This is a genomic window from Frigoribacterium sp. NPDC087798, assembly GCF_044742985.1.
Lineage (GTDB): Bacteria > Actinomycetota > Actinomycetes > Actinomycetales > Microbacteriaceae > Frigoribacterium.
Map to the genome: position 1 here is coordinate 378,391 of NZ_JBIUVP010000001.1, position 57,671 is coordinate 436,061.

Here is a 57,671-nt window from a genome sequence, read left to right on the forward strand (position 1 = left end):
CGCCCCCCCCCCCCCCGGCCGGGGGGCCCGCGCCCCCCCCCCCCGCCGCCCGCCCCCCCCCCCCCCCCCCCCCCCCCCCCCGGGGGGGCCGCCCCCCCCCCCCCCCCCCCCCCGCCTCCTTCTCGTTCGGGCACGGAACGGAACGTAACGGAACGGCGAGAGAGGCCCAGGACGGACCGGGCAAGAGAAAAGGCCCAGAGGGTGGAGCCTCTGGGCCTTCGCTCCCCGAGTTGGACTCGAACCAACAACCTGCCGGTTAACAGCCGGCTGCTCTGCCAATTGAGCTATCGAGGAATGGCAACCGCCCCGGACTTTCGTCCGTGACAGCGGAGACAACACTAGCAAAGATCTGAGCCCCCGAGGGACCACGCCGACGACGCGGCGCGTCGCACGGCTCCGAGCGCCGCGTCAGTACCCGTCGTGCGGGTCGACCACGCCGACGAACTCCCCGTCGCCGAGGAAGGCCCGCACGTTGAGCCGGATGCGCTCGGCCAGCAGCGGGGCCGTCATCTCGGGGGTGTCCGCCTGGTGCGGCGTGACGACGACACGCGGCTCGCCGAAGAGCGGGTGCCCGTCGGGGAGCGGCTCGGGCGTGGTGACGTCGACCCCCGCGCCCCAGAGTCGCTCCGCCCTGACCGCCTCGACGAGGGCGTCCGTGTCGACCAGGCTGCCCCGCGCGACGTTGACGAGCACGGCCGTCGCCGGCAGCAGGGCGAGCCGACGCGCGTCGAGGAGGCCTGCCGTGCCGGGCGTCGCGGCGGCGGCGAGGACGAGGACGTCGGCCTCGGGCAACACCTCGTCGAGTCGCTCGACTGGGACGGTCCGGTCGGCCCCGGGCACGGGTTCGCTCGACCGGCGCACGATGGTCACCCGGACGTCGAACGGGGCCAGGAGGCGCATCAGCTCGATCGCGATGCCCCCCGCCCCGACGATGACGACGTGCCGTCCGTAGAGCGACCGGCCCTGTTGTTCGGTGGCCCAGGAGGTGGCGCGCACGCGCTGGGGAACGACCCTCAGCAGCGACAGCACGAGCATGAGGGCGTGCTCGGCGACGGGTTCGGCGAACGCCCCCTTGGCGCTCGTCCAGAGCGGCAGCGCGCGGTCGGCACGGGCCGTGATGACCTCGGAGAAGGCGTCGACCCCGGCGTAGGGCAGCTGGACCCACTCGATGCCCGGGTTCTCGTCCAGCGCGCGGGCCAGGCCGTCGGGGTCGCGGTACGAGAGCCAGACTAGGCCACGGGTCTCCGGGCCCAGGGGGACGACGTCCGCTCCCCCGGCCCTCACGGCGTCGACGAAGACCGGGGTGGGGCGGGGGGCCACCGAGACGGCGCCCGGGGTCGGGCGTCGCCCCGGGGCGAGGACGGGGCCCGCGGTGACGACCGCGCGGTGGCCGCGCGCGCCTCCCGGGCTCGTCGCCCGGGCGGCGTCCGAGGTGGTCGGGCCCGTGGCCGGCTCGGCGGTCACGAGGGCCGGTCTCCGCGGAGGCCGGCGTCGGGGTCGATCGGTCGCCCGGCCTCGCGCTCCTCCGGGCGGATGATGTCGATCGGGGTCGTCTGCGAGAGCACCTTGACGTAGGGGTCGATGCCGGTCCGGAGGACCTCGTCGATGTCGCCCAGTCCGACCAGACGGCCACCGCGCATGACGGCGACGCGGTCGGTGATCGCTCGCGCCTCGGCCACCGAGGAGGTGACGACGAGCGCCGAGAACTGACGCCCCTCGTGCAGGTTCCCGATGACGTCGAGGACGGCCTGACGGACGAGCACGTCCACCCCCCGGGCGGGCTCGTCGGCGATCAGCAACGGGGGCTCGAGGACGAGGCTGCGGGCCAGGGCGACGCGTTGTCGCTGACCGGAACTGAGCTCCCAGGTCTGCTTGAGCATGGTGCCGAGCGGCAGGTGCACGCCGTCGACGAGCGTCGCGACGATGCGCCCGGCCTCGGTGCGGTCGAACTTGCGGTCGCGCTGGTAGATCGGCTCGGCGATGGCCTCGCCGACGGTCAGGTCGGGACTCAGCCGCTCGCCGTCGTCCTGCGCCAGGTAGCCGACCATGGCCGAGAGCCGGTCCCGGCGCCGGCCCGAGAGCTTGCCGACGTCCTGGCCGAAGACCCGTGCGGTCCCACCGACCAGACGCGGGCGCCCCTCGTCGACGCGGCCCGTGCCGGTCAGTCCGGCGAGGGCCATCGCGAGCGTCGACTTGCCCGAACCGCTCTCGCCGAGCACGGCGACGATCTCGCCCGGCTCGACCCGCAGGGTGACCCCGTCGACGGCACGCACGGCCGGATGGCCCGCCCGGGCGGGGTAGAGCAGCGACAGGTCGTCGGTGACGACCGGCTGGTCGAGGTCGAGCTCGCGACCCGGCACCGTCAGGCCGCCCCGACGGTGTCGGTTCCGCGCTCCGGGTCGCCCGCCGCCCGGCGGTCGAGTTCGGCCAACCGCTCGCGGCGGGACGCCTGCTCGATCGGATCGGGCACCGGCAGCGACGCCAGCAGGCGCTGCGTGTAGGGATGCTCGGGCGCGCCGAGGACCTGGTCGTTCGGTCCGCTCTCGATCAGGTCGCCGTGGAACAGCACGCCGATCCGGTCGGCCAGCATGTTGACGACCGCGAGGTCGTGGCTGATGAACAGGGCGGCGAAGCCCAGCTGCGACTGCAACTCGGTGAACAGCTCGAGCACCCGGGCCTGCACGGAGACGTCCAACGCGCTGGTGGGCTCGTCCGCGATCAACAGCGTCGGGTCGAGGGCGAGCGACCGGGCGAGGCTCGCCCGCTGACGCTGCCCGCCGCTGAGCTCGTGGGGGTACCGGTCGGCGAACGACTTGGGCAGCTGGACCGCCTCGAGGAGTTCGTCGACGCGCGGACGGGCGGCCCGGGCGTCCTTCGCACGACCGTGCACGATGAGCGGCTCGGCCACGCACTCGGCGATCGTCAGCAACGGGTTGAAGCTCGACGCGGGGTCCTGGAAGACGAAGCCGATGTCGGCGCGCTTCGGCTTGAAGTCACGCTCGTGCACCCCGTTCATCTCGATGCCCAGCACCTCGAGCGACCCCCCGGTGACCTTCGTCAGCCCGGCGATGGCCCGTCCGATCGTCGTCTTGCCCGAACCGCTCTCGCCGACGAGGCCGAGGACCTCGCCGCGGGCGATGGTGAAGTCGACGCCCTTGACGGCCCGGAAGCCGCCGCGGCCGAGGCGACCGGGGTACTCGATCTCGAGACCCCGGGCACGTACGACGACCTCGCTGTCGGCGGGCTGCTCCTGCTGCGTGTGGCCGCGCGCCTCGAGCTTCGGCACCGAGCCGAGCAGGCGCTTCGTGTAGTCGTCCTGCGGGTTCGCGAACAGCTCGACGGCCGGGGCCTGCTCGACGACCTTGCCGAGGTACATGACGGCGACGCGGTCGGCGAGGTCGGCGACGACGCCCATGTTGTGCGTGATGAGCACGATGGCCGTGCCGAACTCGTCCCGACAGCGGCGCAACAGGTCGAGGATCTCGGCCTGCACGGTCACGTCGAGGGCCGTGGTCGGCTCGTCCGCGACGATCACCGACGGGTCGAGGACGAGCGCCATCGCGATGACCACGCGCTGCTTCTGCCCGCCCGAGAACTGGTGCGGGTAGTAGTCGACGCGGGTCTCGGGGTCGGGGATGCCCACGCGACGCAGGATGTCGATCGCCTTGACCCGCGCCTCCTTGCGTCCGACCTTGCCGTGGGCCCGCAGGCCCTCGGCGATCTGCCAGCCCACCGTGTAGACGGGGTTGAGCGCGGTCGACGGCTCCTGGAAGACCATGGCGACGTCGGTGCCGCGGAGCTCGCGCACCTTCTTCGGGCCGACCTCGAGGACGTTCTGCCCCGAGAGCAGCACGGCACCGGTGGCGACCGCGGTCTCGGGCAAGAGGCCGAGGATCGTCTTCGCCGTGACGGTCTTGCCGCTCCCCGACTCGCCGACGATCGCCAGCACCTCGCCGGCGCGGACGTCGAGCGTCACGCCCTGGACGGCCGCGACGTCGCCGCCGTCGGTCGCGAAGGTCACCTCGAGGTCGGTGATGCCGACGGCGACGGGGCGCTCGTCGCGCGGCGTCGCGGGTCGGCCGGTCGTGGTCGTGTCGGCGGTCATGCGGTCACCTCGTCGTGGGTCGTGGTCGGGGCCTGCTCGGTGCGTCGGGTGCCCTTGGTCTTGCGCTTCGCGCGACGGCGGGTCCGGAGGCGCGGGTCGGCCAGGTCGTTCAGGCTCTCGCCCATCAGCGTGATGCCGAGCACCATCAGCACGATCGCCGCACCGGGGAAGACGCCGGTCCACCAGATGCCGCTGGCGGTGTCGGAGAGGGCGCGGTTCAGGTCGTAACCCCACTCGGCCGCCGCGGTCGGGCCGATGCCGAACCCCAGGAAGCCGAGGGCCGCCAGGGTCAGGATCGCCTCGGACGCGTTGAGCGTGAGGATCAGGGGCAGGCTCCGCGTGGCGTTGCGGAGGACGTGCTTGAACATGATGCGGCCCGTGCTGCTGCCGTTCACCTTGGCCGACTCGACGAACGCCTCGGCCTTGAGCCTCGTGGCCTCGGCGCGGACGACGCGGAAGTACTGCGGGACGTACACCACGGTGATCGAGATGCCCGCCGAGACGATGCCGCCCCAGAGGCTCGACTGGCCCCCGCTGATGACGATCGAGACGACGATGGCGAGCAGCAGCGAGGGGAACGCGTAGACCGCGTCGGCGACGACGACGAGCACGCGGTCGAGCCACCCGCCGAGGTAGCCCGAGATCAGGCCGAGCGTCACGCCGATCGTGATCGACAGCACCACGGCCACGATGACGACGGCCACGGCGGTCCGGGTGCCCCACATGACGCGGCTGAACACGTCGTAGCCGCCGACAGTCGTCCCCCACAGGTGCTCGGCCGACGGTGGCGCCTGGCGCGGGAAGGCCTCGGTGGCACCGCGCAGCTGGCCGAAGCCGTAGGGCGCGATGAGGGGGGCGAAGATCGCCAGCAGCACGAACACGGCGACGATCACGACGCCGGTCAGCAGCATGCCGCGCTGCAGCCCCACCGAACGGCGGATCTGGGCGACGACGGGGAGGCGCTTGTAGAGGGGTTCGCGGCGGTCGGCCGCGACGGTCGAATCGGTCATGGTCATGGTCAGTACCTCACGCGGGGGTCGATCAGGGCGGCGATCACGTCGACTACGAAGTTGGTGACGGCGACGATGACGGCGAGCACGGCGACGATGCCCTGCACGGCGATGAAGTCGCGGGCCGACAGGTACTGCTGCAGCTGGAAGCCCAGCCCCCGCCAGCCGAAGGTGGTCTCGGTCAGCACCGAGCCGCCGAGCAGCATCGCGATCTGCAGCCCCATGACGGTGATGATCGGGATCAGGGCGGGCTTGAGAGCGTGAGCCCGGACGAGCCGGAACTCGCTGACGCCCCGCGACCGCGCCGCGTCGACGTACTCGGAACCGAGCGTGCCGATGACGTTGGTGCGCACCAGGCGCAGGAAGATGCCGGCGGTCAGCACGCCGAGCGCGAGGGCGGGCAGCACCGCGTGCGAGAGGACGTCCACGATGATCGTCGAGTTGCCGGTCCGCAGGGCGTCGACGATGTAGATGCCCGTGGGGTTGTCGATGCGCCCCAGGGCGATGGCGACCCGCGTGCTCGCACGACCGCCGAGCGGGAGCCAGCCGAGCCAGACCGAGAAGGTGAGCTTGAGCAGCAGGCCGGCGAAGAAGACCGGGGTCGCATAGGCGAGGATCGCCAGCACGCGCAGGATCGCGTCGGGCCAGCGGTCGCGCACGTACGCGGCGAGCATGCCGAGCGGGATGCCCAGCACGAGCGCGACGATCAGGGCGTAGAAGACCAGCTCGATCGTGGCGCTGCCGTACTGCAGCAGGATGCCGCTGATCTCGCGGTTGTCGGTCGCGGTGGTGCCGAAGTCGCCCCGGACGATCTGGCCGAGGTACTCGAGGTACTGCACGATCACGGGGCGGTCGTAGCCGGCGGCGGCGAGACGCTCCTGCAGCTGGGCCTCGGTGAGACGCCCGCCGACGGAGGCGGTGATCGGGTTGCCGACCACGCGCATCAGGAAGAACACGAGCGTGACGAGGATGAACACGGTGGGCACGATCAGGATCGCGCGGATCACGATGTAGCGTCCGAGGCCGCCGCCGCCGGAGCTCCGGGACTTCCCGGGACTGGAGGTGGGCGGTGCCGTGAGGGAACCGTCGGTGATCAGGGTCACGTCGTTGGGCCTTTCGATGGTGTGGTGCCGGTCGCAGACCGGAGGGGGCGCCCCGCGGTGTCGCGGGTCGCCCCCTCGGCGTACGGCCGTGGTGCGGAGTCCCCCGACCCCGGAGGCCGACCGGCGGACCGGCGGGACTCAGGGGACGGGGACGCGCGTCAGCGGCTCAGCGCACCGTAACGGAACTTGAACGACGCGTCGAGCGTGTCGTCCACGCCCTTCACGTCGGACTGCGAGACGACGACCTGCGTGCCCTGCAGCAGCGGCAGGGTCGGCAGGTCGGCCGCGACGGCGTCCTGGATGTCCCCGATGGTCGCCTCACGAGCCGAGGCGTCCTGCTCGCCGATCTCCTTCGTCAGCAGACCCTGGACGGTCGGGCTGTCGTAGTGGTTGCCGACGAAGTTGTCCGCGCTGAAGAACGGCGTCAAGTAGTTGTCGGCGTCCGAGAAGTCGGGGAACCAACCCAGCTGGTAGACGGGGTAGGCGTCCTCGCGGCGCTCGGTGCTGTAGGTGTCCCACAGGGTCGACTGGAGGTTCACGGTGAACAGGCCGCTCGCCTCGAGCTGCGACTTGATCAGCGCGTACTCCTCGTCGCTCGACGCACCGTAGTGGTCGGGGCTGTACTGCAGGTCGATCGACACCGGGGTGCTGACGCCGGCGGCCGACAGGGCCGCGGCGGCCTTGTCGACGTCGGGGCCACCCTGGCCGTCGCCGTAGAGGCCCTCGAGGGGCGTCGTCGCACCGGTCAGGCCGTCGGGGACGACCGAGTAGAGCGGCGTGTAGGTGTCGTTGTAGACGTCCTTGGCCAGGGCGGCACGGTCGACCGTGTCGGCCACGGACTGACGCACGGCCAGGGCCTTGGCCGGGTCGGCGTCGGGCTGCGTGGCGCCGTAGGGCATGGTGTTGAAGTTGAACACCAGGTAGCGGATCTCGCCGCCGGGGCCGTTGTGCACGGTGAGCGCGTCGTCCTTGGCCAGGTCGGCCAGGTCGGTCGGGCTCAGGCTGCGGTTCGCGACGTCGACGTCGCCGTTCTGGACGGCGAGCTTGAGGTCGGTCTCTTCGGTGTAGTAGGTCGCCGTGACCGAGTCGGTCTTCGGGGCACCGAGCACGCCGTCGTAGGCGTCGTTCGCCTCGTAGGCGATCGTCTCGTTCTGCGAGTAGTCGGTGATCGTGTACTGACCCGAGAAGGCGTTGCCCTTGACGATGTCGTCGGCGTCGGTGAGCCCGGTCGCCGAGAAGACGTCCTCGTCGACGATCGGGCCGGCGGGGCTCGAGAGCACCTGGGGCCAGGTCTGGTCGGCCGACTTGAGCGTGAAGACGACGGTCGTGTCGTCGGGCGCGTCGGTGCTGGCCAGGTTGCCGAGCAACGACGACGGGCCGTTGGGGTCGGCGATGGCCAGCTGGCGGTCGAAGCTGAACTTGACGTCGCTCGAGGTGAGCGCGTTGCCGTTCGCGAAGGTCAGTCCGTCCTTGAGCTTGACCGTGTACTCGGTCGGGCTGGTGAAGTCGGCGGACTCGGCCAGGTCGGGCTCGACGTCGGGGCTGCCGTACGGGGCGTTCGTCAGGAAGCCGAACACCTGGTTCTGGACGGCGAACGAGCCGTTGTCGTACGAACCGGCCGGGTCGAGCGACGTGATGACGTCGGTCGTGCCGATGCTGAGACCGTCGAGGGCGTCGGTCGCGTCACCACCGGAGGCGCAGCCCGAGAGGACGAGTGCGGTGGCAGCGGCGCCACCGACGACGGCGAGGGCGCGTCGGGCGAGCGTGGAGTCGGATGTCATATCCGGTTACCTCTTTCTCTGTGTGCAAGGGGCCCCGGGCCGTGCTGTGGACGCGGCCGTTTCAGGGAACGTCCATTGGTAACACACACGTGAGCGCGAGACGGGCTCATCGCGCAACTGTTTACAGGCCCGCAACGAACCCTTGCCAACTGGTCGCCTCGAGGCCGGCGGCGCATCCTCATGATGTATGCGCGTTCAGGCCGGGGCACCGCGTGACGGCCGCCGACCTCACTCTTGGCGGATGGACCGGCGCTCGGCCTCGACGGCGGCGATCCGCACCTGGATCTCGCGCCAGCGATCGGGTTCGGTCTTCATGTCGGTGCGGAACGACTGCCCGAGCAGTTCGGACTTCTCGCGGATCAGGTCGCGCTCGACGATCGAGACGACGATGCCGCGACAGTAGGTCGTGATCTCGCGTCCCTCGCGCTCGGGGATGGGGGCGACGGCCAGCTCTTTCGCCAGGGCGTCGAACGGCGACGGCGTCTGGCCGAGGACGACGTCGAGCCAGTCGGCCGAGTCGAACCGGTCGAGGCTCGCGCCGATCGCGTCGCGGACGACGGCCAGCGCACCGTTCTCGATGCGTGCCCGTGCCGCCCGCTGCATGAGTTCGAAGCCGACCGTCGCCGGGTGCTGGAGCATCGCCATGAGCGCGTCGCGCTCGGTGCGGGTGGTCAGGTCGCCCGGGAGCGTCAGCAGGCTCGGGCCGGCGGGCTCGTCGGGCACCGGCGGCAGGCTCGTGATCGACTGCCGGCCGTCGGTGGCGTTCTTGGGCTGCGACCGCTCGAGCGCGTTCTGGGCCGAGGAGGCGCGACCCGCGTCGTCGACGGACCGCGCGACGTCGGCCGGGTCGAGCCCCAGCCACCCGGCCAGCGACCGCACGTAGCCCTGGGTCATCGAACGGTCCCGGATGCCCGCCACCACCGGCGAGGCCGCCCGGAGCGCCGACACGCGACCCTCGACCGTCTCGAGGTCGTGCCCGTCGATGAGCCGGCGGATCATGAACTCGAACATCGGACGCTTGGTCGAGATGAGGCGGCGCACGGCGTCGTCGCCGCGGTTCAGCCTGAGGTCGCACGGGTCGAGCCCGTCGGGGGCCACGGCGACGAAGGTCTGCGCGGCGAACCGCTGCTCTTCGGCGAACGCGCGTGACGCCGCCTTCTGGCCCGCCTCGTCGGGGTCGAAGGTGAAGACGACCTCGCCGCCGGTCGAGGTGTCGGCCCCGCTGACGTCGCCGAGCATGGGTCGCAGCACCTTGATGTGGTCCACGCCGAACGACGTGCCGCAGGTCGCGACGGCCGTCGTGACCCCGGCCAGGTGGCACGCCATCACGTCGGTGTAGCCCTCGACGATGACGACCTGCTTGCCCTTCGAGATGTCCCGACGGGCCAGGTCGAGCCCGTAGAGCACCTGGGACTTGTGGTAGATCGGCGTCTCGGGGGTGTTGAGGTACTTCGGGCCCTTGTCGTCCTCGAGCAACCGACGCGCGCCGAACCCGATGGTCGACCCCGTGACGTCGCGGATCGGCCACACCAGCCGCCCGCGGAAGCGATCGTAGGGGCTGCGGTCGCCCTGGCTCAGCAACCCCGCGGTGACGAGCTCGTCGTCGCGGTAACCGAGCCCCTTGAGGTGCGACCGCAGGGCGTCGAACGACTTGGGGGCGAACCCCACGCCGAACCGCTCGGCCGCGGCCGGGTCGAACCCCCGCTCGCCGAGGAACCGGCGGGCGGGCTCGGCGTCGGCGGCCGTGAGGTGGTCCACGAAGAACTCGCGCGCGGCCTCGTTCGCCGAGATCAGACGCGCCCTGTTGCCGTGGTCGCTGGCCTGCCCGCCGTCCTCGTAGTGGAGCTCGAAACCGATGCGCGCCGCCATGCGTTCGACCGCTTCTTGGAAGGTCGTGTGGTCGGTCTTCATGACGAAGCTGAAGACGTCGCCGTCCTCACCGCAGCCGAAGCAGTGGTACCGCCCCACCTGGGGCCGCACGTGGAAGCTCGGACTGCGCTCGTCGTGGAACGGGCAGAGCCCCTTGAGCGACCCCACGCCCGCCCCCTTGAGCGTGACGTGGTCGCCGACGATGTCGGCGATGTTGGTGCGCGACCGGACCTCGTCGATGTCGTTGCGTTTGATCAGGCCGGGCACGTGTCGATTGTAGGTCGAGCCACCGACCACGCCGACCCGGGAGGTCGGCCGCGGGAGGACGAGGAGGCGCGGTGCGGCCGGTCGGGACCCGCGCCTCCTCGGCGACTCGCCGTCAGCGGCCGGCGGTGAGCCGGTCGTGCCACGCCATGGCGCTCTGGTCGGTCAGCGAGGCGACCTGGTCGACGACGACCCGACGCCTCGCGGCGTCGTCGTCCGCCGAGGCCCAGTCGGCGGCGAAGCCGCGGTCGAGTTCTGACGGGCCCGCCTGCCACAGGGCGTCGGCGAGGCTCGTCAGGACCTCGCGCTGGCGCAGGTAGATGGGCTGCCGGTTGTCCCGCGTCATGACGAAGGCCGCGACGATGCCCTTGAGCACGGCGATCTCGCCGATCACGTCCGGGGCGACGACCACCGACGCGCCGAAGCGCATCAGGGCGTCACCGGGATAGGACTCACGCGTCGCCTGGGTGGCCGAACCGGCGAAGCGCCCGATCAGCTGGCTCGTGAGGTTCTTGAGACGGGCCTGCGCGAACCGGCTGCCGTCGTACGACTCGAGCCAGAACGGCAGCGCCTGCAACCGGTCGAAGGCCTCGGTCAACTCGTCGCGACTGAGCTCCCCGCCGACCCACTCGTGCATGGCCGTCACGAGCGAGTCGTGGTCGACCCGCGCCCCGAGGGCGGCGACGTCGACGTAGCCGTTGACCACGGCGTCCTCGAAGTCGTGGACCGAGTACGCGATGTCGTCACTGAGGTCCATGACCTGGGCCTCGACGCACCGCCGTCGACGCGGGGCACCCCGACGCAACCACTCGAACGCGGCCGTGTCGTCGTCGTAGAAACCGAACTTCATGCGACCGCCCGGGTCGGGGATGCCCTGGGCCGCGGGCCACGGGTACTTGCAGCTGGCGTCGAGGCTCGCACGGGTGAGGTTCAGCCCGAAGCTGCGTCCCGTCGCGTCGATGACCTTCGGCTCGATGCGGGTCAGCAGTCGTAGGGTCTGCGCGTTGCCCTCGAAGCCGCCGATGTCGGTCGACCAGTCGTTCAGGGCCCGCTCGCCGTTGTGCCCGAACGGCGGGTGGCCGAGGTCGTGCGCGAGGCAGGCCGTGTCGACGACGTCGGGATCGAGGCCGAGGCTCGTGGCGAGCTCGCGACCGACCTGCGCCACCTCGAGCGAGTGCGTCAGCCGGTTGCGGGCGAAGTCGAGGCCGGCCGTCGGGCTCAGCACCTGCGTCTTGGCCGCCAGGCGCCGGAGCGCGCTGGAGTGCAGCAACCGGGCCCGGTCGCGGGCGAAGTCGCTTCGCCGGTTGGAGTGCTGCTCGGGCGCCCAGCGCTCGGAGTCGGCGGGGTCGTACCCGGGGGTGGCGCTCGGCAGGGCTTCGGTGGACACCGGGGCCTCTCGGTCGGGACGGGAAGGGATCTCGGGAGGGGGTGCCTAGCCGCCGCTGTGGTGCAGCTCGGCTGCGGCGAGCTCGGCCTTGAAGGCCTCGTCGAGCTCGCGGCTCTCGAGCCAGCGGTCGGGCAGGGCGGGCCGCTTCGGGCTGCCCGCACGGCCACGCGGCCCCTCGGCCGCCTCGCCGGGGTACTGCTCGTGGGGGTCCATCGTGGCGAGCAGGTCGTCGATCTGCTGCAACGAGTCGGCGAGGGCGAGAGCCGCCCTGACCTCACCGCCCACGGGGTAGCCCTTGAAGTACCACGCGACGTGCTTGCGCATGTCACGGCAGGCGCGGCCCTCGTCGCCCGACCAGAACTCGACCATGAGTTCGGCGTGGCGCCGGAAGGCCCGTCCCACCTCGCCGAGCGTCGGCTCGGCCTTCAGGTCTTCGCCGCGGAAGGCCGCGGCGAGGTCGCCGAACAGCCACGGCCGACCGAGGCAGCCGCGACCCACGACGACCCCGTCACACCCGGTCTCGTCGACCATGCGCAGGGCGTCGGCCGCCGACCAGATGTCGCCGTTGCCGAGGACCGGCACGTCGGTCACGGTCTGCTTCAGGGTGGCGATGGCGGACCAGTCGGCGGTGCCCGAGTAGAAGTCGGCGGCCGTGCGGGCGTGCAGCGCGATGCTCGCGACCCCGGCCCCCTGGGCGGCTCGACCGGCCTCGAGATAGGTGAGGTGCTCGTCGTCGATGCCCTTGCGCATCTTGACGGTCAACGGGATGTCGCCGGCGGCCTTGACGGCACCCTCGACGATCTCGCGGAAGAGGCCGATCTTCCAGGGGAGGGCCGAGCCGCCGCCCTTGCGCGTGACCTTGGGCACCGGGCAGCCGAAGTTGAGGTCGATGTGGTCGGCGCGGTCCTCGGCGACGAGCATGGTGACCGCCTCGGCCACCGTGTTCGGCTCGACGCCGTAGAGCTGGATGCTGCGCGGCGTCTCGGACTCGTGGTGCTGGATGAGGCGCATCGACTCGGGCGTGCGCTCGACCAGCGCCCGGCTCGTGATCATCTCGCTCACGTAGAGGCCGGCGCCGTACTCGCGACAGAGGCGGCGGTACGCCGTGTTGGTGATTCCGGCCATGGGGGCGAGCACGACGGGCGAGGCCACGTCGATCGGTCCGATCGAGAGGCCGCGCGAGGGCAGGGTGGTGGTGGACATCGTTACGATTCTCCCATGAGCGACGGCGGGCTGACGAGTGGTGTGGACGACGCGGACGTCGGGGGCGACCAGGGTCGACTCGACGGCACGGACCGGGTGCGGGAAGACGCCGCTGCGCGCGGTCTCGCGGTCGAGATCGTCGCGCGCCCCGCGGCCGACTCGCTCGAGGCCGCTGCCGCTCTGCTCGGGCTGCAACCGTCCGACATCGTGAAGAGCCTGGTGGTCAAGCGACACGACGGCTCGTTCCTGTTCGCGCTCGTGCCGGGCGACCGACAGATCTCGTGGGCGAAGCTCCGAGCCGTCGTGGGCGTCAACAAGCTGTCGATGCCGAGCGCCGACGTCGCCCTCGAGGTCACCGGATACGAGCGGGGCACCATCACCCCCCTGGGCAGCTCGACCGCGTGGCCCGTGGTCGCGGACTCCCGCATCGTGGGGAGGCGCGTCGCCCTGGGTGCCGGAGCCCACGGCTTCAGCGCCTTCGTCGAGGCCGACGACCTCGTCGCCGCGTACGACGCGACCGTGGCCGACGTCAGCGACTGACGCCGCGCCTCCCGGGCTCGGCGGCCGGGGACCCGACCGCGGACGTGCCCTCGGCGACCGGGGGGACGACCAGACAGGAGTCCCCCTCACAGGCGACGGCGTCCGGTGCACCGAGCATGGTCAACGGCGCGGACGGTGTCGCGAGCCCGGCCCCCGACCCGGCCCCGGCCTCGCGGGAATCGCTCATCGGGCCACCTCGGAGGCGACCTGCTCGAGGGCCTGGACGAACGTCTCGGGAGCCTGGGCGCCCGAGATGCCGTACTTGCCGTCGAGGACGAAGAACGGGACGCCGGTGATGCCGAAGGCCTGCGCCTGGGCCTGGTCGGACCGCACGTCGTCGAGGTGACGCCCGGTCTCGAGAGCTTCGCGCGCCTCCTGCTCGTCGAGGCCGACCTCGGCGGCCAACGTGACGAGATCGTCGACGCGGCCCACGTGGCGGCCCTCCTCGAAGTAGGCGTGGAGGAGGCGTTCCTTCATCTCGGCCTGACGCCCGTTCGCCTTGGCGAAGTGGAGCAGCTCGTGCGCCTTGACCGTGTTGGTGTGCTGCAGGTGCTCGAAGTCGTAGGCGAGGCCGACCTCGGACGCGATGCCGGCGACGGTGTCGAGCATGCCGCGGACCTGGTCGGCGGGCATGCCCTTGTGCTTCGAGAGGAAGTCGACCTCGTCGCCCTCGAAGTCGACCGGGGTGTCGGGCGAGAGCTCGAACGAGTGGTACTCGACCTCGACGGGGCCGTCGAAACGTCGCACGGCCTCCTCGAACTTGCGCTTGCCGATGAAGCACCACGGGCAGGCGATGTCGGACCAGATGTCGACCTTGACGGTCGCGGACGGGGTGGCTGGGTCTGCGGTCACGGCAGGCCCAACCCTCGGCCGTGCCGCGCCATTCCCCGCGCCGTACCTCTACCCCCCTCCGGCGCCTCCCTTGTCGGCAACTCCTGCCTCGTGCGCTGCCCGGGTACGGCGAGCCGCCAGTTCCTGCGGCCGCGGGGGCCGAGCACCCGGGGCGTGCAGGAGTTGCCGACACGTGACCCGGGCGTGGGGCCACCCGCCGTGGCCACCAGGGCGTCGATCGCGGCCGAGGTGCGAGCCCACAGGTCACGCACCATGATCGTCCCCGCGCGGAACGGGACGAGCCCGTCCAGAGCGATGTCGGCGTCCTTGAGGCGGTCCTGGTCGAACCGCCTCTCGTGGTGCTCGCGACCGTCGGTCTCGAGACCGACGATGCCGTCGACGAGCATGTCGAGGACCTTGCCCGTGGTGCCGACGGGCACCTGCCGCACGACGTGGTGCCCGGCCAACCGGAGCCGCGTCCCGGCCGCCGACTCGAGGATGCTCTGTGCTCCCCCGTCGCTCCAGGCCACCAGGCCCACGGCATCGGCACGCTTCCGGGCGAGGACCTCGGTGGCGTCCTCGTCGTCGCCGACGAGGCCCATGCTGCGGGCCCAGTCGACCAGGATCACCGCGTCCTCGAGCGATGCCGCCTCGACGACCGCGCGGGCGAGGGCGTCACGTGGGTCCACCATCCAGGTCGAGCCGCGGGCTCCCAGAGCGACGGGGTCCCAGACCACCCGGACGCCCCGTCGACGTCGGAGGCGGGAGGCGGTCTCGGGTACCGAGACCGTGATCCGCGGGCGTCGCCACGACCAGGCGCCGAGTTGGTGCAGGGCAGCTGCCCCCGTGAGCCGGCCACCCACTGCGACGGCGACGAACCTCGGGTCGCGGGGCGGCCACGTCGAGTACCAGCCACGTCGGGGACGACGGACCGTGCGGGCGCGCACGGCGACGGTCAGGTGGCGGTCCGTGGCACCCAGCGCGACCAGGTCACGCTTGTGCAGCAGGCCACCGGCATCGGAGACGAGTTCGGCGATCGTGGTCATGCCGACAGCGTGCCGAGCGGTGCCCCTCTCCCGGGGCGGCCGAGGGCGGCTTGGGGACGGTGGCCGCGCGTGGCTCCCCTGGGGCCGAGACCTGGTCGCGGGGACTGCGACTCGGGCGACGGCAACTCCTGCCCCGTGCCTCGTGGGCCCGCGACACGCCACGTGGGCGGCGCGGGTCGCGGCGGGAAGCAGGAGTTGCCGACGCACCGCCCCACGAACGGACCGGGCGCAGAGGCGCAGGGCGGCACGGGTCGACGCGACCGGGCCCGGAGCCGCGGGGCGGCGCGAGGGTGCGCGAAGCCGCAGCGCGGCGCGAGGGGGCATGGAAGTGCAGGGCAATCGGCTGAGCACGACGGAGCGCGGAAGTGCAGGGCGATCGGCTGAGCGCGAGGGGGTGCGGAGGCGCTGGGTGGTCGGCAACTCCTGCCCCGTGCCTCGTGGATCAGCGACACGCCACATGGGCGGCGCGGGTCGCGGCGGGAGGCAGGAGTTGCCGACGACAGACGGGCCCCCGTCGTGCAACGCGTGCACGACCGGGGCCCGTCGCGGAGGGGCGGGCGCGAGGCGCCCCGGCGGCTACGCGCCGAGCAGCTGCTCGGCCAGGTAGGCGCGCAGCCCGGCCAGGGGGATGCGCTGCTGGGCCATGGTGTCGCGCTCGCGCACGGTCACGGCGTCGTCCTCGAGCGAGTCGAAGTCGACCGTGACGCAGAACGGCGTGCCGATCTCGTCCTGGCGGCGGTAGCGTCGGCCGATGGCGCCCGCGTCGTCGAAGTCGATGTTCCAGTACTTCCGGAGGTCGGCGGCGAGCCCGCGGGCCATCGGCGACAGCTGCTCGTTGCGGCTGAGCGGCAGCACGGCCACCTTGATCGGTGCCAGGCGACGGTCGAGCTTCAGCACGGTGCGCTTGTCGACGCCGCCCTTGGCGTTCGGCGCCTCGTCCTCGGTGTAGGCGTCGACGAGGAACGCCATGAGCGAGCGGGTGAGACCGGCCGCGGGCTCGATGACGTAGGGGGTCCAGCGCTCGTTCTTGGCCTGGTCGAAGTAGGTCAGGTCTTTGCCCGAGGCGGCGGCGTGGGTCTTGAGGTCGTAGTCGGTGCGGTTCGCGATGCCCTCGAGCTCGCCGAACTCGCCGCCGGCGAACCGGAAGCGGTACTCGATGTCGACGGTGCGCTTGGAGTAGTGCGAGAGCTTCTCGGCCGCGTGCTCGTAGAGGCGCAGGTTCTCGGGGTCGATGCCGAGGTCGACGTACCACTGGAACCGCTGGTCGATCCAGTACTGGTGCCACTCTTCGTCGCTGCCGGGCTCGACGAAGAACTCCATCTCCATCTGCTCGAACTCGCGCGTGCGGAAGATGAAGTTGCCGGGCGTGATCTCGTTGCGGAAGCTCTTGCCGATCTGGCCGATGCCGAACGGCGGCTTGATGCGCGACGACTGCAGGATGTTGTCGAAGTTGGTGAAGATGCCCTGCGCGGTCTCGGGTCGCAGGTACGCCATGCCCTGCTCGTTGTCGACCGGGCCGAGGAAGGTCTTGAGCAGACCGGAGAAGTTCTGCGGTTCGGTCCACGAGCCGGGCTGGCCCGTGTCGGGGTCGCGGACGTCGGCCAGGCCGTTCTCGGGCGGGTGGCCGTGCTTGGCCTCGTACGCCTCGAGCAGGTGGTCGGCGCGGTAGCGCTTGTGGGTGTGCAGCGACTCGACCAGCGGGTCGCTGAAGACCTCGACGTGCCCGGAGGCCTCCCACACCTGGCGCGGCAGGATGACCGCCGAGTCGAGGCCGACGACGTCGTCGCGGCCCTGCACCATGGTCTGCCACCACTGACGCTTGATGTTCTCCTTCAGGGCGACGCCGAGGGGCCCGTAGTCCCAAGCCGAGCGCGAACCGCCGTAGATCTCTCCCGACTGGAAGACGAAGCCGCGGCGCTTGGCCAGGGCGATGACGGAATCGAGACGGTTGGGTGCTGCCACGTGTGATGCTCCGATGAGTTGAGGCCCGAGCTGGGTGCCCGGTCGGTCGAGGTACCCGGCAACTCTACCGGCGGTGCGTCACCGGCCGAGCGCGACGGCGACGGCCTCGACGTCGCCCTCGTCGTTCCAGAGGTGGAACGCCACGCGGACGCGACCGGCGCGCCCCGACACCACGAGACCGGCGTCGCCGAGGAGGCGCTGGTCGCGTCCGTCGGGATCGGCCCAGGTCACGATCGCGCGGCCCTGCGCCTCGATCCCGAGCCGCGAGCAGAGCGCGTCGCCCGTCCCGGCGGCGTGCGCCCAGGTCTCGTCGGGGTCGAGCGCGGCGAACGTCGTGAGCGCGGGCAGCGCCCCGGCCCAGGCCTGCCAGGCGGGCGACACGTCGAAGGCCCGCGCGTCCGTGGCGAGGCTCATGTCGGGGCCGTAGCACGAGGCCCACACGTCGTCGCCCGCGTACCAGCCGGCCTGGGCCGGGACCATGGCCTCCTGCAGCCGCTCCCCCACGGTGAGGAACGCCACCCCTCGCGGGCAGCACAACCACTTGTAGGCGTGCGTGACGCTGGCGTCGTACCGCGAGGCGTCGACGGGCCGCACGCCGGCCGCCTGCGTGAGGTCGCACAGCGTCAACGCCCCGTGTCGGGCCGCCGCGGCGACGATGGCGGCGTCGTCGGCGACCTCGCCGGTGGCGGACTGGACGGCCGACCAGGCCACGAGGTGCGTGCCGGGCCCGACGGAGCCGGCCAGCTCGGCCAGCGGGACGCTCCGCACCCGGATGCCCCGCGCCTCCTGCACCACGAAGGGGTAGACGATCGAGCTGAAGTCGCCCGTGGGCACCAGCACCTCGGCGCCGTCCGGGACCGAGGCCGCGATGACGGCGACCATCGCCGACGTCTGCGACGCGATGGCCACGCGGTCGACGCCGACCCGGGCCAGCCGCGCGAAGGCCGCGCGCGCCTCCTCGACGACGGCGCCGTAGGCGGCCGGGCCGGCCCGACCGGACGACCACCGGTCGAGGTCGGCGCGCGACGCCTCGATCGTGGACCGCATCGGCAGGCCCATGGTGCAGGCGGCCAGATAACCCGGTGCGGGGGCGAAGAGGTCGGGTCGGGACGCGGTCATGTCCTCAGGCTCCCCCCGTCGAGACCGAAGGACAACCACCAGTGTCTGAGGCCGCTCATCACCGCGGCTTATGATTCGACCGTGCCCGACGACCTCGACCTCGCGTCCCTGCGCGTCGTCCGCGCCGTGGCCGACACCGGCACCATCACGGCGGCGGCCGCCCTGCTCGGCTACAGCCAACCCGCCGTCAGCCAGCAGCTGCGTCGAGCCGAACGCCAGGTCGGGCAACCGCTCGTGCTCCGCGCCGGGCGCGGCGTCGCCCTCACCGAGGCCGGGCACAGGCTCGCCGCGCACGCCGTCCACGTGCAGGCGGCCCTCGACGCCGCGCGGCAGGACCTCGACGACCTGGGCGGCGTCGCCACGGGCCACGTCACCCTGGCCGGGTTCCCCAGCGCGTCGTCGACGATCGTCCCCGACGTGCTCTCGCGCCTGCGCGACCGGCACCCGGGCCTCACGGTCGACTACGTCGAGGCGGAACCCCCGGAGGCGCTGGCACGACTGCGCGACGGCTCGGCGGACGTCGCGGTCACCTTCCGTCACGGGGGCGACCCCGGGGGCGAACGCGACCTCGACGGGTTGCTGCACCGCGCCTCCTTCGTCGACCGCACGGTGCTCGCCGTGCCGTCTGCCCACCCGTTCACGCGAGGCGACGACTTCGGCGGCCTGGCGCACGAGAGGTGGATCGGCGGATGCCCCCGCTGCCGGGGCCACCTGCTCGCGACCTGCGCCGCGTCCGGGTTCGAGCCCGAGATCGTGCTCGAGACCGACAACGCCCTGGCCGTGCTCGGCCTCGTCGCGGCGGGCCTCGGCGTCGCCCTGCTCCCGGGGCTCTCGCTCGTGTCCGCCGCCGTGCCTCGCGGGGTGCGGGTGGTGGAGCTCGACGACGGCCTCGCCCGCGTCGTGCACGTGGTCCACGGGCGTGGCGGCGACCGCGTGCCGAGCGTGCGGGCGGTCCTCGACGCCTTCGAGCAGGTGGACGGCGACGCGCTGGGCCTCGTGCCGGTGCCACGGGGCGAGCCGTCCACGGCGCCGGGTTAGGCTGGCCCGACGAACCAGGAGAGGTGCAGGTCGTGCGCACAAGACTGACCGTCGGCATCGCCGTCTCGGTGCTGGCCCTCGTCGGGCTGACCGGCTGCTTCCCGAGCCTCGACGACCTCACCCCGGCCGGTGCGGGCGGATCGGCGTCGACCCCCGGCCCGGGAGCCACCGGCGCGCCGCAGCCCCAGGTCACCGGGGCTCCCGGCACCGGCGGCGGCACGGGGTCGCAGCCCGACGCCCTCGCCCCCGGGGGCACGCTGCTCGGCCAGGTCAACTACAAGGACCTCACCATCTACGTCTACGGCGTCGGCGAGCTGACGACCTCGGCGCCCTCGATCTACGCCCGCCCCGACGGCACCGACCCCTACCCCGCGGGCACCGACGTCGAGGTCACGGCCTACGTGCTGACGAACAACTCGCAGCGTCGGCTCGACCTGACCGACCTGAGCGCCGACTACTCGTCGTACGGCAACGACCTCGCCACACAGGACGTCTTCGCCGGGCAGGATCTGTTGACCCAGCTGGGCTACGAGACCTCGCTCGAGTCGAAGTTCCCGGCGGACAGCGCGAACTGGTACCTGCTGCCGGGCGAGTCGACCGTCTTCGCCAACGCCTGGTTCCACCGGGCGAGCGACGGACCGCTGACCCTGCAGTTCCTCTGGCCGGCCGAGCGGATCTTCCTGGGCGCGAACATCCAGTTCTGACGGGCGTCCGGTCAGGCCGGGCCGGGGGCGTCCACCGCTCCCCCGAAACGACGGGTGCGCGAGGCGTAGGTCTCGACGGCCTGCCAGAGGTCGGTCCGGGTGAAGTCCGGCCACAGCCGGTCGAGGAACACCATCTCGGCGTAGGCGGACTGCCAGAGCATGAAGTTGCTCGTGCGCTGCTCGCCCGAGCTGCGCACGAAGAGGTCGACGTCGGGCAGTTCGGGAGCGTACAGCCGCTTCTGGATCAGCTTCTCGCCGACGGCCGAGGGCTTGAGCCGACCGGCGGCGACGTCGTCGGCGATCGAGCGCACCGCGTCGGCGATCTCGGTCCGCCCGCCGTAGTTGACACACATCGTCAACGTCAGGACGTCGTTGCCCTTGGTCAGCTCTTCGGCGAACTGCAGTTCCCTGATCACCGACCCCCACAGCCGCGGCTTCCGCCCGGCCCAGCGGACCCGCACGCCCCAAGCGTTCAGCTGGTCCCGACGTCGGTGCAGCACGTCACGGTTGAAGCCCATCAGGAAGCGCACCTCGTCGGGCGAGCGCTTCCAGTTCTCGGTCGAGAACGCGTACACGCTGAGGTGCTTCACGCCGATCTGGATCGCCCCGGCGACCACGTCGAGCAGCGACATCTCGCCGGCCTTGTGGCCCTCGACACGGGTGAGCCCGCGCCCGTTCGCCCAACGGCCGTTGCCGTCCATCACGATCGCGACGTGCTCGGGCACGGCGCCCCGCGGCATCTCGGGCGGGTGGACGCCCGTCCAGTCGAGGGGGCGGAAGTCGGCGGCGTCGCGGTGGGTCTTCTTCACGGTCTCTCTCTTCCGGGCACCCGGTCGACGTGCTGCAGCGATCGCAGTCCCCGTTCGAGGTGCCACTGCGTGTAGGCGGCGACGACGCCGCTCGCCTGGTTGCGGGTCGCGTCGGGTGCGTCCTCGGCGTGGTCCCAGTCCCCCGTGAGCAGCGCGCCCAACAGGGCCAGCGCCTCCTGCGTCAAGCGCGGAGCGCCGGGAGGCGCGTGCGAGTCGGCCACCACGCCACCGAGCTGGACGACGAAGGCCGAGTGCGGCCCGGGGGCACCGGTCACGGCGCAGTCGCCGAAGCTCGGCGACCAGCCCGCGATGCTGAGCGCACGCAAGAGGTACGAGTCGAGCGTGAGCTGGGGCGCGTGCTCGTGCCGCGCGAGCGAGCGGAGGGCCCCGACGAGCAGGAGGTACTGCTGCAGACCCGCCTCGGCCTCGGTCAGCTTGTCGGCCGTCTCGACCATCACGCTGCCGGCCGTGTAGCTCTCGTAGTCGGCCGCGATCACGGCACCGTACGAGCCGAGCGACTCGGCCTGCTGCACGATGTCGAGCGAGCGGCCCTCGTAGAGCTGCAGGTCGGCGACCATCATCGGCTCGAGGCGCGCCCCGAACTTCGACGCCGTCCGCCGGACGCCCTTGGCCACGGCCCGGATCTTGCCGTGGTTGCGGCTGAGCATCGTGAGGATGCGGTCGGCCTCACCCAGCTTGTGGGTGCGCAGCACGACGCATTCATCACGGTAGACGGGCACCGACCAAGCATCGCACGCGTGGTACAAACGTCAGGTGCACGCCACAGCCTTCGCCGTACCCCTGTGGGTGGACCTCCTCGCCGTCGGCATCGGCAGCCTGCAGGGGGCGATGTTCGCGTCGGAGTACAAGGACCGCCGTCTCGACCTGCTCGGCATCGCCATCATCGGCATCGCCACCGGGCTCGGCGGCGGCGTACTGCGCGACGTGCTGCTCGGCGAGGTGCCGCGCGCCATGTCGAGCAACTGGTACCTGCTCGTCGCCGTCGCCGCGGCGATCGTCGGCATGGCGCTCCAGCGCGTGTTCACCCGGCTGGCCGGGGTCATCACCGTGCTCGACGCGCTGACCATCGGCCTGCTCGGCGCGATCGGGTCGACCAAGGCGCTCTCGCTCGGACTGCCCGAGATCCCGGCCGTGTTCGTCGGGGTCATCGCGGCCGTCGGCGGCTCGGTGCTCCGCGACCTGCTGATGAACCTCACCATCGCGATGATGCACGTGGGATCGCTCTACGCCGTGGCGGCGGCCGGCGGCACCGTCGTGCTGGTCGTTGCCGTGACGCTCGGCGCACCCGTGGCCGTCTCCGCGATCGCGGGCACGTCGATCACCCTGGTCATCCGCTTGCTGGCGGTACGGTTCGGCTGGACCCTGCCCGAGCAGCGCGCCCTCAGCCGGCTGCCCCGCTGGCGTCGTCCGCGCTGAGTCCGGCTGCCCGGTCTCGACGCCGGGCCCGTCGCCGGGCCCGTCGCCGGGCACGTCGCCCCTCGTCCCTCGTCGGGCCCGTCGTCCTTTCTCGGGCCCGAGCCGCACCCCCTCGGCAACTCCTGCCCCCTGCGCCAGCACACCCCGACACGCAGCACACCCGCACCCCCGCGCGACACCGGGCAGGAGTTGCCCGCACCCGTCGGCAACTCCTGCCCCCTGCGCCAGCGCACCCCGACACGCCGCACATCGGCGCCTGCGCCCTACACGAGGCAGGAGTTGCCGACACCCGCAGGCGCGAGACAGCCGGCACGACGACGCCCCCGGCACCGCGAGGGCACCGGGGGCGGGTCGGGTCGGGCGGGTCGGGGCGGGACGGGCCGCTCAGACCGACGCGAGCTCGCGCACGTCGGTCGTCGTGCGGATGGCGCGGTTCACCGCCGAGACGATGGCCTTGAGCGACGCCGTCGAGATGTCGGCGTCGATGCCGACTCCCCAGAGCCGCGTGCCGTCGACGTCGAGCTCGACGTAGGCCGCGGCCTGGGCGTCGCCCGAGGCGCTGAGGGTGTGCTCGACGTAGTCGTACAGCTTGACCTGGACGCCCTGCTCGGCGAGGACGGCGATGAACGCCGCGATGGGCCCCGTGCCCCGGGCCGACGTCGACTCGACCGTCTCGCCGACCCGCAGGTCGACGTCGAGGACGGTCTCGCCCGACATGTCGCTCGCGGTGCTCGTCCGGGTCAACTCGAAGCGACCCCACTTGTCGTCGGCCTCGTCGGCGGGGAGGTACTCGTCCTGGAAGATCGACCAGATGTGGGCGCTCGTCATCTCGCCCCCCTCCTGGTCGGTACGCGACTGCACGACGCCGCTGAACTCGATCTGCAGCTTGCGCGGCAGGTCGATGGCATGGTCGGCCTTCAGCAGGTAGGCCACGCCGCCCTTGCCCGACTGCGAGTTGACGCGGATGACCGCCTCGTAGCTGCGCCCCAGGTCTTTGGGGTCGACCGGCAGGTACGGCACCGCCCACTCGAGCGCGTCGACGTCGACCCCGCGCGACGCCGCGGTCGCGGCCATGGCCTCGAAGCCCTTCTTGATGGCGTCCTGGTGCGAACCGGAGAACGCCGTGTAGACGAGGTCGCCGGCCCAGGGGCTGCGCTCGTGCACGGGCAGTTGGTTGCAGTGCTCGGCGGTGCGCTTGACCATGTCGAGGTCGCTGAAGTCGATCTGCGGGTCGATGCCCTGGGTGAACAGGTTGATGCCCAGCGCGACGAGGTCGACGTTGCCCGTGCGCTCGCCGTTGCCGAAGAGGCAGCCCTCGATGCGGTCGGCGCCGGCCAGGTAGCCCAGCTCGGCGGCCGCGATGCCGGTGCCCCGGTCGTTGTGCGGGTGCAGCGACAGGATGACGCTGTCGCGGCGGGCCAGGTGACGGTGCATCCACTCGATCGAGTCGGCGTAGACGTTGGGGGTCGCCATCTCGACGGTCGCCGGCAGGTTGACGATCACCGGTCGCGAGGGCGTCGCGTCGAAGGCCTCGATCACCTGGTTGCAGATGTCGAGCGCGAAGTCGAGCTCGGTGCCGGTGTAGCTCTCGGGCGAGTACTCGTAGAACACGGCCGTCTCGGGGATGGTCTTCTCGGCCTCGAGGCACAGGCGGACGCCCTCGAGGGCGATGTCGACGATGCCCTGCCGGTCGGTGCGGAACACGACGTCCCGTTGCAGCACGCTCGTCGAGTTGTACAGGTGGACGATGGCCTGCTTGGCACCGGCGATCGACTCGTAGGTGCGGGCGATCAGGTGCTCGCGCGCCTGGGTCAGCACCTGGATCGTCACGTCGTCGGGGATGGCCCCCTCGTCGATGAGGCTGCGGACGAAGTCGAAGTCGGTCTGCGAGGCGCTCGGGAAGCCGACCTCGATCTCTTTGTAGCCCATGCCGACCAGCAGGTCGAACATGATGCGCTTGCGCTCGGGGCTCATCGGGTCGATCAGCGCCTGGTTGCCGTCGCGCAGGTCGACGGCGCACCAGCGGGGCGCCTCGGTGATGCGCTGGGACGGCCAGGTGCGGTCGGGCAGGTCGACGGCGATCTGCTCGTGGAAAGGCCGGTACTTGTGGATCGGCATGGCCGACGGCTGCTGTGCGTTCTTCATGTCCTGTGGTCTCTCTCGCCCTCGAGGGGCTGCTCTTCGCGGGGGTGTCGGCCGACGACGAACTCCGCGACGAGGGGGGCCTGGGTCAGGACTCGCCGCGGCAGCTAAGGAGGAGCAGGCCGGTGAACACGTGACGAGGCTAGCACCGACCGAGGAGGCGCGGGTCGTCGCGGACCGGCACCGCGCCTCCTCGGCTCCCCGCCCGATCAGACCACCGTGCGGACGAGCCGCACGACGGCCCCGACCGAGAGGTCGGGCAGGTAGGCGCGGCCGAGAGCCGTGCCGATGGCCGGGAGCTGCACCGGATCGGGGAACGCCATGACGAGCGGGACGAAGTCGGGCTGGAACTTCTTCTTGAACGCCAGGAGGGTGCGGAACCCGTAGGCCGGCTCCAGCACGCGCCCGAGGAAGGCGAGCACGCGCTCCGTCTGCGTCGACGGCCCGTCGGACGGCGCACCGCTCGCCAGCGGCGCCGCCGACAGGCTCAGGAACTCGACGCCCTGCTCCTTCATCGCCAGGGCCGACGAGGCGATGACGAACTCCATGACGCCGTTCATGCTGTCCGGCTGACGCCGCATGAAGTCGAGCGTCCAGCCGACGACGACCCCGTCGCGCCACGAGGGCAACCAGCTCGTCACGGCCTGGACCGAGTCGTCCTCGTCGAGGGCGAGCATCAGCGCCACGTCGGGGTCGCGCAACTCGTCGACGCCGCCGAGGGTGAAGCCCATCTCGGGCAGGTCCTTCTCGGCGACCCACTGCTCGCTGATCTCGCCGATCTGGCGGGCGACGGCGGGACGGAGGTCGGCGTACCGGGTCCATTCGGCCCGGACGCCGTTCTTCGTCGCACGGTTGATGCTCGACCGGACGTCCTGCCACTTCTTGCCCGTCATCGCGAAGGTGGCCGGGTGCAGCACCGTCTCCTCGCCGACGGGCAGCGTCGCCCACCCCATCTCGTCGTAGAGGGGCGAGAGCTCGCCGCGCACGCTGTAGAAGACCGGGGTGAGGCCCTGGTCGTCGCACCACCGGGCGAACTCGCGGGTCACCTCGCGGAGCCGGTCGGCCGCGCAGAGCGGCTCGCCCGTGGTGATCGCGATGCCCGCGACGACGCGATAGGCCACCGCGGCGAGGCCGTCCTCCGTGAACCAGTACCGGTTGCCCTCCCAGAGGGCCATGTGCGACAGCGTGCCGGGGGTCCCGCGGTGGACGATGTCGCGCACCTGGGTGCGCGCCGCGTCGGGACGGACGTCCCCCGGCCGGGTCGCGCCCACCCCGAGCCCGACCAGGACGACGAGCCACCAGACCGGCCCCACCCACTCGAAGGCGGCCCGGACGAGCCCGCCGTCCGGCACCGGTCCGATGCGGGTGAGCCCGACGAACCCGACCGGCACGAAGCGTTCGGGCACGTCCAGCAGCAACGTCCACGGTTCGATCGTCGGGACGAAGGAGGCGCGCTCCAGCCACCCGACGACGGCGAACGTCACCGCCAGCACCAGACCCGACAGCACGACGACGAGCGCGAACCGCGGTCGTCGCGTCCCCTCGGCACCGACGCCGAAATGACGGCGCAGGAGGAACAGCCCGAGGGCCACCGCGGCCGGCACGGCGACCGCCAGGACGGCGAGCACCACCCTCTCGACCACGTGTCGGGGCTGGTCGACCACCGGGTCGGTCGTGACGGGCAGCACCACGTAGTACAGACCGGCGAAGAGGGCGAGGAGCCCGTTGACCGCGACGGCCACGTCGAGGGCGAGGCGACGACCCCGCCGCAGGTACCAGGCGCAGAGCAGCAGCACGGCCAGCGGCAGCAGGCTCAGCAGGACCGTCGGGACGGTGTCGATGCCGGCGAGGGCCGCGGCGCGCACGCAGGCTCCGATCGGAGGCGCGTGCCGATCCGGTGCGCCCTGTCCCGCGGCCGCGCACGCGGCCGAGAGCGACCGCCCGGGGAGGACGTCGCGGAACAGCATGCCGAGGGGCGAGAGGGCTCCGATCGGGCTGCGGGTGAGGAGGGTCAGGACGGGACCCAGCGCGGTCACCGCGACGATGGTCGACGCGAGGCGGCGTACCTCGTGGTGCGAACTGCGCGACCAGCCGCGTTCGGCGGGACGACCGGTCAGCACCACCCCGAACGCGAGCCCGACGAGGGCGCCGATCAGCGCGTAGAGACCGGACGGGTGCCCGTCGTAGAGCACGAAGGCGAACACGCACGAGAATCCGACCAGCCGGATGCGCCGTCGCCAGAGGGGTCCGGAGAACGCGCTGGCGGTCATGATCGTGCCGAGGGCGGGGGTGAGCGGGTGGAGGGTGGACTCGGCCGCCACCTCGAGGGCCCAGGTCTCGCCGACCGCCTGCCCCAGGGCCTGCACCGCCACGCCGACCCCGGTCGCGACGACGGCCGTCACCAGGTAGGCGGCCACCGTGCGGGACCAGCCCATGCGACGCTCGGCGGTGCCCACGAGGACGAGCACGCCGACCACGGCCAGGACGAGCTGCGCGGGACTGCCGGCGAAGAACACCGAGCCGACGACGAGCAGCCACGAGGTGCGGTCCTCGAAGGGGTCGAGCCCTGCTCCGACGAGGTCGCGCAGCCGCTCGCTCGGCGCATGCGTCACGCTGCCCGAGGCGAGCGCGAGCACGACGAGCAGCAGCGCGAGGGCGAGACTGACGGGACGGCCGCCGACGAACGCCACCACGTGGGTCGCGACGCCGTCCACGAACCGACGCGCACGCCCCGGCTCGTGGGGGTCGGGCTCGTGGGGGTCGGGCTCGTGGGATGCCGGCCCGGGGGGTGCCGTCGTGGAGGCCGTCGGCACCGTCGGTGCGCCGGCGTCGGCTCCGGCACCGGCGTCGGCTCCGGCACCGGCGTCGGCCCCGGCCAGCTCGCCGCTCACGGTGTCTGCACCGTCGCGCTCAGGCCGAGGCGCGGGTAGAACTGTCCGATTCCGTGGGCGAAGCCGTTCGTCGCGGTCGTCCAGTCGTGCCCGCTGCCCGGGGAGACGTAGCGCGTCACGGTCATGCCGGCCTTCGCCGCGGCCGCCGAGTTCGCGGTCATGATCTGGCCGTACCGACCGTCCGTGGCACCGACGGCGAAGAACGCCGCGGTGTCCGCGTAGGGCCCGTGCGCGGCCATGATCGCCAGCGGTTGGGCCGCCTCGTAGGCCGCTCGGTTCCCGGCGAAGCCCTGGTCGATCGTGGTCTTCTCGTCGCCGATCGAGGGGCCGAGCTCACCCGACACGTCGATGAAGGTCGAGAACAGGTCGGGCCGCGCCGACGCGAACTGGATCGAGCAGGTGCCCCCCTGCGAGAACCCACCGATCGCCCATGCCCGCGGCCCGGTGGCGACGTGGAAGTGACTCGTCATGTAGTCGACCACATCGGTGGTGATGTAGGTGGCGCTGTTGCCCAGGGCGCCGTCGACGCACATCGGGTTGTGGGCGTCGGCGCTCAGCTGGTCGGGCACGACGACGATCGGCGCGAGCCCGTGGTCCTTCGCCGCGAAGGCGTTCAAGGTCTCGACGAGGTGGCCGGCCGTGATCACCGAACTCGGTTCGGCCGGTTGCCCCGAGAGCATGATCATCACGGGAAGGGCGGGGGCGTCGGCCACGAGGGCCGCCGGGGGCAGGTAGACGACGGCGTCACGAGCGGGGAAGTGCGAGACGGCGCCGGAGATGGCCACGCTGCCGTACCGTCCCACGGCCGGGAGGTCGACGGGAGCCTTCCAGGTCGACCAGAGGGTCGGGTCGAAATCCGTCGAGCCGGGCGCCGCGGACGGAGGCGCGGCGGCGGTCGCCGGGAGGGCGGGCACCTCGTCCCGACCGAGCGCCTGGGACAGGTTCTGGTAGACGCTGCCGTCCCGGTTCAGGGCGAGGCCCCCGGCCAGGGCGAAGACCAGGACGCCCAGGACGGCCACGAGCTTCCGCCACCACCGGGTGCGGAACAGGTTGACGACGACGACTGCGACGCCGGCGACCACGGCGGCGACCCAGAGGCGGTCCACCCAGGTGGGTGACAGGCCCAGCACGTCGCGTACGTCGCCCAGCCACCAGGTCGCGAGGGCGCCGAGGCCGGCCCCGAGCAGGACCGCGAGGGCGATCCACCGCCACCACGTGCGTCGGGTCCGCGGGCGGACGAGGAGCCCGACGGCGACGAGGGCGGCGACGACGTCCACCGCCAGCAGCATCGTCGTGGACAAGAGCGGAACCGACAGCAACCAGTCCATGCGAGAGCTTCTTTCGGCGGAGGATCGGGGTGATGGCCACCCAGGTGACACTCTGCCGCCTCGGAGTCTCTCGACACGAGCCGTGCCGCCCGGTCTCAGCAGCCTCATCAGGTGTGATCAGCCACCACACGGCACCGACACGTCGCACCGGGGCGCCCCGTCGGCGACGGCCGTGGCAGCCCGCTCCAGCCGAACTACTCGGCGAGCCCGTGTTCGTACGCGTAGACCACCAGTTGCACCCGGTCACGCAGGGACAACTTCGACAGGACCCGACTGATGTGGGTCTTGACCGTCGCCTCGCTGAGGAACTCCCGCGACGCGATCTCGGCGTTGCTGAGGCCCCGCGCCGCGAGGTCGAAGATGTCGCGTTCCCGGGTGGTCAGGGTGCCGAACGACGCGGGCACGGCCCGGGCGCGTGAGGCCCGGCCGTCGAAGTGCTCGAAGAGTTCACGCGTGGCCGACGCCGCGATCACGGCGTTGCCCGCGTGCACGGTGCGGATCGCGGCGAGCAGGAACTCGGGGTCGGCGTCCTTCAGGACGAAACCGCTCGCGCCTCCCCGGATGGCGCGGGTGGCGGCCTCGTCGAGGTCGAAGGTCGTCAGCACGATGATGCGCGGCGGACGGCGGGAGGCCGCCTCGGCCTGCGCCAGGACGGCGGTGGTGGCGGCGATGCCGTCCATCACCGGCATGCGGATGTCCATGAGGACGACGTCGGGAGCGGTGCGCCCGACCATCGCCACGCCCTCCTCGCCGTTGCTGGCCTCGCCGACGAACTCGAGGTCGGGCTGCGAGCCGACCAGCATCTTGATGCCTGCACGGAACAGGGCCTGGTCGTCGACCAGGGCGACGCGGATGGGTGCCGTCGAACGGCCGGGCATGTCGATCATCGGATGCGTACCTCTTGGGTCAGTGCCAGGGTCGGCACGATGGCGTGGACGACGAAGCGTCCGTCGGCGTTCTGGGTGGTGAGCGAGCCGCCCGCCAGGGTGGCGCGCTCCCGCATGCCGTCGAGCCCGTGGCCGCCCCGCCGCTCGTCGCCGGACGTGTCGAGCGGACGCGTCGGCGGCCGCACGACGTTGGAGATCACGAGGTGCAACGCCTCGTAGCGCCAGTCGAAGTGGAGGCCGACGGGCTGGTCGACGGCACCGTGCCGCAGGACGTTGGTCAGGCTCTCCTGCACGATGCGGAACACGGCGAGCTGCCGGTTGGTCCCGAGGACCTGCGGTTCGCCGGTCACGAGCAGGTCGACCGTGAGACCCGACCCGCGCATCTGGTCGAGCAGACGGTCGAGGTCGCCGAGGGCGGGCTGGGGCGCCTCGCCCTGGCTGTGCCGCAGTTGACCCAGCAGCACCCGGACGTCGCCGAGGGCCTCCCGAGCCGTCGTGGCGATCGTCGTGAGCGCCCCGTCGACCGAGGTCGGGTCGACCCGGGCGGCGTACCGGGCCCCGTCTGCCTGGGCGATGACGACGGCCAGCGAGTGGGCGACGACGTCGTGCATGTCCCGGGCGATCCGGTTGCGTTCCTGCTCGACGGCGATGTCCCGCTCGGCCCGGGCGGCCTCGCGTTCGGCCCGCGCGGCGTCGTTCTCGGCCCGGGCGGTCTCGCGCTCGGCGATGAGCCGCGCCTCACGGCTGAGCCGCTCGGACCATCGCGCCCGGGCCAGCAGTCCCCCGGCCCAGGGCAGACCGAGCAGGGCGAGGAATCCGAGGAGGCTGATCCCCAGCTGCAGGAGGATGCGGACGACGTCGGTCACCGCATAGATGTCGTAGTCGACGCCGAACAGGCTCTGCTGCACGAACGAGAGGTAGAAGGTGCCCAGGAGGGCACCCACGCCCACGGAGACCAGGCCCGACCACTTCACCCGGTTCGTCCCGTACGCCGCCGTGGAGTACAGCACCGCGCAGATCGCGAGGTTCGTGACACCGGGCGTGCTGCCCGTGATCATCTGGGACGCGGCGACCAGCCAGGCGAGGGTCAGGGCGAGCCCCGGCGACAGGCGGCGCAGGGCGAACGTGACCGTCATGCCCAGCACGACGAACGGGGTCGTCACGACCCCGTCGGACAACACCAGGCCGACCACGCCGAGCAGGAACGCCGCCGACAGGTCGACGGCGACCTGGTAGGGCGCGAGGCGTCGGAAGATCACCCGACCACCGTACGACCTACGGCGGCCCGTCCGGGGCGGCCGCCCTGCGCGAACGACCTCGGGACCACCACGATCATCCGCAGGGACGAGGACGACCCTCCCGCCCGGGACGGGGCCGGACGACCGGGAGGGGGCGTCAGAACCCCAGTCGACCGAGCTGCTTCGGGTCGCGCTGCCAGTCCTTGGCGACCTTCACCCGGATCGAGAGGAACACCTGCTTGCCGACGAGCGGCTCGATCTGCGCGCGGGCGCGCTCGCCCACCTCGCGCAGGCGCTGACCGCCCTTGCCGATGACGATGGCCTTCTGGCTGTCGCGCTCGACGAAGAGGTTGGCGTAGATCTCGAGGAGGTCCTTGTCGTCACGCTCGACCATGTCGTCGATGGTCACCGCGAGCGAGTGCGGCAGCTCGTCCTGCACGCCCTCGAGCGCGGCCTCGCGGACGTACTCGGCCACCCGGTCGGTCAGGCCTTCTTCGGTGACCGCATCGGACGGGTAGAGGGGCTGTGACAGCGGCATGAGCTTGATCAGCTCGGCCGTGAGGACGTCGAGCTGCACGTCGCTGACCGCGGACAGCGGGATGATGGCCTCCCAGTCACGCAGACGGCTGACCGCGAGCAACTGCTCGGCGACGGCCGGCCGCGACGTGGCGTCGGTCTTGGTGACGATCGCGACCTTCTTGGCCCGCGGGTACTGGTCGAGCTGCTCGTTGATGAACCGGTCCCCCGGCCCGAGCTTCTCGTCGGCCGGCACGCAGAACCCGATCACGTCGACGTCGCCGAGGGTGGTCTGGACGATGTCGTTGAGCCTCTCGCCGAGCAGCGTGCGCGGACGGTGCATGCCCGGGGTGTCGACCAGGACGAGCTGGCCGGTCGCCTGGTGCACGATGCCGCGGATCGCTCGTCGAGTCGTCTGCGGCTTCGACGAGGTGATGGCCACCTTCTGCCCCACGAGGGCGTTGGTCAGCGTCGACTTGCCGACGTTGGGCCGCCCGACGAACGAGACGAACCCCGCGCGGTAGGTCGACCCCCGAGGAGGCGCGGCCGAGGGGGTGAGGTCGTCTCCGGTGGTCGACATGGGGGCCTTTCGTGAACGTGCGGGAACGGGTGGGAGGTGGAGGGTCGCGACGACCGGACGCTCAGTCGTCGCGAGCGGCGTCGGCGAACGCGGCCTGGGCGTCCGCGAGGTCGGGATCGCGCTCGACGAGCACGGTCTGCAGGTCGTGCCGACGTCCCTCGGTGCGGTCGGCCGTGAGGACGAGGCCCGACACGCGGACGACCGAGCCCTGCTCGGGCAGGCGTCCCAGGACCTTGGTGAGCAGCCCTCCCACCGAGTCCACGTCGTCGTCGTCGAGTTCGAGGCCGAAGAGATCGCCGAGCTCGTCGACGGGGAGACGGGCACTCACCCGGAAGACCCCCGCGGAGACCTCGCGTTGCGGGGCGACCTCGCGGTCGTACTCGTCGCTGATGTCGCCGACGAGTTCTTCGATGAGGTCCTCGAGCGTGACGAGGCCGGCGATGCCGCCGTACTCGTCCACGACCATCGCGAGATGGTTCTTGTCGAGCTGCATCTGCCGGAGGGCGTCGTCGGCCTTCTTGGACTCGGGCACGAAGACGGCCGGGCGGGCGAGCGTCGTCACCGGGGCCGAGTCGTCGCCGCTGTGCTCGTGCAACCGCCGGGCGAGGTCGCGCAGGTAGACGATCCCGACGACGTCGTCGGAGTCGCGACCGACGACCGGGACCCGCGACACGCCTCGACCGAGGAAGAGGCTCATCGCCGAACCGACCGACGCGGTGGCGTCGAGGGTGACCATGTCGGTGCGGGGCACCATGACCTCGCGGACCACCGTGTCGCTGAACTCGAAGATCGAGTGGATGAGCTCGCGGTCGTCCTCTTCGAGGACGTCGAGCTCGGTGGCTTCGTCGACCATGCTGAGCAACTGCTCTTCGGAGGAGAACGACGCGCTGCGCGGACGTCCGGGGGTCACCCGGTTGCCGACCGCCACCAGGGCGTCGGCCAGGGGCCCGAGCACGACCCGGACGAACCGCACGAGACCCGAGGTCAGACGCACGAGGCCGCGGGCGTGGGCGCGACCGACGCTGCGCGGGCTGGAGCCCACGAGGACGAACGACACGACCGTCATGATGAGAGCCGAGAGCAGCAGGGCCAGCCACCACGGCTCGACCGAGAAGGCGAACGACAGCGACACGAGGACGGCCGCCGACGTCTCGGCGAGGATGCGCACGAAGTTGACGGCGTTGACGTGCGCCCCGACGTCGGCGGCGATGGCGGTCAACGCCGTCGCGTGACGCGGATCGTCGTCCGCCTCGTCGAGGAGGTCCTGGCGGCTGAGGACGCCGAGTGCGGAGTCGGCGGCGGCCAGGAGGCCGCCGAAGACCACCAGGAAGACCGCCACGACGACGAAGACCGTGACCATCACGGCGTCACCGACTCGTGTCGGACGCGGCGAAGGCCGCGAGGATCTCGCGCTGCAGACCGAACATCTCACGCTCGTCGTCGGGTTCGGCGTGGTCGAAACCGAGGAGGTGCAGGATGCCGTGACAGGTGAGGAGCAGCATCTCGTCGAGCGGGCTGTGCCCGGCCGTGGCGGCCTGGGCCACGGCCACCTGCGGACACACGACGATGTCGCCGAGCAGGCCGGCCGGCGTGGGTTCGTCTTCGGTGCCGGGGCGCAGTTCGTCCATCGGGAAGCTCAGCACGTCGGTCGGACCGGGTTCGTCCATCCACTGGACGTGGAGCTGCTCCATCGCCGCCTCGTCGACGAACACGATCGCGAGTTCGGCCTCGGGGTGCACGTGCATCTGGTCGAGCGCGAAGGTGGCCAGACGTTGGATCGTGGCCTCGTCGACCTCGACGGCGGATTCGTTGGCGACCTCGATGCTCACCGGGTTCCCTTCTTCGGCAGGCGGTCGCGAGCGTCGGCCTGCTGGTCCGCCGCCTCGAGACGGCGGTGCTGCTGGGCCTGACGCTCGGCGTCGTAGGTCGTGTACGCGTCGACGATGCGGCCCACGAGCGTGTGCCGCACCACGTCGTCGCTGGTGAGACGGGCGAAGTGGATGTCGTCGATGTCGTCGAGCACCGTCGTGACGAGCTGGAGGCCGCTGGCGCCGGTGGGCAGGTCGACCTGGGTGACGTCGCCCGTCACGACCATGCGCGAGCCGAATCCGAGACGGGTGAGGAACATCTTCATCTGCTCGGGCGTGGTGTTCTGCGCCTCGTCGAGCACGACGAACGCGTCGTTGAGGGTGCGACCGCGCATGTACGCGAGAGGGGCGACCTCGACGGTGCCGGCCGCGAGCAGCTTGGGCACGATCTCGGGGTCCATCATCTCGTTCAGGGCGTCGTAGAGCGGCCGGAGGTACGGATCGATCTTGTCGGTCAGCGTGCCGGGCAGGAAGCCCAACCGCTCGCCGGCCTCGACCGCGGGGCGCGTCAGGATGATGCGCTGGACCTCGCGGCGCTGCAACGCCTGGACGGCCTTGGCCATCGCCAGGTAGGTCTTGCCGGTGCCGGCCGGGCCGATGCCGAAGGTGATGGTGTGCTGGTCGATCGCGTCGACGTAGTCCTTCTGGCCCCGAGTCTTCGCCCGGACCCCCTTGCCGCGGCTGGTGACGATCGGCTGCCCGAAGACCTCGGACGGGCTGCCCTGCCCCGAGTCGAGCAGACGGGCCGACGTCGCGACCTCGGCCGGGCCGAGGTCGTGACCGCCGCGGACCATGGAGACGAGCTCGTCGACGAGGCCCTCGGCCCGGCCGACGGCCGACGAGGGCCCCTCGAGGGTGACCTCGTTGCCGCGGACGAGCACGCGGACGTCGGGGTACTGCTTCTCGACCGCACGCAGCAGGCGGTCTTGCGGGCCCAGGAGCTGGACCATGGCGACGCCGTCGACGGTCACGTCGACGCGACGGACGTCGTCACCCGTCGTCGGTGTCGAGGGGCCGGTGGCGTTCGTGTCGCTAGTGGGCAAGGGTGCCTTCCTCCAGGGGTCCACCGAGCACATGGGCGTGCACGTGGAACACGGTCTGCCCGGCGGATGCGCCGGTGTTGAAGATCAAACGGAACTCGGACCCGGAGTGTTCCCCGAACGCTGCCGGGTCGGCCGCGAGCCGGGAGGCGGTCGCCACCAGTTCGGCGAGCAACGCCGGGTCGCCCGCGGCGAGTTCGACGACGTCGCGGTACGCCTGGGTCTTGGGCACCACGAGCAGGTGGACGGGTGCCCGGGGCGCGATGTCGCGGAAGGCGATGACCGCGTCGCTCTCGAAGACGATGTCGGCGGGGATCTCGCGCGCGACGATGCGGCTGAAGACGGTGGGCTCGTCGGAGGTCTCGGACATGCTGCCCATCGTAGCGACGACCGCCGACACGGCCCCGGGGGGCGTCGAGGTCACCAGCGACCGAGTCGCGCGCTCAGCACGGACAGCGCGGCGGGACCGGCCGTGGAGGTCCGCAGGACGGCGTCCCCGAGGCGCACGGCGCGGGCACCCGCCTCGGTGAGCTGGTGCAGCTCGGCGGGCGACACCCCGCCCTCGGGACCGACGACCACGACGACGCGGTCGGGCACCGCGCCTCCTGCGGTCAGGTCGACCGCCGTGAGCGCCTGCTCGGCCGACGGCTCGAGCACGAGGACGAGATCGCGGGAGGCGCGCTCGGCCAGCTGCCGCGTCGTCGCGAGCCCCGAGACCTCGGGCGACCAGGGACGAATCGACTGCTTGGTCGCCTCGCGGACGATCGACGACCAGCGGGTGAGGCCCTTGGCGACCTTGGGGCCCTCCCAGCGGGAGATGCTGCGCGCCGCGGCCCACGGGACGATCTCGTCGACGCCGAGCTCGGTCGCTGCCTGCACGGCGAGTTCGTCGCGGTCCCCCTTGGCCAGCGCCTGGGCGAGGACCAGCCGCGTCGTCGGCGGTTCGTGCCGGACGACCCGGGTCGCGAGCAGCACCAGCCGCTCGGGGGTCGCCTCGGAAACCTCGCCCTGGACCACCAGCCCCCGTCCGTTGCCGAGGGTCAGCGGCTCGCCCACCCGCACCCGGCTGACCGTGACCGCGTGTCGGGCCTCGGAACCGGTCAGCTCGACGCTCGAGCCGATCTCGGCGGCGACCAGGTCGTCGACCAGGTAGAAGTGCGCCATGATCAGAAGTTCAGGAAGCGGTCGCGCAACTTGCCGAAGAGACCCTGCTGGAAGTGCGACAGCTCGGGCGCCGGGGAGCGGCGACCCGAGGCGAACTTCTCGATCAGCTCGCGCTCCTTGTGGCTGAGCTTGGTCGGGGTGACCACCTGGACGCCGATCTTGAGGTCGCCGCGACCCGTGCCGCGCAGTCTGGTGATGCCGCGGTCCTTCACGGTGAGGATGTCGGCACTCTGGGTGCCGGGCTTGATCTCGACCTCGATCTCGCCGTCGAGCCCGGTGAGCGTCGTCGACGTGCCGAGGATGGCGTCGGCCATCTGCACCTCGAGCGTGGCCAGCAGGTCGTCGCCGTTGCGGCTGTAGGTGTCGTGGTGACGCACCTTGACCTCGAGGTACAGGTCGCCGTTCGGGCCACCGGCCTGGCCGACCTCGCCCTGACCGGGCAGCTGGAGCCGGAGTCCGGTGTCGACGCCCGCGGGGATGTCGATGGGGATCGAACGTCGGGCCCGGACGCGACCCTGGCCCTGGCACGTGGGGCAGGGATTGGGGATGACGGTGCCGTAACCACGGCAGGTCCCGCACGGGCTCGACGTCATGACGTTGCCGAGCAGCGAGCGCACGGTGCGCTGGATCTGGCCGGAGCCACCGCAGATGTCGCAGGTCTGGGGCGAGGTGCCGGGTGCGCAGCACGAGCCGCTGCACGTGTCGCAGAGGACGGCCGTGTCGACCTCGATGTCGCGCTGCGTGCCGAAGACGATGTCCTCGAGGTCGACCTCGAGGCGCAGGAGCGCGTCCTGCCCGCGTTCCCGCCGGGACCGCGGACCCTGACGCTGGCCCTGGCCACCGCCGCCGAAGAACGCGTCGAAGATGTCGCCGAAGCCGGCGGCCCCGCCTCCGCCGCCGCCACCGAAGCCGGGCTGGGGGCCGAGGTCGTAGCGTTCGCGCTGCTGCGGGTCGCTGAGCACGTCGTAGGCGTGCGTGACGTCCTTGAACCGTTCGGACGCGTCGGGGCTGGGATTGACGTCGGGGTGAAGCTCGCGGGCGAGCTTGCGGTACGCCTTCTTGATCTCTTCCGGGGTCGCCTGACGGTCGACTCCGAGGACGTCGTAATGATCTGCCACTGGTTCTCGTCTGCCTCTGGTGTGGTGTGGTGGTCTTCCCGGCGGGGCCGGGCCCGGCGGACCGGGACGGGGATTGGGGGTCGTGGGACGGCCGGGGCCGTGGTGGTCGGCTACCGCTCGGTGAGCAGCGACGACAGGTACCGCGCGACGGCACGGACCGCCGCCATGTTGGTCGAGTAGTCCATGCGCATGGGCCCGAGCACGCCGAGCCTCGCGATCTCGCTGCCCTGCGTCGAGTACCCGCTGGCCAGCACGGACGCCTGGGACAACCCGAACGACGCGTTCTCGCGGCCGATGCTCGCGGCCACGTCGACGGCGTCGAGTTGCATCTCGCCGAAGAGCCGCAAGAGGGCCACCTGCTCTTCGATCGCCTCGAGCACGGGGAAGAGGTCGCCGCTGAAGTCGTCGCCCGTGCGCACCAGGTTCGCCGCACCGGCCATGACGAGGCGGTCCTGACGTCCGGCGGCGATCTGCTCGGTGAGGCTCGCGACGACCACGCCGACGACCGCCGCGAGGTCGGGACGGAACCGCGCCGGCAGGTCGGTGAGGGCGGTGGAGGCCTCCCCCAGGGGCCGACCGCCGACCGCGGCGTTGATGGCGGCCCGCAACTCGGACAGGAAGGACTCGTCGACGGCGGTGCGGATGTCGACGACCCGCTGCTCGACCTGGCCGCTGTCGGTGATCAGCACCGTCATGACGCGACCGTCGCCCAGGCTGACCAGCTCGACGTGACGCACGCGGGCCCGGGAGAAGGTGGGGTACTGCACCAGGGCCACCTGGTTGGTGAGTTGCGACAGGAGCCGGACCGTCCGACCGAGCACCTCGTCGAGGTCGGTGGAGTCGCCCAGGAACGTCTCGATGGCCTGACGCTGGGCCGCGCTGAGCGGGCGCAGGTCGGCGAGCTGGTTGACGAAGAGCCGGTAGCCCTTGTCGGTCGGCACGCGTCCCGACGAGGTGTGCGGTGCCGCGATGAGCTCTTCTTCTTCGAGCAGCGCCATGTCGTTGCGGATGGTCGCCGCCGAGACGCCGAACTGGTGTCGCTCGACGATGGACTTCGACCCGACCGGCTCACGGGACGCGACGTAGTCGTGCACGATGACGCGAAGCACTTCGAGACCGCGTTCGGAGACCATGACGCACCTCTCTTCGCTCGACGTCCCCCGGGTCGTCCGCACGCCGGGCGACCGGGCCTGGCACTCGACGTGCCGGACTGCCAATCGTACGACACCTCCGTCGCGAGGCCTACTCGGGCCGCACCCGGCTGCCCTAGGGTGGCGGGGACATCCGCAGGACACTCACGAACAGGTGCAGCCATGACCGAGAACCCTCCCGCCCAGCCGAACGGCCCGCAGAACGGCCAGCCCGGCCAGAACGGTCAGCCCGGCCAGCCGTACGGGCAGGGTCTGCCCGGCCAGGGTCAGCCCGGCCAGGGCCAGCAGTCCGGCCCCGGCTTCGGCCAGCAGCCCGGCTACCAGCCGCAGCCCGTCCAGCCGATGCGCCCCGAGGACGAGAAGCTCTGGTCGACGCTCATCCACCTCGGCGGGATCCTCTTCGCGTTCGTCCCCGCCCTCGTCGGCTACCTCGTGTTGAAGGACCGCGGCCCGTTCATCCGGGAGCACACCAGGACCGCGCTGAACTTCCAGATCACGATGGCCATCGTCTACGTGATCTCGGCGATCCTGTCGATCATCGTCATCGGAGGGGTGCTCGCCCTCGTCGCCGGCATCCTCGTGATCATCTTCTCGATCATCGCCGCCGTCGCGGCCAACAAGGGCGAGTGGTACAAGTACCCGCTGACCATCGAGTTCGTCAAGTAGACGGTCGACCGGCCCGGACGGGCACGACGCGAGGCGCGACTCCCCCCGGGAGCCGCGCCTCCTGCGTTCCGGGCCCGCGCCTCCTGGTCGCCACCGCGGGGCGCCGCGGCGATCAGGACGATCGGGACGCTCAGCCGGGCAGCAGACGCCGCACTACGGCGTCGGCCATGAGCCGCCCCTCGCGCGTGAGCACGACGCGACCCCGCAGGGCCGGACGCCCCTCGACCCAGCCGTCGGCGATGAGGCCACCGACGGCCCGGCGTCCGTCGTCGTCGAGCTCGGAGATGGGCAGCCCTTCTCGGATGCGCACCCCGAGCAGGACGCGCTCGACCCGACGGGTCTCGTCGTCGAGGGTCTCGCGCCCGGCAGCCGGCGACTCGCCCGCGGCCATGCGCTGCTGGTAGGCGGCGGGGTGCTTGACGTTCCACCAGCGGACGCCACCGACGTGACTGTGCGCGCCCGGGCCGACGCCCCACCAGTCGTGGCCCTGCCAGTACGCCAGGTTGTGGCGGGAACGGTGCTCGACGCCACGCGACCAGTTGCTGACCTCGTACCAGTCGTAGCCCGCGCCGGCGAGCCGGTCGTCCGCGATCTCGTACATGTCGGCCGCGGTGTCGTCGTCGGGCATCGGGACCTCGCCCCGCTTGATCTGGCGGGCGAGCTTCGTGCCGTCCTCGACGATCAGCGAGTACGCGGAGAGGTGGTCTGGCTCCTGCTCGAGGGCGACGTCGAGCGAACGCCTCCAGTCGTCGAGGGTCTCGCCGGGTGTGCCGTAGATGAGGTCGAGGCTGACGTCGAGCCCGGCGTCACGGGCCCAGCGCACCACGAACGGGATGCGCTCGGGGTCGTGCGTGCGCTCGAGGGTGGCGAGCACGCTCGGGACGGCCGACTGCATGCCGAAGCTGACGCGCGTGAAGCCGGCGTCGGCGAGCTGCTGCAGGTACGCGGCGTCGACCGAGTCGGGGTTCGCCTCGGTCGTCACCTCGGCGCCCGGCTCGAGACCCCAGGTGTCGACCATCGCGTGGAGCATCGACGTGAGGTCGCCCGAGGGCAGCATCGTCGGGGTGCCCCCGCCGAAGAACACCGAGGAGGCGCGGCGCGGCGGGAGCCCCGCCTCGCGCAGCACCCGGCCCCCGAGCTCGATCTCGGTGACGGCCTGCCCGGCGTAGTCGTCGCGACGAGCGCCTCGCAGCTCGTCGCCCGTGTAGGTGTTGAAGTCGCAGTACCCGCAGCGCACGCGACAGAACGGGACGTGCAGGTAGACCCCGAAGTTGCGGTCGTCCGCGCCGACGGCGACGGTCTCGGGCAGGCGTCCGTCGACGGGGGCGGGATCGCCGAGGGGAAGGGCTCCGGGCACCGTCAGGCGCCGGTTCCCGCGGCGTCGCCGCGCGGGCCGGTCGGGGGGCGCTCGTCACCGCGGGGGTCGCCGACGCCGGCCTCGGTGTCTTCGACGACGACGACCTCGTCGGTCTGCTCGCCCTTCTCGTTGAGGCTCAGTGCCCTCAGGTACCGCTTCGTGTACTGCGCCTGTGTGCGTCGCAGGAACGGTGCCACGAGGCGCCACTTCGCGCTCGACGGCTTCGAGAACGACCGGATGGAGAGCCACACCGAACCGTCGTCGGTCTGGTCGACGATCCAGGACTCCTCGCCGCTCTCGGGGTGGCCGTCGAGGGTTCCGTACGCGAAACCCTTGCGCTTCGGTTCGTCGATCACGTAGACGACGCGCACAGGGGCCTCGACCGTGCGCCCGTAGGCCTCGATGCTCAGCGTGGCCGTCGTGCCCGCCGTGAGGAAGGGCGTGCCGTCGGGCGAGTAGCGCGACTCGTCACGCGCGGTCGCCCACTCGGCGGCGTCGACCGGCTGCCCGTGCTCGTCGAACTGGACGGGCGTGTACTCGCTCTCGTCGGCCGGCGGCACGCTGTCGACCCGGACGCGGATGCCGCTGCGCTCCTGGATCTGCCAGGTCATGGTGGCGATCCAGGCCGCGGCGAAGCGGGCGTCGCCGTGGCCGACGCGAGCCCGGTACTCGGCCGGCTTGAACCCCTTCGGCGGGTACTGCATGAGGTCGGGGGCCTGCGTCGCCCCGACCTCGCCGTAGGTCGTGCGGGTCTCGGTGTGGGTGGCTCGACGCATGGACCCTACTTCTTGTCTTTCTTCTCGACGTCGCCGCTGAGGGCGGCGATGAAGGCCTCTTGGGGCACGTCGACCCGACCGATGGTCTTCATGCGCTTCTTGCCCTCTTTCTGCTTCTCGAGGAGTTTGCGCTTGCGCGAGATGTCGCCGCCGTAGCACTTGGCCAGGACGTCCTTGCGCATCGCCCGGATGCTCTCGCGGGCGATGATCCGGGCACCGATGGCGGCCTGGATGGGGACCTCGAACTGCTGCCTCGGGATGAGTTCGCGCAGCCGGCCCGTCATGAGCACCCCGTAGGCGTAGGCCTTGTCGCGGTGCACGATCGCGCTGAAGGCGTCGACCTGCTCACCCTGCAACAGGATGTCGACCTTGACCAGGTCGGCCTCTTGATCGCCGATGGGCTCGTAGTCGAGGCTGGCGTAGCCCGCCGTCTTCGACTTGAGGCTGTCGAAGAAGTCGAACACGATCTCGCCGAGGGGCATCGCGTAACGGATCTCGACCCGGTCCTCGCCGAGGTACTCCATGCCCAGCAGGGTGCCGCGGCGCTGCTGGCAGAGCTCCATGATCACGCCGACGTAGTCCTTGGGCGCGAGGATGCCCGCCTTGACCATGGGCTCGCTGACGCTCGCGATCTTGCCGCCCGGGAACTCGCTCGGGTTGGTGACCGTGACGGTCTTCTTGTCTTCGGTGGTGACCTCGTAGATGACGCTCGGGGCCGTCGTGATGAGGTCGAGGCCGAACTCGCGGTCGAGTCGTTCGGTGACGATCTCGAGGTGGAGCAGGCCGAGGAAGCCACAGCGGAAGCCGAAGCCGAGGGCCACCGAGGTCTCGGGCTCGTACACCAGCGCGGCGTCGGACAGCTTGAGCTTGTCGAGGGCCTCGCGGAGGAGGGGGTAGTCGCTGCCGTCGATCGGGTAGAGCCCCGAGAAGACCATCGGCAGCGGTTCGGTGTACCCGCTGAGGGCCTCGGTCGCGGGCTTGGCCGACGTCGTGACGGTGTCGCCCACCTTCGAGAGGCGGACGTCCTTCACGCCGGTGATGAGGTAGCCGACCTCGCCGACCGACAGCCCCTGGCTCGGGACGGGCTCGGGTGACGAGACGCCGATCTCGAGGATGTCGTGGGTCGACTTCGTCGACATCATCTGCACCTTCTCGCGAGGGTGCAGGGTGCCGTCGATCATGCGGATGTACGTCACGACGCCGCGGTAGCTGTCGTAGACCGAGTCGAAGATCATCGCGCGGGGCGGTGCGTCCTTGACGCCGACGGGAGAGGGGATGCGGTCGACGACGCGGTCGAGGAGCTCTTCGACGCCCATTCCGGTCTTGCCGCTGACCCGCAGCACGTCGGCGGGGTCGCCGCCGATCAGGCCCGCCAGCTCGGCGGCGTACTTGTCGGGGTCGGCCGCCGGGAGGTCGATCTTGTTGAGCACCGGGATGATCTCGAGGTCGTTCTCGAGCGCCAGGTAGAGGTTCGCCAGGGTCTGCGCCTCGATGCCCTGGGCCGCGTCGACCAACAGGATCGCCCCCTCGCACGCGGCCAGCGAGCGGGAGACCTCGTAGCTGAAGTCCACGTGGCCGGGGGTGTCGATCATGTTGAGCGCGAAGGTCTCGCCGTTGCGCTCCCACGGCATGCGCACCGCCTGGCTCTTGATCGTGATGCCGCGCTCGCGCTCGATGTCCATGCGGTCGAGGTACTGGGCACGCATCGCACGCGACTCGACCACGCCGGTGATGCCCAGCATGCGGTCGGCGAGGGTCGACTTGCCGTGGTCGATGTGCGCGATGATGCAGAAGTTGCGGAGGGACTCGGGCTCGGTCGACGCCGGCTCGAGTGCGCGGGTTGCTTGGGGACTCACACGATCCTCTGGGGGTGGTGGGCGGGGGTACCGCACGATTCTCCCACGCCCGGGCGACGGATCGGGCGTCGGCCCGCGCGGGGCCGTACGTCGGCAACTCCTGCCCGGTGTCGCGACCGGCACCGCGCCTCCCCCGGTCGACGGCTCGTGCCGTGACGGCAGGCAGGAGTTGCCGACACCGTGGCCGCACCGGATGCCGTGCGCGCGGGACGCCGCGGGGCGGGCGAGCGGGTGGGCCGGTCGGCGGGTGGGTCAGAGGGGGGCGCGAGCCAGCGGGGCGGTGCGGGCAACTCCTGGCCGGTGCCGCTCGGGCGGTCGGACTCCCCGGCGTCGCGACGGGCGTGCGACGGCAGGCAGGAGTTGCCGACGCGGCCGACGCGAGCCGGACCGCGGGATGAGCGCGGGACGAGCGCGAGCGCGGGAGGCGCGAGCCGGACCGCGAGATGAGCGCGGGCGCGGGAGGCGCGAGCCGGAACGCGGGACGGGCCCGCCGGGCGGGACTGCCGGGCCGAGGGTCAGGCGGCGGTGCCGGGAAGGAGCGCGAGGACGCCCGCACCCCCGACGACGGCGAGGCCGATCGCCAGGGCGATCAGCGTGCCCACGAGCATGACGGCGGACGAGACGATGCCGACGAGCGCCATGCTGCGACCCTGGGGCTCACGGCGGCGGGACAGGATGCCGAGGACGAGGCCGGCGATCGGGACGACGAAGGTGAAGCCGAAGCCGATCGAGGCGAGGCCGAGGACGAGGCTCCAGACGGCGAGGGGCGAACGGACGCCGGTGCTGGAGGCGGAGAAGGTCGTGTGTACGGGTTGGTTCGTCATGCTCCGAGCCTAGGAAGCCCCTCGCGTCGACCCCAGGGGGCTGACCCCCGGATCTCAGCGGGGGTCGCCCGGCGCCGGCAGTTTGCCGAGCCCCCGGGTGATCACCTCGGGTGACGACGCGAGGCAGACGCGGATCCACCCCTCGCCGCTCCGGCCGAACGCACTGCCCGGCGCGACCGCGACGCGCTCCGACAGCAGGAACCGCTCGGCCCACGCCGCCACGTCGCCCTGCGACGCGTGGCTGACGTCGATCCAGAGGTAGAAGGCGCCGGTGGGCTCGAGGTACCGGATGCCCCGCTCGTCGAGCAGCGTCGTGGCGAGGTCGAGGTTGCTCCGATAGTGCTCGCGGGCGTCGGCCACTGGCTGGTGGTCCCCCACGACGGCGGCGAGGGCGGCGTGCTGGTCGGGCTCGGCGACGCAGCTGATGGCCGCCTCCTGGACCGTGCGCATCGTCTCCGCGAGGCCCTTGGGCGTCACGAGGTAGCCGACTCGCACGCCCGTCATGGCGTAGGTCTTGCTCATCGAGAAGACGCTGAACACCCGGTCGTCGCCATCGAGTGACGCCAGGCTGACGTGCTTCGGCCCGTAGGTGAAGTACTCGTAGACCTCGTCGCTGATGACCCAGAGGTCGTGCCGGCGGGCGAAGTCCAGCAGGCGCCGTAGCGTCTCCTCCGGATAGACGACGCCGAGCGGGTTCGACGGGCTGTTCACGATGAGGGCACGGGTGCGGTCGCCGACGAGGTTCTCGAGTTCGTCGAGGTCGGGGTGGAAGCCGAGCTCGGGGGCCAACGTGTAGGGCACGGGCACGGCGTCGAGCATGTGGGCGTTCATCGTGAACGTCGTGTAACCGGGGTCCGGCACCAGCACCTCGTCACCGGCCGCGAGCAGCAGTCCCATCGTCTGGTGCAGGGCCTGCGTCCCCCCGACGGTGACCCAGACCTGCTCGAGGTCCACGTGCACGTCGTTCTCCCGGGCGAGTTTGTCCACGAGCGCCTCGCGCAGGGCCGGGATGCCGCCGTTCGGCGTGTAGTCGGTGCGGTCGTCAGCCCAGGCGCGGCGTGCGGCGTCGGCGATGTGGCGGGCGACGGGCACGTCGGGTTCGCCCACCACGAGCATGTCGACGCCGTCGAGCTGCGCCGCGAGCTCGTAGACCCGACGGATTCCGGAAGCGGGCACGGTGGTCATGTGGGGTGCGAGCTGAGGCATGATGGCACGGTACCCCGCACGACACGGCACGCCGACCGGTCGACGTTCGTTGAGAGTCGGGCTCGCTGCTGGTAACGTTGCCTGTTGGCTTGCGCGTTACGTCTGCAGTGGCGGAACGCGATCGCAGCCGAGAGCCGCTCCGGTGGCCATCACCGGCGGCAGCACCGGGTCGATCGATTCACGTCGGTCGGACGCTCGGCTGGCGCACATCGTCCGATACTCAGAATCCAGAAAGTAGTTCACGTGGCAAACATCAAGTCGCAGATCAAGCGCATCGGCACCAACAAGAAGGCCCAGGACCGCAACCGCGCCGTCAAGAGCGAGCTCAAGACCGCCGTCCGCGCCACCCGCGAGGCCATCGCCGCCGGCGACAAGGACAAGGCCACCTCGGCTCTGCTCCTCGCGTCGAAGAAGCTCGACAAGGCCGCCAGCAAGGGCGTCATCCACCAGAACCAGGCCGCGAACCGCAAGTCGTCCATCGCGAAGCAGGTCGGCGCCCTCTAGGCTCCCCTCCCCCGAGCCCCCGGGCTCGACGACGAAGGCCCCGTCTCGATCGAGACGGGGCCTTCGTCGTCCCCGTTCGCCCGCAGGACAGGCGACCGGACGGTCAGGAGGCGCGACTCACGACAGCAGCGAACCGCGCGTCGAGATCATGGTCACCATCCGCTCGAGCGCGTACACCGGATCGCGCTCGGCGCCCTTGACGGCCGCGTCTGTCTCGGCGAGCAGCTCGATGCACCGGCCCAGCCCGTCCTCGGTCCAGCCACGGAGATCTCGTTGTGCCCGTTCGACCTGCCACGGGGCGAGTCCGAAGCGCGAGGCGAGCTGACCCGAGCCACCGTAGGAGCCCTGCACCTTGGCCATGGTGCGGATCTTCATCGCGAAGGCCGCCACCACGGGCACGGGATCGGCCCCGGTCGACAACGCGTGGCGGAGCAGGACCAGAGCCTCGCCCTGCTGACCTGCGATGGCCGCGTCGGCCACCTTGAAGGCGTTGGTCTCGACCCGACCCGAGTAGTACTTCTCGACCGTGGCCTCGGTGATCTCGGCCGCGGCGTCGCTGATCAGCTGCTGGCACGCACTGGCGAGCTCGGCCAGGTCGTCGTTGAAGGCCGTCACGAGCGCCCGGAGGGCCCCCTGCGAGATGCGACGCCGTTCGGCGGCGAACTCGGCGGCCGCGAACTCGAGCTTCTCGGTGTCTTTCTTGAGCTCGGCGCACACGACCTCGAGGCCGCCGCCGGTGCCGCCCCGGACGGCGTCGAGCAGCTTCTTGCCGCGGACCCCGCCCCCATGGCGCAAGACGAGGGTCGTGTCGTCGGCGGGCGTGTCGAGGTAGCGCAGCGTCTCGATGAGGAAGGCATCGGTGCACTTCTCGACGTTCGAGACGCGGATGAGACGTGGCTCGGCGAAGAGCGACGGGCTCGCCAGCGTCACGAGCTCGCCGGGTTGGTAATGGTCGGCCTCGAGGTCGTGCACCTCGAGGCTGGGGTCTTCGGCGACGAGCTGGTCGCGCAGCTGGCGGGAGGCACGGTCGGCGAGGAACTGCTCCGGCCCGCTCACGAGCACGACGGCCGCGGGGCGGATCTTGTCCCACCCGACCTGGTCGATCGCGACCGAGGCCTTCTTCGCCGTCTTGCCACTCGCTCGCGCTGCCATGCTGCCTCTCGGACGTCGTCCCACGGACGCGGGGCCCGCCGCGCCTCCTCCGATGCTAGAGGACGCCACCGACGTGTCGGACGCGCGATCTCGACCCGCGGACCCCGCGTGCTCCCGCCAGATCCGCAGGCCGACGTCGCCGCCGTCACGGCCGACGGGCGTGACGGCGGCCTGACCGGCCTCGTCGCTGCGGACCACGACTCCCCCGCCGTCCCGGACCAGGTCGAGCGCGACGTCGGTCGGGTGCCCGTAGGAGTTGTCGGCCCCCACGCCCACCAGGCCGACGCGGGCCGACACCCGCTCGTACAACTCGGCGTGCTGGTCCGCCGACCCGTGGTGCGAGACCTTCAGGACGTCGACCCGCCCGAGCCCCTCGTCGCCGTCGGGTGACGAGGCCAGACGGCGTTGGGCGGTCTCACCGAGATCGCCGAGGGCCAGCAGGGAGAGGCAGCCGACCCGGCAGGACCCGCCCGGGTCGAGGCGCACCACGAGGCTGGCGTCGTTGCCCGCCGGGGTCGCGGTGGGCGGCCAGAGGAGCCGCCACGTGTGGTCGCCGAGGCGTCCCCGGGTGCCGACCCGCGCCTCCTGGACCTCGGCGCCACCGCCGCGCAGGGCGGTCACGACCTCGGCGTCGTCCGAGCGCCCCACGGGCCCGACGAGGGCCGTGCCGACCCGGCCGACGACCGAGCCGATCGCCCCGACGTGGTCACGGTCGAAGTGGGTGAGCACGAGCAGGTCGACGTGGCGCACGCCGAACGTCGAGAGGCAGCGGTCGACGGCGGCCTCGTCGTCACCCACGTCGATCAGGGCGACGGCCCGCGCGCTGCGGACGAGCACGGCGTCGCCCTGCCCCACGTCGCACTGGGCGACGACCCAGTCGTCGGGAACGGAGGCGCGGGTCACCACGGTGCGCCCGCCCACCACCCCGACGGTGGCCACCAGCACGCCCACCAGCAGCGTCGTCGCGACGGCCCGCAGGCGGCCGCGGGCCCGGGCCACCACGGCGACCACGACGAGGGCCGTCACGCCGACCAGGGAGGCGACGCCGAGCGCCGAGGCGTCCCACCCGAGTCGCGTGCCCGGCCAGGTCGACGCCGACCGGGCGACGGCCGCGACCCAGGACGACGGCAGCCACGAGGCCCACGCGACGGCCGCGGCGGTCGCGGGCGCCCAGGGCGCGAGCACGCAGACGACGAGCCCACCCACGGTCGCCACCGGAGCCGCCGGGCCGGCCAGCACGTTCGCGGCGACGCCGTGCAGGGCGATGCTCGGTTCGAGGGCGAGCAGCACGGGCTGGCAGGCGAGCTGCGCGGCCGTGGGGACGGCGAGGGCCGCCGCTACGGGTTCGGGCACGAGGCGCGCCAGCAGGGCGGTCAGCGGCCCTCCGAGCACGACGAGCCCCGACGTCGCGAGGACCGACAGGACGAAGGCGAGGTCGCGGGCCAACCACGGGTCCGCGAACAGCAGCCCGGCGACCGCCAGCGCGATCACGGGCACACCGGCGATCGGCCGTGCGACGGCGAGGTGCACGAGGACGAGCACCGCCATGACGGTGGCCCGGACGATGCTCGGCTCGGGCGTGACGAGCACGACGAACGCCACCAACACGACGACGGCCATCGCGAGTCGCAGCAACCGCGGGACCCTCAGCACCGACCCGACGAGCACCACGAGTGCGACCAGCACGGCGCAGTTCGAGCCCGACACGGCCGTCAGGTGGCTGAGCGACGCCTGCGTCATGTCGTCGTCGAGGTCGTCGGGCACCCCCGACGTGTCGCCGATCGCGAGCCCGGGCAGCAGGGCCCCGCCGTCACCCGGCAGGTCTGCGGCCACGGCACGGAAGACCGAGCGGAGCCCGTTCGACCAGGCCGACGTCCGCCCGGGCTCGGCGCGGACGCCGAGCGGCTCGACCGCCCGCCCCTCGAACGCGACCGACTCGCCGTACCTCACCGGGCCCAGGACGAGCCGGGCCGTCACCCGGGCCCCGATCTCGGCCGACCGGCGACCGTCGAGGCGCGCCCCGAACACCCGCACCGGGACGCGGTCCCCGAGGGCCACGGTCCCCGCGCCGACGTCGAGTCGGTCGACCGACATCGTCAGGACGTCGGACCGCGCCTCGACCCGGTCGAGCAGGCGCCCCTCGACGGTGACCGCGTGCCCCACCGACGTCGTGAGCCCCGACGGGTGACGGCGGTCGTCGCGCACCGCCGCCTGGCCCGTGAGCCCGGCACACGCCCCGGCACTCAGGGCCACCACCAGCAGGACCTGCCCGGCGGCGAGGGCGCCCACCCGCGCCACGAGCACGAGCCCGACCGCGACGACGCAGACGACGAGGGCGACGGCGGCCACGACGGGCGACAGCCCCGGCCGGGTCGAACCCACGGCGAGCCCGACCCACGCCACGGCCACCGGCACCCCGAGCCGCAGGTCGAGGACGCGACCGGGCGTCACACCCGCACCCGCTCGCGCAGTGCCTCGAGCGTCTTCGGACCGATGCCCGGCACCCCCAGCAGGTCGTCGACGCTGCGGAAGCGGCCGTTCTCGTCACGCCAGGACATGATCGCCGCCGCGGTCGCCGGCCCCACCCCGGGCAGCGTCTGCAACGCGGCGTCGTCCGCGAGGTTGAGGTCGACCGTCCCGCCACCGGCCCCCGTCTCGCCACCGGTCGCCGTTCCCCCCGCGGCCGGTCCACCCGCCGCCGCGTCACCACCACCCGCCACCCCGTCGTCCGCGGTCTCACCGACGGCCGGCACCCGCAGCTGCTCGCCGTCGACCAGCACCCGCGCGAGGTTGACCGCCGCCTGGTCGGCCTCGTCCGTGAACCCGCCGGCCGCCGCGACCACGTCGACGACGCGGGCGCCGTGCGGCAGTTCGTACAGGCCGGGCGCCGCCACCCGGCCGTGCACGTGCACGAAGACGACCGAGGCACCCGCGGGAGGTGCGGTGCCGGCCCCTGCCCCGGCCTCGGCCCCGGTGCCCGGCTCGACGGTCACGAGCTCGTCCGCCGTGCCTCCTCGGGTGGCGAAGGCCGACACGGCGACGCTCACCGCCAGCACGACGAAGAGCAGGACGACGACCGCCCCGACCCCCACGCGCCACCGCGGACCACCCGGCTCGGACGGGTCGACGGCGGTGCGGAAGCTGACGGTCATGACCCGTCACGGTACGAGCGGGCGTCCGCCCGCGCGGACGACGACGGCCGCCCTGGGGAGCCAGGGCGGCCGTCGACGGGTGGGGACGGGACGCCCCGAGTGACCTACTTCACCGCGATGTTCACCAGGCGCGGCGCCCGCACGATGACGTTGACGATCTGCTTGTCGCCGATCGCGCGCTGCACGGCCGCCGAGTCGCGGGCCAGCGCCTCGAGCTCGTCGGAGGCGATCTTGGGCGACACCTCGAGCCGGTCGCGCACCTTGCCGTTGACCTGGACGACCGCGGTGACGCTCGTCTCGACGAGCAGCGTCGGGTCGGCCTTCCGCCAGCCGTACGTGGCGAGGGCACCGCCGTCGTAGCCGAGCTTCTCCCACATCTCGGAAGCCGTGTAGGGAGCGAACAGCGACAGCCCCAGCGCGACGGTCTCGGTCGCCTCGCGCACCGCCGGGTCGGACGCGCCGGGACCCGAGTCGATCGCCTTGCGGACGGCGTTGGTGAGCTCCATCAGGCGAGCGACGACGACGTTGTACTTGAACGCCTCGCTCAGCCCCGGGGCCTCGGCGAGGAACCGGTGGGTGACCCGGCGCAGGGCCTGGTCGCCGTCGGCCCACACCACGTCGCGCGAGCTGTCGACGTCGCTCGCGAGACGGAACGCCCGGGCCAGGAACTTGGCCGAACCGGCGGGCGAGACGTCGGCCCAGTCGATGTCGTCCTCGGGCGGGCCGGCGAAGGCCATCGTCAGGCGGATGGCGTCGACGCCGTGCTTCTCGATCTCGTCGGAGAGGCTGACGACGTTGCCCTTGCTCTTGCTCATCTTGGCGCCGTCCTGCAGCACCATGCCCTGGTTCAGCAGCGCGCTGAAGGGCTCGGTGAAGTCGACGTGGCCGAGGTCGAAGAGCACCTTGGTGATGAAGCGCGCGTAGAGCAGGTGCAGGATGGCGTGCTCGACGCCTCCGACGTACTGGTCGACCGGCGCCCACCTGCTGGCCTGGGCCGGGTCGAAGGCCCGGTCGGCGTCGGTGGGATCGAGGAACCGCAGGAAGTACCACGAGCTGTCGACGAAGGTGTCCATCGTGTCGGCGTCCCGACGCGCGGGCGACCCGTCGCGCGGGTCGGGCACGTTCACCCAGTCCTCGGCCGCGCCGAGCGGCGAGCTGCCCTTCGGCTTGAGGTCGAGGCCCTCGGTCGACGGCAGTCGGACCGGCAGCTCGTCGTAGGGCACCGGCACCTCGACGCCGTCGGCGCCGTGCACGATCGGGATGGGCGTGCCCCAGAAGCGCTGGCGCGAGATCAGCCAGTCGCGCAGACGGTACGTCTTGGCCGCCCCGCCGTCGCCGGACGCCTCGAGCAGTTCGACGACGCGCTTGATCGCGTTCGACTTGCTGAGGCCGGTCAGGGCGCCCGAGTTCATCAGTCGGCCGTCGCCGGTCAGGGCCACGCCCGTCTCGCGGGGGTTCAGGTCGGGCAGGTCGTCCGGCAGGATCGCCTGGCCGTCCTCGTCGAGCTCGAGCTTGGGGATCACGCCCGTGACGGGCGCGTTCGTGTCGACCACGACGCGCACCGGGAGGTCGTACTTGCGGGCGAAGTCGAGGTCGCGCTGGTCGTGAGCGGGCACGGCCATGACCGCGCCGTGGCCGTAGTCGGCCAGCACGTAGTCGGCGGCCCAGACCGGCATCGGGTCGCCCGTGAGCGGGTTGACCGCCACCCGGCCGAGCGGCACGCCGGTCTTGGGGCGCTCGCTCGACTGGCGCTCGATCTCGGTCGCCTTCTGCACCTCGACGAGGTACTCGGCGAAGGTCGCCTTGACGTCGTCCGTCGCGTCGGCGACGAGTTCGGCCGCGAGGTCGGAGTCGGGCGCGACGACCATGAACGTCGCGCCGTAGAGGGTGTCGGGACGCGTGGTGAACACCGTGACCTTCTCGTCACGGCCCTCGATGGCGAAGTGGACGTCGGCACCGATCGAGCGGCCGATCCAGTTGCGCTGCATGTTGAGCACCTTGGTCGGCCACCGGCCCTCGAGCTGGTTGAGGTCGTCGAGCAGGCGGTCGGCGTAGTCGGTGATCTTGAAGTACCACTGCGTCAGCTTCTTCTTGACCACGACGGCACCCGACCGGTCGCTGGTGCCGTCGGGCAGCACCTGCTCGTTGGCGAGCACGGTCTGGTCCACCGGGTCCCAGTTGACCCAGCTGTCCTTGCGGTAGGCCAGGCCCTTCTTGTACATCTCGAGGAACAGCCACTGGTTCCACTTGTAGTACTCGGGATCGCTCGTGTGCAGCACCCGGCTCCAGTCGAACGACGGGGCGTAGAGCTTCATGCTCTGCTTCTGCTGCGCGATGTTCGCGTAGGTCCACTCGCGGGGGTCGACGCCGCGCTTGATGGCCGCGTTCTCGGCGGGGAGCCCGAAGCTGTCCCAGCCGATCGGGTGCAGCACGTTGAAGCCCTGCTGGCGCCAGTACCGCGTCACCATGTCGCCGAGGGCGTACTGCTCGGCGTGGCCCATGTGCAGGTCGCCCGAGGGGTAGGGGAACATGTCGAGGATGTACTTGCGCGGCCGCTTGTCGTCGGGGTCGACGACGAACGGCTGCTCGGCGTCCCACCGGGCCTGCCACTTCTCTTGCAGGCGGGCGACGTCGTACTCGCGTTCGGGCACGCCGTCGTGGGGCGGGATGGCCGAGGAGGCGTCGGTCGCGGTCGTGTCGTGCTCGTGTGCCACGGGGCTCTCATTCACTGCTGGCAGTCGGTGCGGTGGGGGCGGACCGTCCGTGCGAGGGCACGGCGACGTGCGCCGGGCTCGGCGATCCTCGCCAAGGCTACCGAACGGCACGCGCCGTCACGACATGCGGACCGGCGCCCCGTCGGCGGTACGGACGCCGAGCACGGCGAGCAGGGCCGCCGCCTTGAGCTCGACCTCGTCGCGTTCGTCGACCGGCACCGACGAGATGGTGATGCCGCCGCCCACCCCGACGCGAGCACCCGCCGGTCGCGCGGGCCGTCCCGCACCCGCCGCCCGGGCCCCGTGGACGACGATCGAGCGGATGGTCATCGCCAGGCTCGCCGAGCCGTCGCGCCCGAGCCAGCCGGTCGCGCCCGAGTAGACCCCCCGGGGCGCTCCTTCGAGGTCGGCGAGCAGTTCGACGGCCCGTCGCTTCGGGGCACCGGTCATCGACCCGGCGGGGAAGGCCGCCTCGACGACGTCGGCCGCGGTGCACCCCGCCCCGAGACGGGCCCGCACCGTGCTGACGAGCTGGTGGACGTGCTCGTACGAGTGCACGGCGAGCAGCTCGGACACCTCGACCGTGCCGAGCAGGGCCACCCGGGCGAGGTCGTTGCGGACCAGGTCGACGATCATGACGTTCTCGGCGCGCTCCTTCTCGCTCTCGACGAGCTCGCGCGCGAGCACCGTGTCGTCGGCGCCCGACCCGCGGCGTCGCGTGCCCTTGATCGGCGCCGACGACACCCGGCCGTCGGCCGTCACCTCGACGAACGACTCGGGCGACGCCCCGACGACGGCCACGTCGCCGATGCGCACGAACGACGCGTGCGGCGCCGGCGAGGACCGACGGAGGCGCGCGAAGGCCTCGAGCGCGTCCACCGGCCCCACGACGTCGACGGCCGTGGTCAGGCAGAGCTGGTATGCCTCGCCGGCCGCGATGGCCCGCCGACACCCCTCGATCAGGTCGAGGTACTCGTCGGGGCGGTGCCGCCAGCGGACGGTGGGCGGGGCGGTGCCCCCCGAGGAGGCGCGGGTCGGCCCGGGCACCGGAGGCTCGGGCGGCACGTCGGCCCAGGTCTCGACCAGGGAGGACGCCCACGGGTCGCCGGCCCGCACGACGGCCTCGACCGAGCGTGCGGCGTGGTCGAAGACCAGGGCACGGTCGACGTCGAGCAGGGCGAGGTCGGCGGGGTCCCCGTCGGCGGCGACGGTGGAGGCGGTGGCTGCCCGCCGGTGCCCCTCGGTGGCGTCGCGGTCGAGCAGCCGGCAGCCGAAGCCGTAGCCGAGCCAGCCGGCCCAACCGAGCGGATGGCTGTCGGGCTCGACGTCGACCAGGTCGTCACGCACCGCCTGCCAGAGCCGGTCGGCGCCGCCGTCGCGCACGTCGCCCGTCGCGGCCCGACCCCACCCGACGACCGAGCGGCCCCGCACGGCGCCCACCCCGGCGTCGCGCCAGACCACGTCGCCGGTCGCGGCCAGGTGCCGGACGACGGCCTCGGGGTCGCGCCACGGCAGGGAGGAACGGACGACCGCGGGACGCATACCCTTGATCCTATGAGCGGAGACCCGACCCGATGAGTGGCGAGCGGCCGGGTGGTGACGTGCTGCACGTCTGGCAGGGCGACGAGCTGGCGACGCGCGGGGGCGGAGGGGCGGCGGACGCCGACCCGCGCCTCCTCGTGGCGGACTCGTGGCTGGTCGACGACGGCTCGGTGCTGGCGCTCGACGTGCACCGCGACCGCTTCGCCGGGTCGGTCGCCGAGGTGCCCGGGGCGCCCGACGCGGACGAGGTGTCGGCGTTCTGGACGGCGGCCCTCGCGGTCCTCCCCCGGGCGGGAGCCTGGTTCCCCCGCGTCGAGCTCGTCGCGGGCGACGGAGCCGAGGACGGCGACCGGGCACGGCTGCGGCTGCGCCTCCGTCCCGCTCCCCCGCGTCACCGCTCGGTCGTCCTCGCCACGGCCGACCGGGACCCCCGCACACGACCGACGGTCAAGGGGCCCGACCTCGCCGCCCTCGGTTCGCTCGTCTCCGAGGCGCGGTCCCGAGGGGCCGGCGAGGCCGTGCTGCTCTCGCCCGAGGGGCACGTCGTCGAAGGCGCCTGGAGCTCGATCGTCTGGTGGCGCGGGGACGCCCTCTGCCTTCCGTCGGACGACCTGGCGCGCCTCCCGGGCGTCACGGTCCGCAGCCTGACGACGCTGGCCGCCGTCCTCGGCGTCGACGTGCTGCACGACCGCACCCGACCGGACGAGCTCGACGGGTTCGAGGTCTGGAGCCTCGGCGCACTGCACGGCATCCGCATCGTCACCGGCTGGATCGACGGCCCGGCACCCGCCGAGGAGCCGGGGCGCCTGGCGCTCTGGCGCGGCCGACTCGACCGCCTGCGACGACCGGTCGACGGCTGACCCCCACCGGGCCGCGATCGGTGCCTCGACGCGTCAGGCGCCGGCCCCGTCGTCGAGCGTGACCTCGGACCCGACCTCGGAGCCCGCCTCGACCTCGCCGAGGCGGCCCGCCTCGAGACGCACGCGCCGCGTCACCAGCTCGGCCGGCACCTCGACGTGCGAGATCACGACGACCGTCGAGCCGTCGTCGCGGGCGGTGGTCAGGACGTCGTGCACGAGCCGCCGGGCGGTCTCGGCGTCGAGTCCGGCCGTCGGCTCGTCGAGCACGAGCACCGGGAACCCCCGCAGGAGGGCACGCGCGAGCGAGATGCGCTGGGCCTGGCCACCCGAGACGAGGACGCCGCGCTCGCCCACCGGTGCGTCGAGCCCGCCGCGCTCGGCGGCCCAACGGCCCAGCCCGACACGGTCCAGGACCGCGAGCAGGTCGTCGTCGGTGGCCGTGTCGCGGGCGAAGAGCAGGTTCTGCCGCAGGGACTCGTCGAAGAGGTAGGGCGTCTGCTCGATCAGGCCGACCGTGGCCCGGACGGCGGCCGGGGCGAGGATCGCCGTGTCGACTCCCCCGACCTCGTAGCGACCCGTGTGTTCGACGAAGCGGGCCAGCACCCACCCCAGCGTGGTCTTGCCGGCGCCGCTCGGCCCCTCGACCACGAGGCGGTCGCCGACGGCCACGTCGAGGTCGACGCCGCGGAGCGCGGGGCCCGCCGCCCCCGGCCAGGTGGCCGAGACTCCCCGCAGGCGAAGCGCGGGCACGGAGGCCGGCACGGCGGGCCCGTGGGCTCGGAGAGGGTCGGAGGCGGTGACGTCCGCCCCACCGGACACGTGGTCGTCGTCGACGACGCCGGCCGGCACGTCGACCGGCACCGCCGAGTCGACACGATCGCCGCTCGCCCGCACGCGACGCCAGGCCAGCACGGCCGTCGGGACGGCACCGACGACCTCGAAGACGGCGAGGGGCACGAGGGCGACCAGCGCGAAGGCCGGACCGGTCAGCCCACCCGAGACGACGTCGGGAGCCACGACGGGGATCGTCGCGAGCACGGCGGCACCCGACAGCGCCGAGAGCACGGCGGCGACCACGCCCCCGGTCAGGGCCCGACGCGAGGAGGCGCGGCGCAGGTCGTCGTCGAGTCGAGCGACCCGGGCGAGCTGACGGTCCACCGCCTCGAACGCGACGAGCACGTCGAGGTTCTGCACGAGGTCGACGACGGCGGCCGAGAGCGCCCCCCGCCGGTCGGCGAGGGTGCGTTCACTGCGGCGGGCGAGCCGGTCCGCGGCGACGCAGCCGACGACGAACGCGACGACGAGTGCGCCTGCCAGGACGACCGCCGCCATCGGCGACACCAGGGCGACGCCGATCACCGCGACGACCGAGGTCAGGCCCGACACCACGAGCGGCTGCACGACCCGGAGGGGAAGGTCCTGCAGGGCGTCGACGTCACCGACGACGCGCGCCAGCAGGTCGCCGCGATCGGTGCGGCCGAGACCCGCCGGGGCCACGCGGATCAGTCGGCGGTAGAGCTCGGTGCGGACCACGGCCAGCTGACGGAAGGCCGCGTCGTGGCTCGACAGCCGTTCGAGGTAGCGGAAGACCGCGCGGGTCAGGGCGAACGCGCGGACGCCCACGACGGCGAGCGAGAGGTAGAGGATCGGCGGCTGCTCGGCGGCCCGCGTGATGAGGTACGCCGACGCCGCGAGCAAGGCCACCGCCGAGAGCGCGCTCAGCGACCCGAAGACCAGGCCGGGGGCGGCGCGGCGCCCGGCGGGCTGAGCCGTACGGAGCAACGAGCGGGTCACGAGGGGCCTCCGATCGGGACGACGACGTCGGCCGCGTCGCTCACGGCGCGGCGGTGCGTGACGACGACCACGGCGACGCCCGTGGCCGCGATGCGACGGAGGCCCTCGACGACCCGGGCCTCGGTGACCCGGTCGAGGGCGGACGAGGGCTCGTCGACCAGCAGGAGGCGCGCCCCGACCCGGTCGAGCCGGTACAGCGCCCGGGCCACCGACACCCGCTGCGCCTGGCCGCCGGACAGGCCCTCGCCGCCGGCCCCGAGTACGAGCGCCGGGTCGAGGCCGGCCGCGCCGGCCAGGTCGAGGGCGCGGACGACCGCCTCGGTGTCGGGGCCGTCCTCGTCACCGAGGCCGACGTTGTCGGCGACGGTGCCGGACGACAACTGGGCGGACTGGCCCGACCAGGCGATCTCGTGGCGGGCGGGCGCGCGGCCCGACGAGCGCCAGACGGCCCGTCCCTCGCACGGCTCGAGCCCCAGCACGGCGTCGAGCAGGGTGGACTTCCCGGCACCGCTCGGTCCGACGACCGCGGTGACGCGACCCGTCTCGGCGACGAAGGAGGTCTCGGCCAGCCGCACCGCGCCTCCTCGGCCGACCGACACCCGGTCGACGACGAGCGCGTCGGCCTCGGGGAGGGCCGCGGCCGGATCGGCGTCGGTCGTCGCCCGGGACGACCGGGGCGTGACGTCGCCGTCCTCGTCGTCGAGCAGCTCGAAGACGTCGTCCGCCGCCGCGACCCCGTCGGCCGCGGCGTGGTAGTTGGCTCCGACCTGGCGCAGGGGCAGGTAGGCCTCGGGGGTGAGCAACAGCACGAACAGTCCGGCGGTCAGCCCCAGCGACCCCTCGACGAGCCGGATGCCGATGGACACGGCGACGAGTGCGACGGACAGCGACGCCGCGAGCTCGAGCACGAAGCCGCTGAGGAACGACACGCGCAGCACCGTGACCGTCTCGACCCGGTAGTCGTCGGTGATGCGACCGATCCGCTCGACCTGGCGCCGCTCGCGACCGAAGGCCTTGAGCGTCGACGCCCCGCCCACGGCGTCGGCGAACGACGAGGCGAGGTGCGTCAGGCGGTCCCACTGCCGGGTCTGGGCGGCCCGCGTGGTCCACCCGATCAGGACCATGAAGACGGGGATC

Annotated in this window: 47 protein-coding genes, 1 tRNA gene and 1 pseudogene (1 of these 49 running past the window's edge); 7 read left to right on the forward strand and 42 right to left on the reverse strand. The window is 72.2% G+C overall.

The window, feature by feature from the left end:
* Positions 1-221: 221 nt before the first annotated feature.
* The 10 genes from ACIOSR_RS01805 to dusB form a co-directional block, all read right to left on the reverse strand.
* Positions 222-294 (reverse strand) — tRNA-Asn (locus ACIOSR_RS01805).
* Between the two features lie 114 nt (positions 295-408).
* Positions 409-1,464 (reverse strand): NAD(P)-dependent oxidoreductase, encoded by a 1,056-nt coding sequence (locus ACIOSR_RS01810; protein ID WP_082460241.1) that lies wholly within the window; start codon positions 1,462-1,464, stop codon positions 409-411.
* On the reverse strand, positions 1,461-2,360 hold the full coding sequence (locus tag ACIOSR_RS01815) for an ATP-binding cassette domain-containing protein (RefSeq protein WP_402751699.1): 900 nt from the start codon (positions 2,358-2,360) through the stop codon (positions 1,461-1,463). The genes ACIOSR_RS01810 and ACIOSR_RS01815 overlap by 4 nt, the downstream gene beginning before the upstream one ends.
* Positions 2,361-2,362: 2 nt before the next feature.
* Positions 2,363-4,105: an ABC transporter ATP-binding protein gene (locus ACIOSR_RS01820; RefSeq protein ID WP_082460242.1), complete on the reverse strand. Its 1,743-nt coding sequence runs from the start codon at positions 4,103-4,105 to the stop codon at positions 2,363-2,365.
* On the reverse strand, positions 4,102-5,115 hold the full coding sequence (locus tag ACIOSR_RS01825) for an ABC transporter permease (RefSeq protein WP_056045614.1): 1,014 nt from the start codon (positions 5,113-5,115) through the stop codon (positions 4,102-4,104). Before ACIOSR_RS01825 ends, ACIOSR_RS01820 begins: the two co-directional genes overlap by 4 nt.
* An 8-nt stretch (positions 5,116-5,123) precedes the next feature.
* The gene (locus ACIOSR_RS01830) at positions 5,124-6,218 is read right to left on the reverse strand and encodes an ABC transporter permease (RefSeq protein ID WP_055972446.1); all 1,095 of its coding nucleotides are present in this window, start codon (positions 6,216-6,218) and stop codon (positions 5,124-5,126) included.
* A gap of 158 nt (positions 6,219-6,376) precedes the next feature.
* Positions 6,377-7,999: an ABC transporter substrate-binding protein gene (locus tag ACIOSR_RS01835; protein WP_056045617.1), complete on the reverse strand. Its 1,623-nt coding sequence runs from the start codon at positions 7,997-7,999 to the stop codon at positions 6,377-6,379.
* Between the two features lie 228 nt (positions 8,000-8,227).
* Complete coding sequence (dnaG, locus tag ACIOSR_RS01840) at positions 8,228-10,135, reverse strand: DNA primase (protein WP_123570788.1); 1,908 nt, start codon at positions 10,133-10,135, stop codon at positions 8,228-8,230.
* 112 nt (positions 10,136-10,247) lie between these two features.
* On the reverse strand, positions 10,248-11,519 hold the full coding sequence (locus tag ACIOSR_RS01845; RefSeq protein ID WP_082460243.1) for a deoxyguanosinetriphosphate triphosphohydrolase: 1,272 nt from the start codon (positions 11,517-11,519) through the stop codon (positions 10,248-10,250).
* A gap of 45 nt (positions 11,520-11,564) precedes the next feature.
* Positions 11,565-12,722 (reverse strand): tRNA dihydrouridine synthase DusB, encoded by a 1,158-nt coding sequence (gene dusB / locus ACIOSR_RS01850; protein ID WP_402751700.1) that lies wholly within the window; start codon positions 12,720-12,722, stop codon positions 11,565-11,567.
* A 15-nt stretch (positions 12,723-12,737) separates the two neighbouring features.
* On the opposite strand from dusB, the gene ACIOSR_RS01855 reads away from it, so the two are divergent.
* A complete protein-coding gene (locus ACIOSR_RS01855; protein ID WP_402751701.1) occupies positions 12,738-13,262 on the forward strand; it encodes an aminoacyl-tRNA deacylase in 525 nt (174 codons plus the stop codon).
* Here ACIOSR_RS01855 and ACIOSR_RS01860 read toward each other — a convergent pair.
* The 5 genes from ACIOSR_RS01860 to ACIOSR_RS01880 form a co-directional block, all read right to left on the reverse strand.
* Positions 13,252-13,449 (reverse strand): hypothetical protein, encoded by a 198-nt coding sequence (locus ACIOSR_RS01860; RefSeq protein WP_123570174.1) that lies wholly within the window; start codon positions 13,447-13,449, stop codon positions 13,252-13,254. The genes ACIOSR_RS01855 and ACIOSR_RS01860 overlap by 11 nt on opposite strands.
* A complete protein-coding gene (locus ACIOSR_RS01865) occupies positions 13,446-14,114 on the reverse strand; it encodes a DsbA family protein (protein ID WP_159826441.1) in 669 nt (222 codons plus the stop codon). Before ACIOSR_RS01865 ends, ACIOSR_RS01860 begins: the two co-directional genes overlap by 4 nt.
* The gene (locus tag ACIOSR_RS01870; RefSeq protein ID WP_402751702.1) at positions 14,111-15,139 is read right to left on the reverse strand and encodes a hypothetical protein; all 1,029 of its coding nucleotides are present in this window, start codon (positions 15,137-15,139) and stop codon (positions 14,111-14,113) included. Before ACIOSR_RS01870 ends, ACIOSR_RS01865 begins: the two co-directional genes overlap by 4 nt.
* Before the next feature lie 576 nt (positions 15,140-15,715).
* The gene (locus ACIOSR_RS01875; RefSeq protein ID WP_056045637.1) at positions 15,716-17,101 is read right to left on the reverse strand and encodes a glycine--tRNA ligase; all 1,386 of its coding nucleotides are present in this window, start codon (positions 17,099-17,101) and stop codon (positions 15,716-15,718) included.
* 78 nt (positions 17,102-17,179) lie between these two features.
* Positions 17,180-18,220, reverse strand: coding sequence for an aminotransferase class V-fold PLP-dependent enzyme (locus tag ACIOSR_RS01880; RefSeq protein WP_402751703.1), 1,041 nt, complete (start codon positions 18,218-18,220; stop codon positions 17,180-17,182).
* 81 nt (positions 18,221-18,301) lie between these two features.
* On the opposite strand from ACIOSR_RS01880, the gene ACIOSR_RS01885 reads away from it, so the two are divergent.
* Both ACIOSR_RS01885 and ACIOSR_RS01890 read left to right on the forward strand, forming a co-directional pair.
* Complete coding sequence (locus tag ACIOSR_RS01885; protein ID WP_233568330.1) at positions 18,302-19,258, forward strand: LysR family transcriptional regulator; 957 nt, start codon at positions 18,302-18,304, stop codon at positions 19,256-19,258.
* A 32-nt stretch (positions 19,259-19,290) separates the two neighbouring features.
* The gene (locus ACIOSR_RS01890) at positions 19,291-19,962 is read left to right on the forward strand and encodes a hypothetical protein (protein WP_148053616.1); all 672 of its coding nucleotides are present in this window, start codon (positions 19,291-19,293) and stop codon (positions 19,960-19,962) included.
* Between the two features lie 11 nt (positions 19,963-19,973).
* Here the strand turns inward: ACIOSR_RS01890 and ACIOSR_RS01895 are convergent, their stop codons facing one another.
* Both ACIOSR_RS01895 and recO read right to left on the reverse strand, forming a co-directional pair.
* On the reverse strand, positions 19,974-20,771 hold the full coding sequence (locus tag ACIOSR_RS01895; RefSeq protein WP_056045644.1) for an isoprenyl transferase: 798 nt from the start codon (positions 20,769-20,771) through the stop codon (positions 19,974-19,976).
* The gene (recO, locus tag ACIOSR_RS01900) at positions 20,768-21,511 is read right to left on the reverse strand and encodes a DNA repair protein RecO (protein WP_123570177.1); all 744 of its coding nucleotides are present in this window, start codon (positions 21,509-21,511) and stop codon (positions 20,768-20,770) included. The genes ACIOSR_RS01895 and recO overlap by 4 nt, the downstream gene beginning before the upstream one ends.
* Positions 21,512-21,545: 34 nt before the next feature.
* Here recO and ACIOSR_RS01905 point away from each other — a divergent pair, with 34 nt between their 5' ends.
* Positions 21,546-22,208, forward strand: a complete 663-nt coding sequence (locus ACIOSR_RS01905; RefSeq protein ID WP_402751704.1) for a trimeric intracellular cation channel family protein — start codon at positions 21,546-21,548, stop codon at positions 22,206-22,208.
* A 384-nt stretch (positions 22,209-22,592) separates the two neighbouring features.
* Here ACIOSR_RS01905 and leuA read toward each other — a convergent pair whose 3' ends face one another.
* From leuA to hrcA, 13 genes are all read right to left on the reverse strand, one after another.
* Entirely contained in the window at positions 22,593-24,353 is a 1,761-nt protein-coding gene (gene leuA, locus ACIOSR_RS01910; RefSeq protein ID WP_159826433.1) for a 2-isopropylmalate synthase, read from the reverse strand.
* 206 nt (positions 24,354-24,559) lie between these two features.
* Positions 24,560-27,241, reverse strand: coding sequence for a bifunctional lysylphosphatidylglycerol flippase/synthetase MprF (locus ACIOSR_RS01915; RefSeq protein WP_402751705.1), 2,682 nt, complete (start codon positions 27,239-27,241; stop codon positions 24,560-24,562).
* Positions 27,238-28,569, reverse strand: coding sequence for an alpha/beta hydrolase (locus tag ACIOSR_RS01920; protein WP_402751706.1), 1,332 nt, complete (start codon positions 28,567-28,569; stop codon positions 27,238-27,240). The genes ACIOSR_RS01915 and ACIOSR_RS01920 overlap by 4 nt, the downstream gene beginning before the upstream one ends.
* A 194-nt stretch (positions 28,570-28,763) precedes the next feature.
* On the reverse strand, positions 28,764-29,456 hold the full coding sequence (locus ACIOSR_RS01925) for a response regulator (RefSeq protein WP_402751707.1): 693 nt from the start codon (positions 29,454-29,456) through the stop codon (positions 28,764-28,766).
* A complete protein-coding gene (locus tag ACIOSR_RS01930; RefSeq protein WP_123570181.1) occupies positions 29,453-30,715 on the reverse strand; it encodes a sensor histidine kinase in 1,263 nt (420 codons plus the stop codon). Before ACIOSR_RS01930 ends, ACIOSR_RS01925 begins: the two co-directional genes overlap by 4 nt.
* Before the next feature lie 136 nt (positions 30,716-30,851).
* Positions 30,852-31,790, reverse strand: a complete 939-nt coding sequence (gene era / locus ACIOSR_RS01935) for a GTPase Era (protein ID WP_056045670.1) — start codon at positions 31,788-31,790, stop codon at positions 30,852-30,854.
* 61 nt (positions 31,791-31,851) lie between these two features.
* On the reverse strand, positions 31,852-33,150 hold the full coding sequence (locus tag ACIOSR_RS01940) for a hemolysin family protein (protein WP_052505052.1): 1,299 nt from the start codon (positions 33,148-33,150) through the stop codon (positions 31,852-31,854).
* A 7-nt stretch (positions 33,151-33,157) separates the two neighbouring features.
* A complete protein-coding gene (gene ybeY / locus ACIOSR_RS01945; protein ID WP_056045671.1) occupies positions 33,158-33,619 on the reverse strand; it encodes an rRNA maturation RNase YbeY in 462 nt (153 codons plus the stop codon).
* On the reverse strand, positions 33,616-34,608 hold the full coding sequence (locus tag ACIOSR_RS01950; RefSeq protein WP_216844210.1) for a PhoH family protein: 993 nt from the start codon (positions 34,606-34,608) through the stop codon (positions 33,616-33,618). Before ACIOSR_RS01950 ends, ybeY begins: the two co-directional genes overlap by 4 nt.
* 82 nt (positions 34,609-34,690) lie before the next feature.
* The gene (locus ACIOSR_RS01955) at positions 34,691-35,068 is read right to left on the reverse strand and encodes a histidine triad nucleotide-binding protein (RefSeq protein ID WP_056047543.1); all 378 of its coding nucleotides are present in this window, start codon (positions 35,066-35,068) and stop codon (positions 34,691-34,693) included.
* 50 nt (positions 35,069-35,118) lie between these two features.
* Positions 35,119-35,862, reverse strand: coding sequence for a 16S rRNA (uracil(1498)-N(3))-methyltransferase (locus tag ACIOSR_RS01960; protein ID WP_173150946.1), 744 nt, complete (start codon positions 35,860-35,862; stop codon positions 35,119-35,121).
* Between the two features lie 2 nt (positions 35,863-35,864).
* The gene (gene dnaJ, locus ACIOSR_RS01965; RefSeq protein ID WP_159824840.1) at positions 35,865-36,980 is read right to left on the reverse strand and encodes a molecular chaperone DnaJ; all 1,116 of its coding nucleotides are present in this window, start codon (positions 36,978-36,980) and stop codon (positions 35,865-35,867) included.
* 110 nt (positions 36,981-37,090) lie between these two features.
* Complete coding sequence (hrcA, locus tag ACIOSR_RS01970) at positions 37,091-38,113, reverse strand: heat-inducible transcriptional repressor HrcA (protein WP_056045687.1); 1,023 nt, start codon at positions 38,111-38,113, stop codon at positions 37,091-37,093.
* A gap of 180 nt (positions 38,114-38,293) precedes the next feature.
* Here hrcA and ACIOSR_RS01975 point away from each other — a divergent pair, with 180 nt between their 5' ends.
* Positions 38,294-38,797, forward strand: coding sequence for a DUF4870 domain-containing protein (locus ACIOSR_RS01975; protein WP_233568332.1), 504 nt, complete (start codon positions 38,294-38,296; stop codon positions 38,795-38,797).
* A gap of 130 nt (positions 38,798-38,927) precedes the next feature.
* On the opposite strand, the gene hemW is transcribed toward ACIOSR_RS01975, so the two are convergent.
* From hemW to ACIOSR_RS02000, 5 genes are all read right to left on the reverse strand, one after another.
* A complete protein-coding gene (hemW, locus tag ACIOSR_RS01980) occupies positions 38,928-40,154 on the reverse strand; it encodes a radical SAM family heme chaperone HemW (protein ID WP_402751708.1) in 1,227 nt (408 codons plus the stop codon).
* 2 nt (positions 40,155-40,156) lie between these two features.
* A complete protein-coding gene (locus tag ACIOSR_RS01985) occupies positions 40,157-40,930 on the reverse strand; it encodes a DUF1990 family protein (protein ID WP_082460247.1) in 774 nt (257 codons plus the stop codon).
* A gap of 5 nt (positions 40,931-40,935) precedes the next feature.
* Positions 40,936-42,786, reverse strand: a complete 1,851-nt coding sequence (gene lepA, locus ACIOSR_RS01990) for a translation elongation factor 4 (RefSeq protein WP_056045691.1) — start codon at positions 42,784-42,786, stop codon at positions 40,936-40,938.
* Positions 42,787-43,301: 515 nt separating this feature from the next.
* On the reverse strand, positions 43,302-43,610 hold the full coding sequence (locus ACIOSR_RS01995) for a DUF4190 domain-containing protein (RefSeq protein WP_402751709.1): 309 nt from the start codon (positions 43,608-43,610) through the stop codon (positions 43,302-43,304).
* 54 nt (positions 43,611-43,664) lie between these two features.
* Positions 43,665-44,816, reverse strand: a complete 1,152-nt coding sequence (locus ACIOSR_RS02000; RefSeq protein WP_159824834.1) for a pyridoxal phosphate-dependent aminotransferase — start codon at positions 44,814-44,816, stop codon at positions 43,665-43,667.
* Between the two features lie 243 nt (positions 44,817-45,059).
* On the opposite strand from ACIOSR_RS02000, the gene rpsT reads away from it, so the two are divergent.
* Positions 45,060-45,320 (forward strand): 30S ribosomal protein S20, encoded by a 261-nt coding sequence (gene rpsT / locus ACIOSR_RS02005; RefSeq protein ID WP_043596189.1) that lies wholly within the window; start codon positions 45,060-45,062, stop codon positions 45,318-45,320.
* A gap of 117 nt (positions 45,321-45,437) precedes the next feature.
* Here the strand turns inward: rpsT and holA are convergent, their stop codons facing one another.
* From holA to ACIOSR_RS02030, 5 genes and pseudogenes are all read right to left on the reverse strand, one after another.
* On the reverse strand, positions 45,438-46,472 hold the full coding sequence (holA, locus tag ACIOSR_RS02010) for a DNA polymerase III subunit delta (RefSeq protein WP_402752196.1): 1,035 nt from the start codon (positions 46,470-46,472) through the stop codon (positions 45,438-45,440).
* Between the two features lie 654 nt (positions 46,473-47,126).
* Positions 47,127-48,566 (reverse strand): annotated as a pseudogene (locus ACIOSR_RS02015) (ComEC/Rec2 family competence protein); the annotation flags it as partial.
* 353 nt (positions 48,567-48,919) lie between these two features.
* Positions 48,920-49,624: a ComEA family DNA-binding protein gene (locus ACIOSR_RS02020; RefSeq protein WP_402751710.1), complete on the reverse strand. Its 705-nt coding sequence runs from the start codon at positions 49,622-49,624 to the stop codon at positions 48,920-48,922.
* A 104-nt stretch (positions 49,625-49,728) separates the two neighbouring features.
* Positions 49,729-52,275, reverse strand: a complete 2,547-nt coding sequence (gene leuS / locus ACIOSR_RS02025; protein WP_369794399.1) for a leucine--tRNA ligase — start codon at positions 52,273-52,275, stop codon at positions 49,729-49,731.
* Between the two features lie 180 nt (positions 52,276-52,455).
* Positions 52,456-53,880 carry an anthranilate synthase component I family protein gene (locus ACIOSR_RS02030; protein ID WP_402751711.1) on the reverse strand — a complete coding sequence of 475 codons (1,425 nt, stop codon included), beginning with the start codon at positions 53,878-53,880 and terminating at the stop codon, positions 52,456-52,458.
* A gap of 32 nt (positions 53,881-53,912) precedes the next feature.
* On the opposite strand from ACIOSR_RS02030, the gene ACIOSR_RS02035 reads away from it, so the two are divergent.
* Positions 53,913-54,740 (forward strand): aminotransferase class IV, encoded by an 828-nt coding sequence (locus ACIOSR_RS02035; RefSeq protein WP_402751712.1) that lies wholly within the window; start codon positions 53,913-53,915, stop codon positions 54,738-54,740.
* Between the two features lie 33 nt (positions 54,741-54,773).
* Here the strand turns inward: ACIOSR_RS02035 and cydC are convergent, their stop codons facing one another.
* Both cydC and cydD read right to left on the reverse strand, forming a co-directional pair.
* Complete coding sequence (gene cydC / locus ACIOSR_RS02040; protein ID WP_402751713.1) at positions 54,774-56,534, reverse strand: thiol reductant ABC exporter subunit CydC; 1,761 nt, start codon at positions 56,532-56,534, stop codon at positions 54,774-54,776.
* Positions 56,531-57,671: the 3' portion of a thiol reductant ABC exporter subunit CydD gene (gene cydD / locus ACIOSR_RS02045; RefSeq protein ID WP_056045708.1), read on the reverse strand. The gene runs 503 nt beyond the window's last position; the window shows 1,141 of its 1,644 coding nt (coding positions 504-1,644); the start codon falls outside the window, past its right edge — the gene reads right to left on this strand; its stop codon occupies positions 56,531-56,533. Before cydD ends, cydC begins: the two co-directional genes overlap by 4 nt.

Bases quoted from the DNA above. Each gene is read 5' to 3' on its own strand.
- ACIOSR_RS01820 (WP_082460242.1), bottom strand. From the start codon at position 4,105: ATGACCGCCGACACGACCACGACCGGCCGACCCGCGACGCCGCGCGAC.
- ACIOSR_RS01825 (WP_056045614.1), bottom strand. From the start codon at position 5,115: ATGACCGATTCGACCGTCGCGGCCGACCGCCGCGAACCCCTCTACAAG.
- ACIOSR_RS01835 (WP_056045617.1), bottom strand. From the start codon at position 7,999: ATGACATCCGACTCCACGCTCGCCCGACGCGCCCTCGCCGTCGTCGGT.
- dusB (WP_402751700.1), bottom strand. From the start codon at position 12,722: ATGTCCACCACCACCCTGCCCTCGCGCGGCCTCTCGATCGGACCGATC.
- ACIOSR_RS01855 (WP_402751701.1), top strand. From the start codon at position 12,738: ATGAGCGACGGCGGGCTGACGAGTGGTGTGGACGACGCGGACGTCGGG.
- ACIOSR_RS01860 (WP_123570174.1), bottom strand. From the start codon at position 13,449: ATGAGCGATTCCCGCGAGGCCGGGGCCGGGTCGGGGGCCGGGCTCGCG.
- ACIOSR_RS01870 (WP_402751702.1), bottom strand. From the start codon at position 15,139: ATGACCACGATCGCCGAACTCGTCTCCGATGCCGGTGGCCTGCTGCAC.
- ACIOSR_RS01880 (WP_402751703.1), bottom strand. From the start codon at position 18,220: ATGACCGCGTCCCGACCCGACCTCTTCGCCCCCGCACCGGGTTATCTG.
- leuA (WP_159826433.1), bottom strand. From the start codon at position 24,353: ATGAAGAACGCACAGCAGCCGTCGGCCATGCCGATCCACAAGTACCGG.
- ACIOSR_RS01920 (WP_402751706.1), bottom strand. From the start codon at position 28,569: ATGGACTGGTTGCTGTCGGTTCCGCTCTTGTCCACGACGATGCTGCTG.
- ACIOSR_RS01925 (WP_402751707.1), bottom strand. From the start codon at position 29,456: ATGATCGACATGCCCGGCCGTTCGACGGCACCCATCCGCGTCGCCCTG.
- era (WP_056045670.1), bottom strand. From the start codon at position 31,790: ATGTCGACCACCGGAGACGACCTCACCCCCTCGGCCGCGCCTCCTCGG.
- ACIOSR_RS01940 (WP_052505052.1), bottom strand. From the start codon at position 33,150: ATGGTCACGGTCTTCGTCGTCGTGGCGGTCTTCCTGGTGGTCTTCGGC.
- ACIOSR_RS01950 (WP_216844210.1), bottom strand. From the start codon at position 34,608: ATGGTCCAGCTCCTGGGCCCGCAAGACCGCCTGCTGCGTGCGGTCGAG.
- ACIOSR_RS01955 (WP_056047543.1), bottom strand. From the start codon at position 35,068: ATGTCCGAGACCTCCGACGAGCCCACCGTCTTCAGCCGCATCGTCGCG.
- ACIOSR_RS01960 (WP_173150946.1), bottom strand. From the start codon at position 35,862: ATGGCGCACTTCTACCTGGTCGACGACCTGGTCGCCGCCGAGATCGGC.
- hrcA (WP_056045687.1), bottom strand. From the start codon at position 38,113: ATGGTCTCCGAACGCGGTCTCGAAGTGCTTCGCGTCATCGTGCACGAC.
- ACIOSR_RS01975 (WP_233568332.1), top strand. From the start codon at position 38,294: ATGACCGAGAACCCTCCCGCCCAGCCGAACGGCCCGCAGAACGGCCAG.
- ACIOSR_RS01985 (WP_082460247.1), bottom strand. From the start codon at position 40,930: ATGCGTCGAGCCACCCACACCGAGACCCGCACGACCTACGGCGAGGTC.
- ACIOSR_RS01995 (WP_402751709.1), bottom strand. From the start codon at position 43,610: ATGACGAACCAACCCGTACACACGACCTTCTCCGCCTCCAGCACCGGC.
- ACIOSR_RS02000 (WP_159824834.1), bottom strand. From the start codon at position 44,816: ATGCCTCAGCTCGCACCCCACATGACCACCGTGCCCGCTTCCGGAATC.
- holA (WP_402752196.1), bottom strand. From the start codon at position 46,472: ATGGCAGCGCGAGCGAGTGGCAAGACGGCGAAGAAGGCCTCGGTCGCG.
- ACIOSR_RS02020 (WP_402751710.1), bottom strand. From the start codon at position 49,624: ATGACCGTCAGCTTCCGCACCGCCGTCGACCCGTCCGAGCCGGGTGGT.
- ACIOSR_RS02030 (WP_402751711.1), bottom strand. From the start codon at position 53,880: ATGCGTCCCGCGGTCGTCCGTTCCTCCCTGCCGTGGCGCGACCCCGAG.
- ACIOSR_RS02035 (WP_402751712.1), top strand. From the start codon at position 53,913: ATGAGTGGCGAGCGGCCGGGTGGTGACGTGCTGCACGTCTGGCAGGGC.